Below are 53,947 nucleotides of genomic sequence, written 5' to 3'. Positions count from 1 at the left end.
GGGCCCAGCCTGCGCTGGAATGCCGAAGTGCTGCTGTGCCACGGAACGCCGGACAGCGACCTGCACTACTTCCTGGAGACAGTCGAACCGTCGCTGCTCAGGCCGGCCGAGATGGCCGAGATCGATGCGCGGCTGGGCCGGATCGATGCGCAAGTGCAACTCGTCGCATGCGGGCACACGCATGTGTCGCGGGTGGTTCGCGCCTCGAGCGGGCAATTGATCGTCAATCCGGGCAGCGTGGGGCTGCAGGCCTATGACGACATCCATCCCCATCCACATGTCGTCGAGACCGGGGCGCCTGATGCGCGCTATGCCATCGTGGAGCGGTTGGCTGGAGGCTGGGCCTCCACGTTGATCTCGGTGCCCTACGACCATGCGAGCATGGCGGCGCTCGCGATGGCCAATGGCAGGCCGGACTGGGCCAGTGCCCTCGCCACCGGCCGCCTTCCCCAGGGCTGATCTCACTCAGTCGCCGAAGACGACTTCCGCACTGGCGATTGCGCGGATCGGCACGCCGAAGCTCGTGATGTCCGCGAGCGTGGCGTTGTGATGCTCGCGGATCTTCGCGCCCGTGGCGTGCGGCTTGTCGTGCGAGGTGTGCGCATCGGCCGCGAGCACCACGTGGTAGCCCAGTGCGGCGGCGCGGCGCACGGTCGTGTCGACGCAGAATTCCGACGAATAGCCGCAGACCACCACGCGCTTCACGCCATGCTCCGAGAGCCAGGCTTCCAGCGGCGTGCGCAGGAAGGAATCGGGCGTGGTCTTGCGGATGCGCGCGTCGCGCGAGTCGGTGTCGAGGGCGCCTGCAAGCTGCCAGCGCTCGGAGTCGAATTCGAGGTCGATCGCGTTCTCATGCTGTATGAAGGCCACCGGCGCGCCGGCAGCGCGGGCGCGCCCGGTGAGCGCGTTGATGCGCTGCATCACCTCGTGGGCCTCATGGGGGCGCGGCGGATCGTCGCAAAGGCCACGCTGGACATCGATGACGAGAACGGCAGTTTTCATGGGTCCGGAATCGGCGGGTTCTTGACCGGCGCGATTGTGCCCGACCGTTCCTGACGGGCGCCCTACTGCCTCCCCTGCTGCCTCCCCTGCTGCCTCCTCTGCTGCCTCCTCTGCTGCCCCCTGCTTCCAGGCGCCTCTATTGCCAGGCGCTCACTTCCAGCCTCACCTTGCCGCTGATGCCGGGCGCGGCCGGCGCGGCACCCAGGCTCGACAGCGGCACCACGAACTGCAGCTTGCCGCTCGCGAGCTGCTTGGGGCTCATGGGCAGCGAGGCGCGCCCGGCGGTGTCGGTCTGCCAGCCGTACTTGACGTTCCAGTTCTGCGCCGCGTCATCGGGCTGCGGCGGCGCGATCTCGATGATCAGCGTGTCGCGGAAGAGCGAACTGCCTTCGTAGTGGCCGTCGAGCCAGAACTTGTTGTTGACCTGGTAGTCGGGCACGCGCACGCCCAGCGTCATGGCATAGGCCAGCGTGGGCCGGTCCTGCTTCACCCGCGCCCTGTTGGCGAGGAACACGGTCGACAGATAGATCGAGCGGCGGTCGGCGGTGGCCGGGTCTGTGAGTTCCTTGTGCGTGCGGCAGGCGGGCGAGTCTTCCTCGGCGATGCGGCGGCTCAGGTACCAGCGCTTGCCGCGCGGCGCGGCCAGCAGTTCGACCTGGTAGAGCGCATCGATGTCGGCGTCCTTGGGCAGGTCGGGCGGCAGCGTGACGCCGTCGACGTCGAACCACAGGTCCACGCGCACGTCGCCGAACAGGAAGCGCGTGAGGTTCTGGTAGGCCTCCTCGGAATTCACGATGCCGAAGTAGCCCGAATGCGAGCGATAGGTGTACGCGGTGGCCACCGGCTGTGTCTTGCCGGCGTCGTCCACGGCCCAGAGCGATGCGTTCTCGATGCGCACGAGCCCGTCGCTGCCGTGGCCCGCGAACATGCGAGAGAGGCCCTTGGCGGTTTCATAGTCGCCGCGGTTGGTGCCGACCATGCAGAAGAAGCGCTCGGGCGGGAAGGCGGCGGCCGGCAGGTAGTCCATGCGGCCGTTGACGGCGGGCGTGGCCAGGAACTCGGACATCTTCTCGCGGTTGAAGGTGTTCATTTCGTTCACCGTGAGCCATGCAGGCACGTTGATGCCGCCCATGTCGATGCCGTTGTGCGGCGTGGCGTAGGTGAACACCTTGTCGACGCAGGCGCGCGCGGCAGCATCGCCCAGCGCGGGGTTCTGCAGGAAGGCGCGCACCACAAGGCCTCCCATCGAATGCGCGACGAGGTAGCAGCGGAAGTCGTCGGCCGTGAAGCCCGATGGGCCTTCGCGCTGCACCACGAGGTCGCGCACGCGAAGGATCAGTTGGCTCAGGCCCTGCGCGTACACCTTGACGTCCTTGGCCTTGCCGTCGCCCAGCAGCTCGGAGCCCGAGTCGTAGTAGCGGTAGATGATGACCGAGGCCGAGGGAATGCCGTCGACGTCGTTGCCGTTCGCATCGGGCGAGGGCTTCCAGTCGGGGTCGAGGATGTCCAGGCCGTTCTGGTAGACGCTCTGGTACTGGAAGTCGGCCAGCAGCCGCACCATGGGCGACTCGAAGACGAATTTCTGCGCCGGCGCTTCCTTCTTCACGGTGGCGCGATACACCGTGGAGCCGATGTTGAAGCCGCAGAACGGGTCGGCCGCGGTCTCGTCGCGCTCCGACTCGGTCATGGCGTAGCCGCGCACGTAGATGATGGGATAGCGGTTGGTGCTCATGGATCTTCAGCCTCCTCAGCTTCGGTCGAACCGATGAAGTCCGGCAGTGTGCCGGGCCAGCCCCGCGCCCGCCATACGGCGCATGGCATAGAGCCTGGAATGCCCCTCCTGCCTGAATGTTTCTATCGCTGAAACCATTGAAACATGCGCCTTCGATAGTCTCCGGCCATCCGACAAACACAATCCAGAAGGCTTTCCCATGGCTGAAAACCCGGACTCGCAAGGCTCCTACCTGCCGCAACTCCTGCGCCGCGGCACCGCGCTCGCCGCGGCCGGCTGCGCCTTCGTCGCGGGCTGCAGCGCCGCAGGCGGCGGCGAGACGCGCTACGAGAACTCGCCCCAGTTCAAGGACGGCGGCTTCCACAACATGGCCAACCCCGACCTGCCCCAGCAGGCCAGTGCATGGCGCATCTGGTCGCGCTTCATCGTGGGCAGCAAGATCGACACGGTGCCGGTCGACCCCATTCCCGTGAAGCCGCTGGACAGGCCCACCCTCGACGCGCTCGACACGCGAACCAACCACGTGGTGCGCCTGGGCCATTCGTCGCACCTGCTGAAGCTGCGCGACAAATACTGGCTGATCGACCCCGTGTTCAGCGACCGCGCATCGCCCGTGCAGTGGGCGGGGCCGAAGCGCTTCCACAAGACGCCGATCGCGCTGGAGGATCTGCCGCCCATCGAAGGCGTGATCCTCTCGCACGACCACTACGACCACCTCGACGTGGCGACCATCGAATACCTCGCGAAGGACGTGAAGCGCTACTTCGTGCCGCTGGGCGTGCGCTCGCGGCTGCTGGCGATGGGCGTGCCGGCCGACCGCGTGACCGAACTCGACTGGTGGCAGTCCGCCGAGCACGACGGCGTGAAGCTCACCGCCACGCCCGCACAGCACTTCTCGGGCCGCACGCTCGGCGACCGCGACCGCACGCTGTGGGCCTCATGGGTGGTGCAAAGCGGCGACCAGCGCATCTTCTACAGCGGCGACTCGGGCTACTTCCCGGGCTTCAAGCAGATCGGCGAGCGCTTCGGCGGTTTCGACATCGCGCTGATGGAGAACGGCGCCTACGACAGCATGTGGCCTGCCGTGCACATGACGCCCGAGCAGAGCGTGAAGGCCTTCGAGGACCTGCGCGGCAAGGTGTTCTTCTCGGTGCACAACAGCACCTTCGACCTCGCCTTCCACGCCTGGCGCGATCCCCTGGACCGCATCGCGGCCCTCACGGAGGCCAGGAAGATCGAACTGGCCACGCCGGTGATCGGCGAAGTGGTGACGGTGGGAGCGGCGCGGACCAACACGCGCTGGTGGGTCGACCTGCGCTGACCGCCCCTCTCCCCAAGGCAGGGCGGACTACCCGGCGCGCTCCTTGCGCTCGCGGGCGCGCCGCACCTGGCGCGTCTCGTTCGCCTGCGAGGCGATGCGGTCCTTCTCGCGCTTCTTCAGAGCCCGCTTCTCGCGCATGCGCCGGCCCAGCACATAGCTGCCGATGCCGGTGACCACGGCGATGAAGACGCCGATGACGCTGATGTCGATGCCGCCCATGGCTACTGCACCCGGACGATGCTGGTGGGCTTGAAGCCCAGGTCGGCCGCCTTGCCCTTGCGCGCGCGGCTGCCGCGCGCGTTGTTCAGCGTGCGGATCTCCAGCGTTTCCTCGCGTTCCTTGCCGCCTCGGCCGATGCCCTCGATCTTCACGCTGCGCGTGTAGGCGGCGGCGCCGGCCAGGGTGTCCTTGGCTTCCAGGTCGATCAGCGTGAGGCCGCGGCCGCCCTTGGGCAGGCTCTTGAGCTCGGCGATGTCGAAGGTCAGGATGCGTCCGCCGGTCGAGGCGCAGGCCACGTGCGTGGCCGCCGGCATCGGCTCGGCACCGCTCGCACCGCCCACCAGCGAGGGGCGGCACAGCTGCTCTCCTTCGCCCACGTCGACGAAGGCCTTGCCGCCGCGCTGGCGCGACATCATGTTCTCGACCGTGGCGATGAAGCCGTAGCCGCCGGTGTTGGCCAGCAGCAGGCTGGCACCGACCGGGCCCGCGAAGAAGTGCGTGACGTGCGTGCCGGCGTCCAGGTCGATGAGCGTGGTGACGGGCTGGCCGTCGCCGCGACCGCCCGGCAGCGAGGCCACGGGCACGGTGTAGACACGCACGCTCTTGTCCTTGGCGCTGCCGAACACCAGCAGCGTGTCGACGCTGCGGCATTCGAAGGCGCCGTAGAGCGAGTCGCCCGACTTGAAGCTGTACTCGGGCGCAGAGCCGTTCGCGGCGCCTGCCGCCTTCTCGCTGGCCCAGCCCTTCTGCGTGCGTACCCAGCCCTTCTGCGACACGATGACGGTGACGGGTTCGTCGACCACCTTCACCTCGGCCACGGCGCGCTTCTCGGCCTGGATCAGCGTGCGGCGCGGGTCTTCGAAACTCTTGGCATCGGCTTCGATTTCCTTCACCAGCAGGCGGCGCAGCGCAGCGGGGCTGGCGAGGATGTCTTCGAGCTTCTTCTGCTCGTCGCGCAGGCTGGAGAGTTCCTGCTCGATCTTGATGGCCTCGAGCCGCGCGAGTTGGCGCAGCCGGATTTCAAGGATGTCCTCGGCCTGGCGTTCGCTGAGGTTGAAGCGCGCGATGAGCGCGGCCTTCGGGTCCTCTGCCGCACGGATGATCGCGATCACTTCATCGATGTTCAACAGCACCAGCTGCCGGCCTTCGAGGATGTGGATGCGGTCCTGCACCTTGCCCAGGCGGAAGCGCGAGCGCTTCTCGACGGTGATCTCGCGGAAGGCGATCCACTCGTTGAGCATCTGGCGCAGCGACTTCTGCGTGGGCTTGCCGTCGATGCCGACCATCGTGAGGTTGACCGGCGACGAGGTTTCCAGCGAGGTCTGCGCGAGCAGCGTGGTGATGAACTCTTCCTGGCTGATGCGCGAGGTCTTGGGCTCGAACACCAGGCGCACCGGGGCGTCCTTGCTCGATTCGTCGCGCACCACGTCGAGCACCGACAGCATCGAGGCCTTGAGCTGCGTCTGCTCCGCACTCAGCGCCTTCTTGCCGGCCTTGACCTTGGGGTTGGTGATTTCCTCGATCTCTTCCAGCACGCGCTGCGAGCTCACGCCCGGCGGCAGCTCGTTGACCACCAGCTGCCACTGGCCGCGCGCCAGTTCCTCGATCTTCCAGCGCGCGCGCACCTTGAGCGAGCCGCGGCCGGTGCGGTAGGCGTCGGCGATGTCGGCCGCGCTGCTGATGATCTGCGCGCCGCCCGGATAGTCGGGGCCGGGCACGATGGCGAAGAGTTCTTCCTCGCTGAGCTTGCCGTTCGACTTGATCAGCGCCACGCAGGCATCGGCGATCTCGCGCAGGTTGTGGCTCGGGATCTCGGTGGCCAGGCCGACCGCGATGCCGCTCGCGCCATTGAGCAGCGTGAACGGCAGCCGCGCAGGCAGCAGTCGCGGCTCTTCGGTGCTGCCGTCGTAGTTGGGAATGAAGTCGACCGTGCCTTCGTCGATCTCGTCGAGCAGCAGACTGGTGATGCGCGCCAGGCGCGCCTCGGTGTAGCGCATGGCGGCTGCGCCGTCGCCGTCGCGGCTGCCGAAGTTGCCCTGGCCGTCGACCAGCGGATAGCGCTGCGAGAAGTCCTGCGCCATGCGCACCAGCGCGTCGTACGCGGCCTGGTCGCTGTGCGGGTGGAAGCGGCCGAGCACGTCGCCGACCACGCGCGCGCTCTTCACGGGCTTGGCGCCCACGGTGCCGTTGGTGCCACCGAAGCCCAGGCCCATGCGCGACATCGAATACAGGATGCGGCGCTGCACCGGCTTCTGGCCGTCGGACACATCGGGCAGCGCACGGCCCTTGACCACGCTCAGCGCGTATTCGAGGTAGGCGGTCTGGGCGTAGTCGGCAAGGGTCAGGGTCGTGTCGCCGTCGGTGGGACCCTGGAGATCGAGCGGAGGTTGGGAATCCATGAAAGAGCTGGTGAGAAAAACTTTTGTTGTTGCTGGCTGGGCGTTCAGCCAAGAGTGAAAGCCTCGTGGACCGCGGACTGTACGGCGCCGCCGAGCACCGCGCCGCCGCCGGCCACGTAGATCCAGTCGCCGATGACGGCCGCGCCCACCGCGTGCCGCGGCGTGGTCATCGGGGCATGCCGCTGCCAGGTGTCGTCGACGGGGTTGTAGCTTTCCATCTGGCCGAACACCTTCGCCTGGCGCGGCACGCCGTCGACGAGGATGCCGCCCTCCCCGCCCATGGCGAAGAAGCGGCCTCGATACACCACGAGCCCGTGGCCCGAGCGCGCGGTGGGCAGCGGCGAGCGCAGCTCCCAGGTGTCGCGTGCGGGAAGGTAGACGTGGTGCAGGTCGGTGTTGTATTCGAATGTGTTGAAGCGCCCGCCGATCACGTGGATCCGGCCGCCGTGCGACACGCAGCCCACGTGGTCGCGCGCACCCGGCAGCGGCTTGCGAGCGGACCAGCGGTCGGCCTTCGGGTCGTAGACCTCGTGCCAGCCCACGCTAGCGCGCTCCGCGGCAGGTTCGGAAGCGCCGCCGATCAGGTGCAGCGCGCCGTCGAGCATCACGGCGGCGGCGGCGCCGCGCGGACGCGGCAGCGGCGCGATCGCGCTCCAGCGATTGGCGGCGATGTCGTAGACGTAGGCGTTGGTGTCCGAGCGCCGGTTCTGCTCGACGAAGCCGCCGAGCGCGTAGACGCGGCCGCCATCGGCGGTCACAGCAACGTGGTTGGCACCGCGTGGCAGCGGCGCGCCGTCGAGCCAGCGGTCGGCCTTGGGGTCGTAGATGTGGTGGTAGTCGCGGTTGACCTTGCCTTCGCCATAGCCGCCGACCACATGCATGCGGCCCATCGCCGCGGTGGCCCAGGCCATCTCGCTGCGGGGAATCGGCAATGCGGCGCGCGGCTCCCATCGCCCCTGCGGACCGGGCGGTGCGGAGCTGTCGGTGAAGCGCTGGGCTTCCTGCTCGGGCGTCATGTGGTGCGGCACACCGCCCTGCAGACGCGCATAGGGCTCGGCCGAGGAAGGCACGGGCGGCAGCGTGTCGTGCGTGGCCGGATGCTGCGCGCGTGCGCCGCCCGTCACCATCCCGGCGGCGGTCGCGAGAACGAAGCTTCGACGATCCATGGCCTCCTCCCTCCTCCTGCCGATCAGGACAGCGGCGTGCCCGGTGGCGCATCGGCCGCGCCCGTAGGCACTGCCGATGGCTCGGGGATGTCGGGCATGGCCGGCATGTTGCGCGGGCCATCCGACGGCATGTTGCCGCGGCCGAGCGCGCCGCCCTGCGGCACGGTCAGTTCCATGCGGATGCGTCCCGGCGTCTTGCCGCCTCGCGCGGCGCCGCTGCCACTGCCCGAGGCAACCGAGGGCTTGAGGTACGCATACAGCTGCAGCACGGTCTGCACGTAGTTCTGCGTTTCCTTGTAGTTCGGGATCTTGTTGCCCGCGCGCTGCACCGCGCCCTCGCCGGCGTTGTAGGCGGCCAGCGCGAGCTCGATCTGCCCCGGGAACATCGCGATCAGGTCGCGCAGGTAGCGCGAGCCGGCGGCGATGTTGATGCGCGGGTCGAACAGCTTCTTCTCGATGGTCGCGCGCTTGTCCGCCGACACGCCGTAGCGCTGCGCGGTGGCGGGCATCAGCTGCATCAGGCCCATCGCGCCCTTGGGCGAGACGGCCTGCGCATCAAAGCCCGATTCGGTCGCGATCAGCGCCTGCAGCAGCTCGTAGTCGATGTCGTGCTTGCTCGATGCATCGCGCAGCGCGGCCTTGGCCGTCTTGTAGCCGGGCGAGGCCTCGAACATCGCGAGCAGGCTCTGCGAGGCCGGCGACACCTTCCCGTCGAGCTTGCCCACGCCGCGGCCCAGCGGGGAGATACCGTTGGCGGTGTCGAAGCTCTGACCACCGCGGAAGAAGATCTGGTAGCGCTCGTCAATCTTTTCGGAAGCGAAGTGCGCGATGCCCTTGCTGTCGACGTAGCCGTAAATGTCGGCGGCGCGCGCGCCCTGCAGCGACAGCACGAGGGCTGCACACAGCATGAAGGGGCGGAACCGGCGTTTCATGGCAATGCGGACCCTGTCCTCAGAACCACCAGCCGTAGCGCTTGCGGCGCTCGGCATGGACTGCAGCGTCGTCGCCCATGCTTCGAACGTGGCCGCCACCCTTCAACCCGACCCAGAGCGACATGCCGCCCAATGCAAGAACGATGAGGAAGACGGGCATGTGCTCGAGTACGACGCCATTGAGGATCATCGACACGGCCACCCCCAGGAAGACCAGCGCGGCGCTCCAGCAAAGAACGCGACGCATCCAGAGCCATGTGGTCGCGACTGTCCGCTCGATCGTGCTGGGCTCGGCGTTGTCGTTGACTGCGTCGTCCCACCAGCCCATCCAGACGAACACAAACGCCAGCAGGATGCAGATGCTGGCAAAGAACATGTTCGCGACCTGTCCGACTGGGTCGCGTTGAGTCAGAAGGAGCCCCGACGCTCCAGCAACGCAAGCCCCTGCCAGCGAACCGCAAATGATCTTGTGCCCGTTCATGCCCTGTCGTGAGAAATGTTCCAGCCGGAATCAGACGTCGATATCGACGTCATCGGCGCGCAGTTCCATGAGCTCGCGCCGCGCCGCCGCTTCGCCCTTGCCCATCAGCTTGGTGATTTCGCCCTGGGTGGACGTGAAATCGAAGCGGCCCAATTGGACCTGCATCAGGCGCCGGGTGTCGGGATTGAGCGTGGTTTCCCACAATTGTTCCGCGCTCATTTCGCCCAGGCCCTTGAAGCGGCTGATGCTCCAGGCGCCTTCGCGCACGCCGTCCTTGCGGAGCTTGTCGAGCGTGGCGGTCAGTTCGCCTTCGTCCAGAGCATAGACCTTGGAGGCCGGTTTCTTGCCGCGCGCGGGTGCATCGACCCGGAACAATGGCGGCTTCGCGACATACACATGGCCGGCTTCGATGAGTTTCGGAAAGTGCCGGAAGAAAAGCGTGAGCAGCAGCACCTGGATGTGGGAGCCGTCCACGTCGGCATCGCTGAGGATGCAGATCTTGCCGTAGCGCAGGCCGCTGAGGTCGGGCGAATCGCCGGGGCCGTGCGGATCGACGCCGATGGCGACCGAGATGTCGTGGATCTCGGTGTTGGCGAACAGCCGGTCGCGCTCCACTTCCCAGGTGTTGAGCACCTTGCCGCGCAGCGGCAGGATGGCCTGGCTTTCCTTGTCGCGGCCCATCTTGGCGCTGCCGCCTGCGGAATCGCCCTCGACCAGGAAGACCTCGTTGTGGCTGATGTCCTTGCTCTCGCAATCCGTCAGCTTGCCGGGCAGCACGGCCACGCCGGAGCCCTTGCGCTTCTCGACCTTCTGGCCGGCGCGCTGGCGGGTCTGGGCGGCCTTGATGGCCAGTTCGGCGAGCTTCCTGCCGTAGTCGACGTGCTGGTTGAGCCACAGCTCCAGCGCGGGGCGCACGAAGCTGGACACGAGGCGCACTGCGTCGCGGGAGTTCAGGCGCTCCTTGATCTGGCCCTGGAACTGCGGGTCGAGCACCTTGGCGCTCAGCACGTACGAGGCGCGCGCGAACACGTCCTCGGGCAGCAGCTTCACGCCCTTGGGCAGCAGCGAGTGCAGCTCGATGAAGCTCTTCACCGCATTGAACAGGCCGTCGCGCAGGCCGCTTTCGTGCGTGCCGCCGGCGCTGGTGGGGATCAGGTTGACGTAGCTCTCGCGCACCGGCTGGCCTTCCTCGGTGAAGGCGACGGCCCAGTCGGCACCCTCGCCCTCGGCGAAGTTGTCGGCGTTCTTGTCGGCATGGCCGCTGCCTTCGAACAGCGGAATGACCGGGTCGCTGCTGAGCGTCTGCATCAGGTAGTCGCTCAGGCCGCCCTTGTAGAGCCACTGCTGCGTTTCCTTGGTCTTCTCGTTGACGAGCGTGACGCTCACGCCCGGCATCAGCACGGCCTTGCTGCGCAGCAGGTGGGTGAGCTCGCCCATGGGCAGCGCGGCGGTCTCGAAGTACTTGGCGTCCGGCCAGGCGCGAACCGTGGTGCCCTGCTTGCGCTCGCCGGCCTCCAGCTTGCGGACCTCCAGCGCCTCGATCACGTCGCCGCCGCTGAAGGCCAGCTTCGCGACCGAGCCCTCGCGGTGCGTGGCCACCTCGAGCCGCTTCGACAGCGCGTTGGTCACCGACACGCCCACGCCGTGCAGGCCACCCGAGAAGCTGTAGGCGCCGCCCGAGCCCTTGTCGAACTTGCCGCCGGCATGCAGCCGGGTGTAGACCAGTTCGACCACGGGCGCCTTCTCTTCCGGATGCAGGCCGAAGGGAATGCCCCGGCCGTCGTCTTCCACGCTGACCGAGCCGTCGGTGTGCAGCGTGACCTTGATCTTCTTGCCGTGGCCCGCGAGCGCCTCGTCGGCGGCGTTGTCGAGCACTTCCTGGATGATGTGCAGCGGGTTGTCGGTGCGGGTGTACATGCCCGGGCGCTGCTTGACAGGCTCGAGGCCCTTGAGCACGCGGATGGAGCCTTCCGAATAGCCGGAGGAGGCGGACGATGAGCTGGGGGGAGTCTTGGGGGGAGTCGCCATGGGGGCGGATTGTAGTCAGTAGCCGCCAAATAACTGGATACCCATACAGGAGGGCTCCTACGACACGAACATGCGGGCACCCAGGAAGTCGATGAAGGCGCGCACCTTCGGCGACGGATTGCGCCCCGAAGGCCACAGAACGCCGAGGTCGATGGCATGCGGGCGCACGTGTTCCGCCAGAACGCTGCACAGCCCGCCCGTGGTCAGCGCCTCGCGCACGCAGAAGTCGGGCAGCAAGGCGATGCCGCGTCCGCGCAGCGCGAAGCACAGGCGGGTTTCCATGTTGTTGCAGATCATGGAGACCGGTGGCTTCACCTCCGCACCGTCGGGCCCCGGCACGAGCGGCCAGACTTCCACCTTGCCCGTGGCCGGGTAGCGGTAATGCAGGCAGGCGTGTTGCGCCAGGTCCGCCGGCACCAGAGGCACGCCGCGGCGCGCCAGGTAATCGGGCGAAGCCACCAGCAGTTGCGAGAACTGTCCCAGACGACGCACCGAGAGCCGTGAATCGGTGAGTTCGCCGGTGCGCACCACTGCGTCGAAGCCCTCCTCGATGACATCGACGAGCCGGTCGCTGAAGTCGAGGTCTAGCTCGACATCCGGGTACTCGCACATGAAGTCGGCAAGCAGCGGCAGCACCAACGAGCTGACCAGCGGCAGGCTCACGCGCAGCTTGCCGCGCGGCGAACCGGCCGAACAGGACAGCTCCTGCTCCGCGGCCTCGATCTCGGCCAGCACCCGGCGGCTGCGCGCTAGGAACAGCGCACCCTCGGCGGTGAGCGTGATGCTGCGGGTGCTGCGGTGGAACAGCCGCACGCCCAGCCGCTCCTCGAGCCGGGCCACGCGCTTGCCGACGGCGGACGCGGAAACGCCGAGCACGCGGCCGGCGGTGACGAAGCTGCGGGTCTCGGCCACCTGGATGAAGACGGTGAAACCGCTGAGGCTGTCCATGGAAAACGAAGGATGGAAGAGAAGGGGAAGCCCGGATGGCCGCATTGCGGAACCCGATGTCCGCATTGAGCGGAACTGTATCCCCCTTTTTCCGGAGTTGGCTTCTTCCTATCGTCGACCGCATGTCACTCACTCATCCGAATCCATCCTCGTCCCGGGCACGGCTGCCGCTGTCCGGCCTGCTTGCGCTGGCGGCCGCCAGCTTCATCACGATCCTCACCGAAGCCATGCCGGCCGGCCTGCTGCCGCAGATAGGCGCGAGCCTCGCCGTCACGCCCGCGCTGGTCGGGCAGTTGGTGACGGTCTATGCGCTGGGCTCGCTGGTCGCGGCCATTCCGCTGGTGGCGCTCACGCGGGGCTGGCGGCGGCGTCCGCTGCTGATGCTGGCGATCGGCGGTTTCGCTGTGGTCAACACAATCACAGCCCTCTCGCACAGCTATCCGCTGACGCTGGCCGCGCGCTTCTTCGCCGGCGTGTTCGCGGGGCTGCTCTGGGCGCTGGTGGCCGGACACGCCGGGCGCATGGTGCCGCCGTCGATGCAGGGCCGCGCGATCGCGGTCGCGATGCTGGGCGCTCCGCTGGCGCTGTCGCTGGGCATTCCGGCGGGCACGCTGCTGGGCACCGGCGTGGGCTGGCGTCCGGCCTTCCTGGTCATGTCGGCGCTGTCGGTGCTGCTGCTCGGCTGGGTGCGCTGGAAGGTGCCCGACTTTCCCGGCCAGGAAGCCGCGCGGCGCCGCAGCGTGAGGCTCGTGTTCCTGCTGCCGGGCGTGCGGCCGGTGCTCGGGGTGATGTTGGCCTTCGTGCTGGCCCACAACATCCTCTACACCTACATCGCACCGTTCCTGGTGCACGCCGGGCTGGGAGCGCGGGTCGACCTGGTGTTGCTGGTCTTCGGCACGGCCTCGCTGGCGGGCATCTGGGTGACGGGCGTGCTGATCGACCGCTGGCTGCGCGAACTGGTGCTCGCGAGCACGGCAGCGTTCGGGCTGACGGCGCTGCTGCTCGGTTCGGCCACCGGATCGGCGGCAGCGGTGCACCTGGGCGTGGCCATCTGGGGCCTGGCCTATGGCGGCGCGGGCACGCTGTTCCAGACCGCCTCTGCGCAGGCGGCGGGTGAATCGGCCGACGTGGCGCAGTCGATGGTGGTCACGGTGTGGAACATCGCCATCGCGGGCGGAGGGCTGATCGGCGGCCTGCTGCTGCAGACCGGTGGTGCCGGGGCGCTGCCCTGGTCGCTGCTCGTGCTGCTGGCGCCGGCGCTGTGGCTGACCTGGCGAGCCTGCGCGCACGGCTTTCCCGGAACGCGGTCTGTCGCCGGCGCGACAGCACGCTGAAGCCCTGAGGCTTTTGATGCGTCCGCCGCATCGAAAGCCGGCCGATAAATCATCAATGGCTTTGGCCGGCGCGCCACCTGCTCGAGCAGGCGAATAGTTACATTCGAAGTCATGCAATCCCCAGCCGCCCCCGCCCTCTCGGTCAAGCAAGTCCTTTTCTGCGGGGCGATGATCGTCACGCTGTCGATGGGCATACGCCACGGTTTCGGCCTGTGGCTGCAGCCGATCACGCAGGCGCAGGACTGGAGCCGGCAGACCTTCTCCTTCGCGCTGGCGGTGCAGAACCTCTCGTGGGGCATCTTCGGCGTGTTCGCGGGCATGCTGGCCGACAGGTTCGGCGCGTTCAGGGTGCTGATCGGCGGTTCCTTGCTCTATGCGGCGGGCCTGTTCGGCATGGCGCATTCGCCGACGCCGCTGCTCTTCACGCTGAGTGCGGGCATCCTGATCGGTGCGGCGCAGGCGGGCTCGACCTACGCGGTGATCTACGGGGTGATCGGCCGGCAGATCCCGGCCGAGAGGCGCTCGTGGGCCATGGGGGTGGCGGCGGCGGCAGGCTCGTTCGGACAGTTCCTCCTGGCGCCCGTCGAGGGCCGGCTGATCGGCCACCTGGGCTGGCAGACCGCGCTGGCCGTGGTGGCGGTGCTGGCGCTGGTGATCGTTCCGCTGGCCTTCGGGCTGCGCGAGCCGAAGACGGCGGCGCAGGCCGGCCACCGCGAGCAGTCGGTGATGCAGGCGGTGGGCGAGGCATTCCGCTACCCGAGCTTCGGCCTGCTGATGGCAGGCTACTTCGTCTGCGGCTTCCAGCTTGCCTTCATCGGCATCCACATGCCGACCTACCTGCGCGACCGCAGCCTGCCGGCCGAGGTGGCGGGCTACGCGCTGGCGCTCATCGGCCTCTTCAACGTGTTCGGTACCTACACGGTGGGGCTGCTGGGGCAGAAGCTGGCCAAGCGCAAGATCCTGGCGGCCATCTACTTCGCGCGGGCGGTGTCGATCGCGCTCTTCCTGATCGCCCCGATCTCGCCGATGAGCGTGTACCTCTTCTCCGCGGCGATGGGCTTCCTGTGGCTGTCCACGGTGCCGGCCACCAACGCCATCGTGGCGGGCATCTTCGGCGTGGCGCATCTCTCGATGCTCAGCGGCTTCGTGTTCCTGAGCCACCAGGTCGGCTCCTTCCTGGGCGTGTGGCTGGGCGGCTACCTGTACGACACCACGGGCAGCTACGACATCGTCTGGTACATCGCGATCGCCCTGGGCGTGTTCGCGGCGCTGGTCAACCTGCCGGTGAAGGAAAGCGCCATTCCGCGCGGTCCGCAGCCCGTGGGCGCCGCAGGCTGATCCGCAGCTGGTTTGCGTGTACAACAGGACCATGACTTCCCGGATGCGCCATCACATCGTCCACGCCGGCTGGCTGGCCGCCGCGCTCGCGGTGCTGGGCGGCGTGTTCACCCTGTACATGCACCCGGATTTCCTCGTGACGCTGGTCGACCAGATCTGGTCCTGTTTCTGAGCCTCGGATCGCTATGAAAGAAATAGCATCGGTACACGGCCTGGGGGCACCTTCCGAGTGGGTCGTCCGGTGGTCTCACCTGCTTGCGCCCGGCGCGTCGGTGCTGGACGTGGCATGTGGCGCCGGCCGGCACATGAAGTGGTTCGCGGGACGCGGGCACGCAGTCACCGGCGTCGACCGTTCTCCCGAAGCCGTCGAGGCCGCCGGCGCGTTCGGCAAGGTGGTCGAGGCCGACATCGAATCCGGTCCCTGGCCCTTCTCCGGCCAGGCCTTCGGCGCCGTGGTCGTCACCAACTACCTCTGGCGTCCGCGCATGGCCGATATCGTGGCCGCGGTGGCGCCGGGCGGCGCGCTGCTCTACGAAACCTTCGCCGTCGGCAACGAGACCGTCGGCAAGCCCTCGCGGCCCGATTTCCTGCTGCAGCCGGGCGAGTTGCTGGCGGCGTGCGACGGGCTGCGCGTCGTGGCCTACGAGGACGGCTTCATCGGGCAGCCCGCACGCTTCGTGCAGCGCATCGCCGCCGTCCGCCCGGACGCGGCCGATTCCGGGCTGCCGGCGCGCCGCGTCCTTAAGGGAAACTAGGGGCCCGGGGCTGCTGTCTGGCCTGGCGCCGGAGTAAGTAGAATCGACGCTTTCGTCCACCGACAAAGAGATTCCCCTTGGAGCAACTGACAGGCAGCATCGTCGCGCTCGTCACGCCGATGCACGACGACGGCAGTGTCGACTACCCCGCCCTGCGGCGGCTCATCGACTGGCATATCGAAGAAGGCACCGACTGCCTGGGCGTGGTCGGCACCACCGGCGAATCGCCGACGGTCGATGTCGAAGAGCACTGCGAAATCATCCGCGTCTCGGTCGAGCAGGCCAAGGGCCGCGTGCCCGTGATGGCTGGCTGCGGCGCGAACTCCACCAAGGAAGCCATCGAGCTCGCCAAGTTCGCCAAGGGCGTGGGCGCCGACTCGCAGCTCCAGGTCGTGCCGTACTACAACAAGCCCACGCAGGAAGGCCAGTACCAGCACTTCAAGGCCATCGCCGAGGCCGTGGGCGACCTGCCCATCGTGCTGTACAACGTGCCCGGCCGCACCGTCGCCGATATGGCGCACGACACCGTGCTGCGCCTGGCTCAGGTGCCCGGCATCATCGGCATCAAGGAAGCCACCGGCAACATCGAGCGGGCCCAGTGGCTCATCCGCGAAGTGCCGGAGAACTTCGCCGTCTATTCCGGCGACGACCCCACCGCGGTCGCGCTCATGCTCTGCGGCGGCCAGGGCAACATCAGCGTCACGGCCAACATCGCGCCGCGCAAGATGCACGAGCTGTGCGTCGCTGCGCTGGCTGGCGACGTGAAGCGCGCCATGCAGATCCAGTTCGAGCTCATGCCGCTGCATCGCAACCTGTTCGTGGAGCCCAACCCGATCCCGCTGAAGTGGGCGATGGCGAGGCTCGGCCTGTGCGGCGGTACGCTGCGCCTGCCGCTCACCGAACTCGGCGAAGCGAGCCGCCCGGCGGTCGAGGGTGCCCTGCGCGCCACCGGCCTGCTCAAGGGCTGAACGCCTCTTCCAGCACGTCCCGGACCTGCCTTTCCCCCGGCCGCAGCAAGGTTAAGCAACCTTTTGCCCGAACCGCGCTCAGAGATGGCGGCGGGCACTGCGGCCCCTAGATTGACCGAACCATTCCAACAAGGAAGACGACGTTGAAGAACCTTTCGCGACTTGCTCTGCTGGCCCTCGTTGCCAGCCTCGCCGCCTGCTCCGTGCTCGAGAGCGACAAGATCGACTACAAGAGCGCTGGCAAGGCCCCGACGCTCGAAGTCCCACCCGATCTCTCCCAGCTTTCGCGCGACAACCGCTACGCCATCCCCGGCGGTGCCGTGAGCGCCAACTCGTACCAGGCAGGCATCGCCAACGCCCCGGGCATTCCCACCGCAGTGGCCAACATCGGCGACGTGCGCATGGAACGCTCGGGCACGCAGCGCTGGATCGTCGTCAACCGCACGCCCGACCAGCTCTGGGACCCGGTGAAGGACTTCTGGCAGGAGAACGGCTTCCTGCTGACCACCGACCAGCGCAACCTGGGCATCATGGAAACCGACTGGGCCGAGAACCGCGCCAAGCTGCCGCAGGACATCATCCGCGGCACTCTGGGCAAGCTGGTCGATTCGGTCTACTCCACCGGCGAACTCGACCGCTTCCGCACCCGCCTGGAACGCACGTCGACCGGCACCGAGATCTTCATCAGCCACCGCGGCATGCAGGAGGTCTACAACAACTCCCGCCAGGACCAGACCGTGTGGCAGCCCCGCCCCAGCGATCCTGAGCTCGAGACCGAATTCCTGCGCCGCCTGATGGTCAAGCTCGGCGTCTCGCAGGAGCAGTCGAAGATCCTGGCCGCGACCAACTCCACGCCCAAGACCGCAACCATCGCCAAGGTCGGCAACCAGCCGGTCGTGCAGATCAGCGAAGGCTTCGACCGCGCATGGCGCCGCGTCGGCCTCGCGCTCGACCGCACCGGCTTCACCGTGGAAGACCGCGACCGCAGCGCCGGCGTCTACTTCGTGCGCTACGTGCCGCCGAATCCCGACAAGAAGGAGCCCGGCTTCTTCGGCAAGCTGTTCGGCGGTTCGAGCAAGGCCGAAGCGCCCGCGAAGTTCCGCATCTCGGTCAAGGGCCAGGGCGAATCCACCACCGTGTCCGTGCTCAACGAAGCCGGCGCGCCCGAGACCTCGGTCAACGCCGAGCGCATCGTCAAGGTCATCGCAGACGACCTGAGATAACCCGCATGCTCCGCTTCCGAAGCCTCGGCAGCGGCAGCACGGGCAACGCCGCGCTGGTCGAGACGACCAGCGCCGGCCGCACCTCCCGCCTCCTCGTCGACTGCGGCTTCGGCCTCAAGCAGCTCGACTTGCGCCTGGCCCAGGCGGGCCTTGCAGCCAGCGACATCGACGCGGTCTTCGTGACACACGAGCACGGCGACCACATCGGCTGTGCCCATTCGCTGTCGCGGCGCAACCGCATTCCCGTCTGGATGAGCGAAGGCACCTGGCTCGCCACCGGCGGGCGCGATTTCGAGGGACGGCTCAACCTCGCGCGCGACGATGCCGAGTTCACAGTCGGCGACATCTGCGTGCAGCCCTTCACCGTTCCGCACGATGCGCGCGAGCCGCTGCAACTGCGCTGCACCGACGGCAATCGCACGCTGGGCGTGCTGACCGACCTCGGCCATGCCACGGCCCACGTGCTGGCCCGATTGGACGGCGTGCATTCGTTGCTGCTGGAGTTCAACCACGACAGCGAACTGCTGGCCAACTCGAGCTACCCGCCTTTCCTCAAGCACCGCGTGGGCGGCAACTACGGGCACCTGTCGAACATGGCCGCGGCCGACATCGCACGCGCACTGCTGCATGACGGTCTCAGGCACGTGGTCGCGGCACACCTGAGCGAGCAGAACAACCGGCCCGAGATCGTGCGGCGCCTCATGGCAGAAGCACTGGGCGGCAACGAGGCCGAGATGCTGACCGCCACGGCCGCCACTGGCTCGCCCTGGCTCGACGTCTGAGCACCGCCTCCGCCAGCCTCACGCTCTGCTAAGAAAAAAAGCCGCCTCACGGCGGCTTTCTGCATGGCTGATGCAGGGTCTGTTTACTGCTTCGGCGCTTCGTTCTTCTTCGCGGCCTCGGTGGCTGCATTCGCAGCATCGAGTGCCGATTGAGAGCCCGAAGACGGGGCAGTCGACGACGAGGACGATGCGCCCGGATCGGCCGATGGCGCAGGAGCCGGAGCAGCAGGTGCGGGCGCGGGTTCAGTCACGGGCGCAGGAGGCGGCGTCACGACAGCCGGCGCTGCATCCTCCTTCTTGCCGCAGGCGACGAGCGCGGCAGCGGCAATCAGCGAGGCGATCAGGACGGACGATGACTTCTTCATGGAATCTCCTTTGGCTATGAAGGTCTGGACGAAAAAATTCTAGACCTGCATATCCGTCCGAATATGTCTCGCGGCCGCATTCGCGGCATTGGCTTACAAGCCGAGTGTCGATGCAGGAAACGCAGGTCGACCGTTGCGCCAGCACTCTTCGATGGCCTCGCGCAATTCGCGGCGAGCGCGTGCCTCTGCGCCGCTCACGCCCCTGCTTCGCTCGGGGTCGATGCGATGCACGAACCACGAGGGCGTCCAGATGGCGCTCGGCACTTCCGTGCCCGACGCCTTGCCCGCGGCCCTGCATTCGATGATGTGGTCCCACATGCGGCGCCATGCAACGAAGCGCGCATGGCCGCGCTCGAGAACGTCGTAGCGTTGCGCGAGCAGCATCAGGCGGCGGCCGCTCGCGGCCCAGGCCTGCAGCGCCTCGATGGTCGCGCGTTCGCCCAGCGGCCAGTCGGCGAAGTCGAGGTCGCTGAAGACCATTTCCTTCCAGCCCTCGCGCGCTGCAGCCGCGAACGCATTGCGCAGGAGTACGTCGAAGGCCTCGCGACCATCGAAGCGCCCTTCGGGCAGCGGCGAAGCGGCTGCTTCATCCGGCATGCAGCCACCCCGCCTCGCACCACTCCGCCAGCAATGCCAGGGCGCCCTCGCTGGCGCGTGCGAGTTCGCGCGGACCGAGTTCGCGGCGATCTGCCAGCCTGCGCATCAGCGTCGCATCGGCACCGCCTGCGCGAAAGCTCTCGCCATTGATGTAGATGTGACGTGCGTCGTAGAGCATGCGCGTGCGGCGGTCGAGCTTCACCTGCTGCATGGCCGCGGGCGCCTCGCCGCCTTCGCCGAACCAGACATTGGCCTTGGGTTCGGTGAGCGATTCACCCAGTGCACGGTCGACGGCATCCGCATCACGCAGCGCGGCCTCGATGGCCTTGCGCGCGAAGGCCTGCAGGGCCGCGGGCATGGCTGCCGGCGAATCGACGGCGGGCTGCGCAGGATCGCGATACCGCGCGAGCTCGGCCGGCCCGGCGTCTTCCAGGTCTTCGGCGTAGGCCTGCGCCATGCGCGCCAGCAGGTCGGCGCCGAGTTCGCCCAGGGCCGACGAGCGCAGTCCGATGGAATACGTCATGCAGTCGCCGCCGACGGCCACGCCGTCGTGGGCGTAGCGCGGCGGGAGGTAGAGCATGTCGCCGGGTTCGAGCACGAAGGTCTGCTCGGGCTCGAAGTTCTCGAGGATCTTCAGCGGCAGGCCCGGCTGCAGCCGCAGGTCGCCCTGCTTGCCGATGGACCAGCGCCGGCGCCCGTGCGCCTGCAGCAGAAACACGTCGTAGCTGTCGAAATGCGCGCCCACGCCGCCGGTGTCGCTCGCGTAGCTGATCATCAGGTCGTCGAGGCGCGCATCGGGAAGGAAGCGGAACTGCCTCATCAGCTCGTGCACGCCCTCATGGTGCAGGTCGACACCCTGCACCAGCAGCGTCCACGCCGGCTGCTTCAGCGACGGCAGGGCGCGCCGGGCAAGAGGGCCGTGCCTGAGCGACCAGCCGTTCTTGCCGTGGCGGATGAGGCGCGATTCGACGTCCTCACGCTCGGCCAGGGCGAAGAGCTCGGAACGCTCGATCGGTGGCACCATCGCGGGTATCGCCTGCCGCACGAGCAAGGGTTTTCTCTGCCAATGTCGCCGCATGAACTGCGCGGCGCTCAGGCCGCCCAGCAGGGGCAGCGGTTTGTTGATCTCCATGGGAGAATTCTGCAATGGAAATCTCTGAACAATGCGTGGTCGGCCTGACCTGGACGATGAAGGACACGCTCGGCGACGTGCTGGACGTGCTCGAGGAGCCTGTGGAATTCCTGGTCGGCGGCGACGACCTCTTCGACGTGATCGAAGCGGCCCTGCAGGGCCATGAGCCCGGCGCCCGGGTACAGCTGCAGATCGAGCCGGAGCAAGGCTTCGGCGACTTCAACGACCAGCTGCTCTTCCTGGAGCCCCGCTCGCTCTTCCCCGAAGGCACCGAAGAAGGCATGACCTTCGACGGCTCCGCCCTGCCCAAGGGCGTGAGCGGCGACATTCCCAAGGATGCGATCTACACCGTGGCCGAGATCTATCCCGATCACCTAGTGCTCGACGGCAACCATCCGCTGGCGGGCATCGCGATCCGTCTCGACATCACTGTGCGTTCGGTGCGCGAGGCCACCGAAGAGGAAGTCGGCCGCGGAACGGCGGGCACGGGCTTCTTCAAGATTGCGCCGATGGCGCCGGGCAACCAGACGCTGCACTGACTGCCGCGCCCGCCCCATGAAAAAAGCCGGGCATTGCCCGGCTTTTTTCATGCCCAATGTGGGAACAACTCACATGCGCGAGATCTGGCCGTTGTCGATGCGCACGCGGTCGCCGATGCGCAGGTCGCCGGGGCTCTGCACGTCGAAGGCGCGATAGCCGCCGCGGTCGGTCTGCACCGAGACGCGGTACATCTCGTAGACGCGCGGGCCGTTCTGCTGCGCCTCGATGGTGTTGCCCAGCAGGGCGCCGCCCACGATGCCCAGCGCGGTCGCCGCGGCCCGGCCATTGCCTCGACCGAACTGGTTGCCCACCACGCCGCCGATCACGCCACCCGCGACGGCACCGCCGCCCGTGGTGCCGGTGCCGGCGGTTTCGCTGCGCAGCACCTCGATGTTGGCCACGTGGCCGTATTCGACGTAGGAGGCTTCCTGGTAGGGAATGGCCTGCGGAGGCGCCTGGTAGGGATAGCGCGAGGTCGTGTAGACCGGCGCCGGTGCCACGCACGCCGTGAGCGTGGCCAGGGCCAGCACGGAAGCGGTGACGGAAACAAAGCGCATTGAGATCTTCATGTTGGAGGCTCCTCGGAAAGAACGGTGCAAGGATGATGTATGCATGCACCCTGCGTGTGCCTGACTAACGCCGCAGCATCGGCCACGATGACGCCGTTCACACACTGAAACCTTCGAGGCGGGCGGCCCGAGCCGGTTCCGTTCTTTACCGCCCGGAAACCGGCCGGTCTTCAGGATTCGCTCAATGCTTGCCGGTGGAGCCGTACCCACCCTCGCCGCGTTGCGTGGGTGCAAATTCTGTGACCACACGAAACTGCGCCTGCACCACCGGCACGATCACGAGCTGCGCGAGCCGTTCCATCGGATTCAGCACGAAGGGCGTGTCGCTGCGATTCCAGGCGCTGATCTTCAGCTCGCCCTGGTAGTCGCTGTCGATCAGGCCGACGAGGTTGCCCAGCACGATGCCGTGCTTGTGGCCCAGCCCCGAGCGAGGAAGGATCAGCGCCGCATAGGCCGGATCGGCCAGATGGATCGCGATGCCGGTGCCCACCAACTGCCAGCCGTTGGGCTCCAGCGTGATGGGGGCATCGAGGCAGGCTCGCAGGTCGAGGCCGGCGCTTCCGGGGGTGGCATATGCGGGCAGTTGATCCACCATGCGTGGATCGAGGATGCGGACGTCGACTTTCACTTAGTTGTTGCCTTGCTTCTGTTGCTGTTCTCTTTGCTTGCGGGCCGCCTCTTCCAGCACCTGCTGCCACTTGGCGACGCCGGGGGTGAGCTTCAGGCCCTTCAACTTCCTGCCGAACCAGGCGGCAGCCGCCGCCAGGACGATCAGCACGCCGAACGGCACGCCCGCCGCCCAGAGCACCAGGAATGCCACCGCGCCGAAGACGCCCAGCACCTTGAGCAGCGCCGGGTCGAAGGAGCCGGGCTCCTTCTTCGGCACCTCGCCGTTGGGGAGTTCGGCGCGCTGCATCGCGGCCGAGACCGGCCCCTGTGCGTTGGGGCCGGCAGTCGTCGTCATGCCGACGTCCAGGCCATGCTCACCGGGCGAAGCGGCTCGCCTCGGCAACGCCGCCTGCGCGGACAGCCGCTCGACATAGCGGGCGAAATCGCCGTTCGGCGGCGTGTTCCATTGGGGATTCATCAGACCCTCCAGTCGGGAAGACGGGCTGCGATCTCGGTCATGAGCTCGCGCGCCAGCGTGAGCTTGGGGGCGCGCGGCAGCTCGCGCACGCCATTGGCATCGACCAGCAGCAGCGCGTTGTCGTCCTGCCCGAAGGTCAGCGGACCGATGTTGCCCACCAGCAGCGGGATGCCCTTGCGCTCGCGCTTGGCCTTGGCATGTTCGGCGAGGTTCTCGCTCTCGGCGGCGAAGCCTACGCAGAAAAGCTTCTTCGACTGGGCCCGCTCGCTCTTCGCGACGGAAAGGAGGATGTCCGGGTTCTCGGTGAAGTGAAGCACCGGCGTCCTGCCGCTGCCGTCCTTCTTGATCTTCTGCTCGCTCTGCGTGGCGGGGCGCCAGTCGGCGACGGCAGCCGTAGCTACGAAAATGCTAGCGCTCTGCGCTGCACGGGTCGTCGCGTCGAGCATCTGCTGCGCCGAGAGCACGTCGACGCGCGTCACGCCGCGCGGCGTGGGCAGGTGCACCGGGCCGGCCACCAGCGTGACCTCGGCGCCGGCCTCGCGGGCCGCCCGGGCGATGGCGAAGCCCATCTTGCCCGACGAATGGTTGGTGATGCCGCGGATCGGGTCCAGTGCCTCGAAGGTCGGGCCGGCCGTGACCAGCACCTTCTGCCCCGCCAGCAGCTTGGGGCTGAAGAAGGCGGTGACGTCCTCCAGCAGCTGCGCCGGCTCGAGCATGCGGCCGTCGCCGGTCTCGCCGCAGGCCTGCCAGCCGTTGCCCACGCCCAGCACGGTCGCGCCGTCGGCGGCCACCTGCATCAGGTTGCGCTGCGTGGCCGGATGGGCCCACATCTCGCGGTTCATGGCCGGGGCGATCAGCAGCGGGATGCGGTCCATCGGGCGGGCCAGGCACATCAGGCTCAGCAGGTCGTCGGAGCGGCCCTGCACCAACCGGGCAATGAAGTCGGCGCTGCAGGGCGCCAGCACGATCGCGTCGGCCTCGCGGCTCAGGTTGATGTGCGGCATGTTGTTGGGCTCGCGGGTGTCCCACTGCGAGGTGTAGACGGTGCGCCCCGAGAGCGCCTGCATGGTCACCGGGGTGATGAACTGCTCCGCCGCCTCGGTCATGACGACCTGGACGGTCGCGCCCGCCTTGACGAGCAGCCGGCACAGTTCGGCCGACTTGTAGCAGGCGATGCCGCCCGTGAGACCGAGAACGATGTGTTTGCCGGCGAGATCTTGCATGGGACGTATTGTTGCTCACATGCCATCGGCCCCACGCCAACAAGCCCTTGGCGAAAGGTGTCGCGAAGGGCACACCTATAATCGCAATTTCCCACTGCCCGGATTCACAGCATCCGGAACTGGCATGACCAAATTTGTCTTCGTCACCGGTGGTGTCGTTTCTTCCCTTGGCAAGGGAATCGCCTCCGCCTCGCTCGCCGCGATCCTCGAATCGCGCGGCCTCCAAGTCACCCTCATCAAGCTCGATCCGTACATCAATGTCGACCCCGGCACGATGTCGCCCTTCCAGCATGGGGAAGTGTTCGTCACCGACGACGGCGCGGAGACCGACCTCGACCTCGGCCACTACGAGCGCTTCGTCAACACGCGGATGCGCAAGGCCAACAACTTCACGACCGGCCAGATCTACAAGTCCGTGCTCGAGAAGGAACGCCGCGGCGACTACCTCGGCAAGACGGTGCAGGTGATCCCGCACATCACCAACGAGATCCAGGAATACATCAAGCGGGGCGCCGGCATCGGCACGGCGCACGAGGTGGACGTGGCCATCGTCGAGATCGGCGGCACCGTGGGCGACATCGAGTCGCTGCCCTTCCTGGAGGCCGTGCGCCAGATGAGCCTGCGCATGGGCCCGAACAACTCGGCCTTCGTGCACCTGAGCTACGTGCCCTGGATCGCCGCCGCCGGCGAGCTCAAGACCAAGCCCACGCAGCACACCGCGCAGAAGCTGCGCGAGATCGGCATCCAGGCCGACGCCCTGCTGTGCCGCGCCGACCGCCGCATCCCCGACGACGAGCGCGCCAAGATCTCGCTGTTCTCGAACGTGCCCGAATGGGGCGTGATCTCGATGTGGGACGTGGACACCATCTACAAGGTGCCCCGCATGCTGCACGAGCAGGGCCTGGACGGCCTGATCTGCGACAAGCTGCGCATCAACACGCCGCCGGCCAAGCTGCAGCGCTGGGACGACCTGGTCTACGAGGTCGAGCATCCGCAGAAGGAAGTCTCGATCGCCATGGTCGGCAAGTACGTCGACCTGTCCGACAGCTACAAGTCGCTCAACGAGGCGCTGCGCCATGCCGGCATGAAGAACCATGCCCGCGTGAAGATCGACTACATCGACTCCGAGACCATCTCGGCGCAGGACGTCTCCCGCCTGGCCAAGTACGACGCCATCCTGGTGCCCGGCGGCTTCGGCCAGCGCGGCGTGGAAGGCAAGATCTCGGCCGCGCGCTTCGCCCGCGAGAGCAAGGTGCCCTACCTCGGCATCTGCCTGGGCATGCAGGTCGCCACCATCGAGTACGCCCGCCACGTGGCCGGCCTGAAGAACGCCAACAGCACCGAGTTCGACCCCGAGACGCCCACCCCCGTGATCGCGCTGATCACCGAGTGGAAGGACGCCGACGGCACCGTGAAGATCCGCGACGAGAAGTCCGACCTCGGCGGCACCATGCGCCTGGGCGCGCAGAGCTCCGACGTGGCTCCGGGCACGCTGGCCCACAGCATCTACGGCGACGTGGTCACCGAGCGCCACCGCCATCGCTACGAAGCCAACGTGAACTACCTCGATGAGCTGCGCAAGGCTGGCCTCGTGATCTCGGCGCTCACCCAGCGCGAGCACCTGACCGAGATCGTCGAGCTGCCGCAGGACGTGCACCCGTGGTTCATGGGCGTGCAGTTCCACCCCGAGTTCAAGTCGACCCCGTGGGGCGGCCACCCGCTGTTCAACGCCTTCATCAAGGCCGCGCTCGAGCACAAGGAAAAGGGCTCGGGCAGCACCAACAAGACGCTGAAGGCCGTGGCATGAGCGCCGCGCCGGACCGCGCCAGGCAAGCTCGCGCCGCAGTGCGGAGCACGGAGGTAATCGAATGAGCAGCGGCTACGTCATCGCCCACGTCGAGGTGACCAACCCGACGCAGTACGAGGAATACAAGAAGTGGTCGACGGTCGCCATGCAGGCGCACGGCGCCGAGGTGTGCGTGCGCGGCGGCCAGGTGCAGCCCCTGGAGGGCGACTGGAAGCCCACGCGCGTCGTGATCCTCAAGTTCCCCAGCTTCGAGAAGGCCAAGGCCTTCTATGAGACGCCCGAGTACCTCAAGGCGCGCGAGGCCCGTGCCGGCGCCGCGATCATGAACATGATCGCCGTCGAGGGCCTCTGAGCCTTCCGATCCCTTTTCACATCTATTCATCCGCCCAAAGAGACCAGAAAGAGAAAGACAGAAGATGAGTGCAATCGTTGACATCGTCGGCCGCGAAATTCTCGACAGCCGAGGCAACCCCACCGTCGAATGCGACGTGCTGCTCGAGTCGGGCACCATGGGCCGCGCGGCCGTGCCCTCGGGCGCATCGACCGGCTCGCGCGAAGCCATCGAGCTGCGCGACGGCGACAAGAGCCGCTATCTCGGCAAGGGCGTGCTGAAGGCCGTCGAGAACATCAACACCGAGATCTCGGAAGCCGTGCTGGGCCTCGACGCCAGCGAACAGGCCTTCCTCGATCGCACGATGATCGACCTCGACGGCACCGACAACAAGGGCCGCCTGGGCGCCAACGCCACCCTCGCCGTCTCGATGGCCGTGGCCCGCGCCGCGGCAGAGGAATCGGGCCTGCCGCTGTACCGCTACTTCGGCGGCATGGGCGGCATGCAGCTGCCGGTGCCGATGATGAACGTCATCAACGGTGGCGCCCACGCCAACAACAGCCTCGACCTGCAGGAATTCATGATCATCCCCGTGGGCGCCAAGAGCTTCCGCGAGGCCGTGCGCTACGGCGCCGAGGTGTTCCACGCGCTCAAGAAGATCCTGGGCGACCGCGGCATCAGCACGGCGGTGGGCGACGAAGGCGGCTTCGCTCCCAGCGTCGAGAGCCATGAGGCTGCCATCCAGCTGATCCTGGAAGCCATCGACAAGGCGGGCTACACCGCCGGCGAGCAGATCGCCCTGGGCCTGGACTGCGCGGCCAGCGAGTTCTACAAGGACGGCAAGTACGTGCTGTCGGGCGAGAACCTCTCGCTGACCGCCGAGAGCTGGACCGACATGCTCGCGACCTGGGTCGACAAGTACCCGATCATCAGCATCGAGGACGGCATGCACGAAGGCGACTGGGACGGCTGGAAGCTGCTCACCGAACGCCTGGGCAAGCGCGTGCAGCTGGTGGGCGACGACCTGTTCGTCACCAACACCAAGATCCTGCAGGAAGGCATCGAGAAGGGCATCGCCAACTCGATCCTGATCAAGATCAACCAGATCGGCACGCTGACCGAGACCTTCGCCGCCATCGAGATGGCCAAGCGCGCGGGCTACACCGCCGTCATCTCGCACCGCTCGGGCGAGACGGAAGACAGCACCATCGCCGACATCGCCGTGGGCACCAACGCCGGCCAGATCAAGACCGGCTCGCTCTCGCGTTCCGACCGCATCGCCAAGTACAACCAGCTGCTGCGCATCGAGGAAGACCTGGGCGACATCGCCGTGTACCCCGGCCGCGGCGCGTTCTACAACCTGAAGTAACGCCGGACGCCACGCGGCATGCGCGCCCGCCTCGTTCCACCGATCGTCCTGCTGCTCCTGCTGGCCATCCTGCAGTGGCAGCTGTGGAACGGGCGCGGCAGCGTGCGCGACGTGGCCCAGCTGCGGACCAAGCTGGCCGACCAGAAGGACGCCAACGCCAAGGCCGCGCTGAACAACGAACGCCTCACCTCCGAGGTCAACGACCTCAAGGACGGCCTCGAGATGGTCGAGGAGCGCGCGCGCGCGGAACTCGGCATGGTGAAGCCGAACGAGGTCTTCGTGCAGATAGCGCACTGACCCCGGCCACTTCTTCTCCCGCCTCTTTTCTTTCTTCGCCTCAGAGCCGATGACCGAGCTTCTCTCGGCCCCCGCGTTCATGCTCTGGGGCTCTCCCGTGAGCTGGCTCGAGCTCGTCGCGTCGACACTGGCGCTCGCCATGGTGGGCTGCAACATGCGCGAGATCCACTGGGGATGGCCGCTGGCCATCGTCAGCTCCGTGCTCTACGTGGCGGTGTTCGCCAAGGCGCGCATCTACGGCGACGCCTCGCTGCAGGTCTTCTTCGCGCTCGTCGCGCTCTGGGGATGGGCGCAGTGGCTGCGCGGCCACCGGGCCGACGGCAGCGCACTGCGCGTCAGCCGGCTTTCGTCGCGCGGCATCGCGCTCACATTGCTGGCCTGTGCGGTGGCTTGGCCGGCGGTCGCCCTCTTCCTGCGCCGCTTCACCGACACCGACGTGCCCTGGTGGGACGGCTTCGCCACCGGCCTGAGCCTTGTCGGGCAGTTCCTGCTCGGGCGCAAGTTCATTGAGAACTGGCTGATCTGGCTGGCGGTGAACGTCGTGAGCGTGGGCCTCTTCATCCACAAGGGCCTGTGGCTCACGGTGGGCCTGTATGCGGTGTTCGCGGTGCTCAGCGTGGCCGGCTACCTTGCCTGGCGCCAGCGCATGCCTTCGAGCACCGTTGAGGCAGCGCGAGCATGACACCCGTACTGCCGACCGGCTGCGTCATCGCCCTGGTGGGTGCCGAGAGCACCGGCAAGACCGAGCTGGCCCGCGCCATCGCGCAGCGCCTGCAGGACCGCGGCGTTCCGACGACCTTGGTGAGCGAGTACCTGCGCGAATGGTGCGAGCGCGAGAACCGCACGCCGCGCCCCGACGAGCAGCAGGCCATCGCCGACGAGCAGACCCGCCGCATCGCGAGCGCCGCCGCCGCCGGCGTGGTGGTGGCCGACACCACCGCGCTTATGACGGCCGTCTACAGCGAGCAGCTCTTCGCCGACACGTCGCTCTACGAAGACGCCCTGGCTGCCCAGCGCGGCTACGCCATCACGCTGCTGACCGCGCTCGACCTGCCCTGGGTCGCCGACGGCATGCGCGACGGACCGCATGCGCAGCAGCCGACCGACACGCTGGTGCGTGCCGCGCTCGCGCGCGCGAAGCTCTCGTATGCCGTGGTGCACGGCAGCGGCGCCGAGCGGCTGGCCAATGCCTGGAACGCCATCGTCTCCATCGCGGGCAACGAGGGCCGGCCGCGCACGCGCGTCAAGTCCGACGCGAAACCCGCCTCCTGGTCGTGGCCTTGCGAGAAATGCTCCGACCCGGAATGCGAACATAGGCTCTTCAGCGATCTCATCGCGCGCCGCGAGTAGCACGCTCGCCCCCTGCACCTTACCGGAGACCCGATGCCCTTTTCGACCCTCGCGCGCATCGCCACGCTTCCTCTTCTTCCTGCCGCCCTGCTGCTCTCGGCGGCCGGTGCGGCCCACGCGGCGCCCGTCGCGGCCACCGTCGAGAACGGCACCACCACCACCGCCTGCGCCGAGGAAGACAACGTCTCGCTGACCCTGCGCGGCGAAGGCATCCGCCGCATGCGCATCGAGGCGCTGCAGCCCGACTACCTCGACAAGATCGGCAACGACGTCACCGCGCCCGACTTCTCAGGCTGCAACTTCGACGGCGGCGAGCATCCCACCGACCCGGCCTACCGCTTCCGCAAGCGCACCGTGGTGCTGATGGACAACGCCCAGTGGCGCGTCGTCGGCATGACGCTGCCGAGCTTCTGGCGCCCGCAGCGCGTGCCCGTGCAGGTGGGCAAGCGCAAGGACCGCGGCTTCCACCTGCTGCAGGTCTTCAGGAAGGAGAACGGCAAGCCGCTCGAGGCCATCGTGCTCTATCCGTCCGACGGCTACTGGCGCATCAAGCCGCTGCCCGAGGCGCGCTTCGGCGACGGGGTGTACGGCTCGTCCTTCCTGCTCGGCCCGGTCGAGGCCGCCGCACGGCCGGTGGTGAACATCGCGTCGATCCGCATCGTGCCCCGGCCGCTGGCCATCCATGTGCGCTTCACCGACGGCGGCAGTGCCGCGGTGAAGGTCGACGAGATCAGCCGCGTACGCACCGCGCTCGACGTCACGCTGTCGAAGCCGACCGCGAACGCCCAGCCTTTCGCGGTGCTGCGCTCGATGTACGTCACGCCCGACAACGCCGACGTGAGCGAGGTGCGCTGGCAGGCGTCGCCCCAGGCGGCGCAGCAGATGCTGCCGCTGCCGGAGGTGAAGAGCCTCCAGGCCACGCAGGTGCGCTTCGGGCGCAGCCTGCCTTCGAAGCACAACACGAGCGCGCCGGACATCGCGTTCGGTGGCTTCGACGACCGGGACTGAAGGCCGCGCGCGGCCTTGCCCTACTCGATGCCCAGGTCGGCGATGAAGCGCTCGCGCCGCTCGAGCGCTTCGAGTGCCTTCTTGCCCAGGCAGGTCGCGACCAGATTCAGCAGGCCCTCGCAGAAGATCACGTAGGCGCCCATCGAGTTGCTGAAGAAGGTGCTGCCGTGCGGCACGAAGAAGGAGTGCTGAGCGAAGGCCGCAAGCGGCGAAGCACGGTGGTCGGTGATGGCGATCACGACCATGCCGGCCTTGGCCGCGGCCTCGGCCGTTTCCGCGATGCTGCGCGTGTAAGGCTCCACGCTGGTCACCACCACCAGGTCGCCGGGCTGCAGCTGGGCCAGTCCTTCGGCCACGCCCAGCCCGTGCGGATCGAGCAGGGCCACGTCGCCGCGCACCATCGCCAGCCCGTAGGCCAGGAAGCTCGCGAGTGCGCTGAACTGCCGCAGTCCATGCACGCGCACCCGCGGCGCGGTGGCGAGCAGCCGGGCTGCCTGCTGCAATTCGTCGGCCGACAGTTGCGCGAGGAAGCCTTCGGTGTTGGCGATCGAATCGCGGGCGATATGCACCATGGTGTCGATCTCCGGACGCTGCCCCGGCCCCTCGGACTGCGAACGCTCCGATGCATGCGCCACCAGCCGGCCGGCCTGCTCGCTGTAGAAGTGGCGATGCCTGGACGCAAGCCCGTCTCTGAACACGGTCTGGAATTCCACGAAGCCGGTGTAGCCCAGCCGGGTGGCAAGGCGCGTGAGCGTCGATGCGTTCACGCCCAGCGAATCGGCCAGCTCGGTGATGGTGCGCACCGCAACCTCTTCCGGACGCTCGACCAGGCGCGCCAGCACGCTGTGCGCCTTGCTGCCCATCGAGATCAGCGCGTCGCCGCGCCCGAGGCTCACCGCCAGCGCGCGCAGCTCCTCGACGGTTCGCGGCGGCGAGGCGCCATCCGCGCTGCTGCCCGGGCTGTCGGTGTCGTCGGGATCAGGCTGGGCGGGCACGCCGGTCTTTTTCGGTGCTTGCATGGCCGTCGATCATATGGAATCGCGGCGGTCGGGCCGGGTGCTCGTACACCTCCCACTCGATGTGCGCAGCACCGGCGCCGATGCGGATGTCCGCAGTCGCCATCGTGTTCTCCGCGTCGCTGTCGTCCGGACTCGCACGCAGGATCGGGAACACCGCGTCGCTTCCGTCGGCGAGCAGGTGCAACGGATCGACCGTCTCGCCGCCGGCCAGCAGTGCATCGCCACGCTCCTGCCGATGCCGCGAAGAGCCCGTGACGATCTGCGGCAGTTCGCGCAGCGACGCATGCAGCGCATGGTTGGCATGCAGCCGCCGACCGTCGATCTCCACGATGGAACATGCTTCGGAGCTGAACTCCACGCTGAACAGCCCGGGCGAAGCCCGGTGCGCCACGGTAAGGTGGAAGCCGCCCGCGCGCTCGCTCGACTCGAGCAGCGTGCGCACCTCCATCAGGCTGGCGGTCTCGAGCAGCGCCCGTGCGAGCACCATGCGGGGAACGCCGGGGCGCACGTTCAGGCAGCGCAGGTTGTTCACCGTCATCGCGAGGCCGGCCTCGGTCACCGCGAAGGTGTGCCCTGGCAGCGAGCCCGGGTAGACGAAGGACGCGAAGGGCACGCCGCCCTCCACCGCGCACTGCGCGATCGCGCAATGCCCGGCGAAGGCCGGGTCGCCGTCTTCGTTGTGCGTGATGCGGCGCAGCGCACCCGCCGATTCCTGCACCGTGGTGCAGCCGTCGGGCGCCATGGCCCAAAGATCGCCGCGGCTGTTCCACAGGAACACTTCTTCGAGGGGCAGCTCCAGCCCTGCCGCAAGTCCCTGGAGCTCATCCCAGACGCGCGGGAAGCGCGAACGCACCAGCGCGGACATCGCCGCGGCGGCAGGCGTGCCGCGATGGTGCATCACCGATGCCCAGGCAGGTGAATGCCGCGCGTAGTCCTGCATCGCCGCGGCGCCGAAGCGGCCCAGCGTTCGTCCGGTCTCGAAGGGCGAGCCTGCGGCTTCGAGGTAATTCAATGTCGGCATGTCACTCCACGTGCTGAAGAAAATCGCGCAGGCGCTGGTTGGGCGGGTTGTCCAGCAGCTGCGCCGGCGGTCCGTCGACCGTGATGTGGCCATGCTCCATGAAGATCAGCCGCGTCCCGACCTTGCGGGCGAACTGCATCTCGTGGGTCACGACCACCATCGTCATGCCCTCCTCGGCGAGCGACTGCATCACGCGCAGGACCTCCTGGCGCAGCTCGGGGTCGAGCGCGGAGGTCGGCTCGTCGAACAGCATCAGCTTCGGCCTGACGGCCAGCGCGCGTGCGATGGCCACGCGCTGCTGCTGTCCGCCCGAGAGCTCGCTCGGGTAGTGGTTCATGCGCTCGGCGAGCCCGACCTTGGCGAGCAGTTCGGCCGCCTGGGCCTGAGCCTGCGACCTGGAGGCGCCGCGCACCTGGCGCGGGCCGAAGGCGACGTTCTCCAGCGCGGTCATCTGCGGGAACAGGTTGAACTGCTGGAACACCATGCCGGCCTCCTGGCGGATCTCGCGCGCCACGGCATTGCCGCCGCGCACGCTGAGGCCATCCACCAGCAGGTCGCCGCCGTCGATCTGCTCCAGCGCGTTGATGCAGCGCAGCAGCGTCGACTTGCCCGAGCCCGAGGGGCCGATCAGCACCACGACCTCGCCCTTGCGGATCTGCAGGCTCACGCGGTCGAGCACCTTGTTGGCGCCGAAGCGCTTCTCGACATTCTTGAATTCGACGATGTTCACAGGATGCGCATCCTTCTTTCGACGGTCCGCAGGCCGAGCGTGAGCAGCCCGATCAGCAACAGGTAGATGGCAGCGACCGCGCTCCAGATCTCGATGGCGCGGAAGTTGGCGGCCATGATTTCCTGCCCCTGGCGCGTGAGCTCGCCGACGCCGATGACGATGAAGAGCGAGGTGTCCTTCAGGCTCACGATGAACTGGTTTCCCAGCGCCGGCGTCATGCGCCGGAACGCGACCGGGCCGACGACGAACGCCAGCACCCGCCAGCGCGGCAGGCCCATGGCCAGCCCCGCCTCGCTCAGGCCGCGCGGCACCGAGAGGAAGGCGCCGCGCACGATCTCCGCGATGTAGGCGCCCGAGTTGATGACGATGGAGGCGATGGCCGCCGTCATCGGGTCCACGCGCACGCCCAGCAGGCCGGGCAAGGCGAAGTAGATGAACATGACCTGCACCACGATGGGCGTGCCCCGCACCAGCCCCACGTAGGCGAAGCCGATGCTCGCGACGGGGCCGTTCCCGTAGGCGCGCATCAGGCCGAACAGCACCCCCAGCAGCATGCCTCCGGCAAGACCCGCCACGGTGATGAGCACCGTCAGCTGCGCGCCCTTCAACAGCGCCGGCAGCGCGCCGGCGATCACTGACCAATCGAAATCCATGAATGGCTCCGTGGCTACCGCTCAGGACTTCGGCGGTTCGGCCTTGAACCACTTGCGGTAGATGGCGGCGTAGCGGCCGTCGGCCTTGATCTTCGCGAGCGCCGCGTTCACCTGCGGCACCAGCGGGCTGCCCTTGGGAAAGCCGATGCCGTACTGCTGCGCCATCATCTGCGGGCCGACCGCCTTGGCCTTGCCCGCGCCTGCGGTGGCGATGTAGTACAGGACGTTGGGCGTGTCATGCATGGCTGCATCGACGCGGCCGGTCATCAGCTCCAGGTAGGCGTTGTCGATGTTCGGGAACTGGCGCAGTTCGGTGCCGGCGAAGTTGGCCTTGGCGTAGTCGGCGGCGGAGGTCCCGGTCTTGATGGCCAGCGTCTTGCCCTTGAGGTCGGCCACGCCGGCGATCTTGCTGGCGGCGGGCACCATGAGGATGAAGCCGCTGTCGTAGTAGCCGTCGGAGAAATCGATGACCTTCTTGCGCTCGTCCTTGATGGTGATGCCGGCCAGCGCCACGTCGACGTTCCTGGTCTGCAGCGCGGGCAGGATGCCGGCGAAGTCCATCGGCTGCAGCTTGTATTCGAGCTTCAGCTCCTTGGCGACGGCCTCCCACAGGTCGATATCGAAGCCCACGTACTTGTCGCCCTCCTTGAATTCGAAGGGGACGAATGCGGTATCGACCGCCACCAGCAGCGGGCCGGCCGCCGTGGCGGGAGCGGCGATGAACGACGTGGCGACGGCCGCGGCCGCGAGCAGTCGGAGTACGAGTTTCTTCATGACAATCCTTCCGGAGTAAGAGCTCACCGAATTGGTGCAATTGAATTTGCAAGAAAATCAAATTCGCAAATACATTTGCATAATGTGTGCCATGCAGCGACACGCGGCAAGCTCGGGTTTGCCCTGAGCGCCACGGCGGCGCTCCCGGCGCCTGAACCGGGAGCGATGCTGATGTCTTGGAAACGGGAGCTGGAACCCGGAAGGCCCCCGCGCGGCGGGGGCTGGCGGCTTGGCCGCATCAGGCAGGCGTTGCGCCTGCCCTCATCTGTCGGTCGGTTACTGAACGACCTGGCTGCCCGGCGCCCTGTCGCCCGCCGGCGTGAAGATCTGCGCAGCGTCGACCGCGTCGAAGCGGTACTGCTTGCCGCAGAAGTCGCAGCCCACCTCGATGTTGCCGCGCTCGGCGAGGATGCTCTCGGCCTCCTGCTCGCCGAGGCCGCGGATCATCTGGGCCACGCGCTCTCGGCCGCAGGTGCAGGCGAAGTGCGGGCCGAGCATGCCGGCCTGCGGCTCGAAGCGCAGCAGTTTCTCTTCCCAGAACAGGCGGCGCAGGATGGTCTCGACGTCGAGCGTGAGCAGCTCTTCGCGCGTCAGGCTCGACGCGAGGATCGAGATGCGGTTGTAGTCCTCGTTGCGGCCGATCTGGTCTTCATTCGCCTGGTCGTGGTCCTTGTCGGCGGTGCCTTCGAGGTTGCCCTCGCCCTTCACCGGCAGGCGCTGGATCAGCAGGCCGGCAGCGACCTTGTCGTCGGCGGCCAGCACCAGCGTGGTGTCGAGCTGCTCGCTCTGCAGCATGTAGTGCTGGAGCACGTCGCTGAGCTTGCCGAGCTTCTCGCCGTCGTCGCCGAAGAGCGGCACGACGCCCTGGTAGGGGGTGGTGCCTGGCAGCTTGTCCTTGGGGTCGAGCGTGATGGCGCAGCGGCCCTTGTTGCCCACGTTGACCATATCGGGCAGGCGCGCGTCGGCGGGCAGTTCGCCCATCACCTTGGCGGTGGCGCGCAGGCTCAGGTCAGGCTTGGACTCGGCCACCGCCACCTTGACGGGGCCGTCGCCGAAGATCTGCAGGATCAGCGCGCCGTTGAACTTGATGTTGGCCTGCATCAGCGTGGCGGCAGCCGTCATCTCGCCGAGCAGTTCGACCACCGGCTGCGGATAGGCGCCGGTGGCGGTGTTGGAGGCGCGCCGCGCGAGGATCTCCTGCCACGCGTCCGTCAGGCGCACGATCATGCCGCGCACCGGCAGGCCATCGAACAGGAATTTGTGCAGCTCGCTCAAAACATCGGTCCTCTCTCAATAAACAGTCTTCGCACGGAATACCGCGAAACCGGCTTCGCCGGGCCGGCGGCCACACGAAGTGGGCAAGCCTGAGGGTCAGGCAACTTTCTTCAGCCCCTTGGCAAAGCGCCGGGCGTTGGCCACGTAGTTCTCCGCGCCCTGGCGCAGCTTGGCGGCAGCCTCGTCGTCGAGGGTGCGCACCACCTTGGCGGGCGAGCCCATGATGAGCGAGTTGTCGGGGAACTCCTTGCCTTCGGTCACCACGCTGCCGGCGCCAACGATCGAATTGCGGCCGATCTTCGCGTTATTCAAGACCACGGCCTGGATGCCGATCAGCGTGTTGTCGCCGATGGTGCAGCCATGCAGCATCACCTGGTGGCCGACGGTCACGTTGTCGCCGACGGTCAGGGGGCAGCCGATGTCGGCGTGCAGCACCGACAGGTCCTGGATGTTGCTGTTGCGCCCGATGCTCAGCGTCTCGGTGTCGCCGCGCAGCACTGCGCCGAACCATACGTTGGCGTTGTCCGCCAGCCTGACGTTGCCCATCACCTCCGCGCTGTCGGCCACCCATGCACCTTCGCCCACCTGGGGTGCCACACCGTCGAGTTCGTAGAGCGCCATTGTTTCCGGTCCCTGCAAGGTCAAAACCTAGAATTGTAGGGATGCACCCCCGATTGAGCGCGCTGGCCGCGCTTCGCCTTACGGATCCCGATGAAAAGGTGGCCGCCACCCGTGCCATTGGCGCCATGTCTATGGACGGCGCTACCGAATCCATAGCATCCGGACCCATCCGCACCGCCGGCGACGATCTCGGCGTGCCGGGCCGCCCCGAGCGCCCGCTGCGCGTGGCCGCCACCGCCGTGCAGAAGCGCTCGCCCTTCACCACCGAAGGCCGCGCCGCGCTGATCCACTCGATCTGCCACATCGAGTTCAACGCGATCAACCTCGCGCTCGACGCCGTCTGGCGCTACGACGGCATGCCCGAGGCCTACTACCGCGACTGGCTGCGCGTGGCCGACGAGGAGGCGCTGCACTTCACGCTGCTGCACGCGCACCTGCAGGACATGGGCTGGCGCTACGGTGACTTCCCCGGCCACGACGGGCTGTGGAACATGTGCGAGAAGACGAAGGACGACGTGCTCGCCCGCATGGCGCTGGTGCCGCGCACGCTGGAGGCGCGCGGGCTCGACGCCACGCCGCTGATCCAGGGCAAGCTCAAGCGCGTGAACACACCCGACGCCCTGCGCGCGGTCGAGATCCTCGACATCATCCTGCGAGATGAAGTGGGCCATGTGGCCATCGGCAACCACTGGTACCGCTGGCTTTGCGAGCGCGAAGGCATCGACCCCGAGGCCACCTACCCCGCGCTGGTGGCGCGCTACGAGGCGCCGCGGCTGAAGCCGCCATTCAACCTCGAGGCGCGCGGCCGTGCCGGCTTCAGCAGCGAGGAGCTGCGCCAGCTCTCAAGCGCCCAGGACAAGGCCTGAAGGTCCGCCGCCCTAGGCCGGGCGGGCATGCACCACCAGCTTCGGCGTGAAGTGCTGGAGCACGTCGCCATGCTGGTTGAGCGTCTGGCAACGCATCTGCACCATCGCGCGGCCGGGCTTGGAGCGCGAGGGAACGATGTCGACGATCTCGCTTTCCACGTGCAGCACGTCGCCGGGGCGTGTCGGCTTGGGCCATTGCAGCTCGCCGCCCGAGCCGATGATGCCGTCGGCCAACGGAATGCCGCTCTCGACCAGCAGCTTCATCGTGAGCGCGGCCGTGTGCCAGCCGCTCGCGGCGAGGCCGCCGAAGAAGGTGCTCTTGGCGGCCTCTTCGTCGGTGTGGAAGGGCTGCGGGTCGAACTGCTGCGCGAAGGCCTTGATCTGCGCCGCGTCGAGCGCATGCTCGGCACTGCGGAAACGGTCGCCGACCTTCAGGTCTTCGAGATACAGCTTGGCCATGGGGTCTCCTTTGTCGTCAGTGGCGATCGTCATTCTCGCGGGCTGCGCCGCGTCAGACGCGCTCGAGGATCGTCGCGATACCCTGCCCTCCGCCGATGCACTGCGTGGCCAGCGCATAGCGGCCCTTCTCGCGCGCCAGCAGCGACGCCGCCTTGCCGGTGATGCGCGCGCCCGTGGCGCCCAGCGGATGGCCGATCGACAGGCCGCCGCCGTCGAGGTTGATCTTCGCCGGATCGAGCCCCAGATCGCGGATGCAGGCCAGCGCCTGCGAGGAGAAGGCTTCGTTGATCTCGATCACGTCGAGGTCGGCCGCGCTCAGGCCCGCGCGTGCCAGCGCCTTGCGCGTGGCGGGGATCGGGCCGATGCCCATGATCGCCGGGTCGACGCCCACCGTCGCGAACGAGCGGATGCGCGCCAGCGCCTTCAGGCCGTGCTTCGCCGCGAAGTCGTCGCTGGTGACGAGTACCGCCGCAGCGCCGTCGGTCAGCGGCGAGGAGGTGCCGGCCGTCACCACGCCGTCAGGGCGGAACGCGGGCTTGAGGTTCGCCAGCGCCTCGGCGGAGGTGGTCGGGCGGATGCAGCCATCGGCGTCGATCACGTCGCCCGAGGCGAGGCGCACCGGCACGATCTCGCCGGCCAGGCGCCCCTGCGCGCGCGCCTCGGCCGCCTTGCGGTGCGACTCCACCGCGAAGGCATCCTGGTCGGCGCGGCTCACGTTCCAGCGCTGCGCGACGTTCTCGGCGGTCTCGCCCATCGAGATGTAGGCGTCGGTGTTCTCCTTGAGCTCGGGGCTCGGCGAGAAGTTGAAGCCGCCCTGCGGCACCATCGTCATCGACTCCACGCCCACGCACAGGAACGCATCGCCCATGCCCGCCTCGATCTGCGCTGCGGCGATGTGCACGGCCTGCATCGAGGAGCCGCAGAAGCGGTTGACGGTCATGCCGCCGACTTCATGCGGAAGCCCTGCCAGCAGCCCGACGATGCGCGCGAGGTTGTTGCCCTGCGAGGCCTCGGGGTAGGCGCAGCCGAGGATGACGTCTTCGAGCAGCGTGGGGTCGAGGTCGGTGCGCTGCAGCAGGCCGCGCACCACGCCGGCGGCGAGCGTGTCGGGGCGCACCTCGGCGAGCGCGCCCTTCTTCGCGAAATGGAACGGGGAACGGGCGTAGGCGGAAATGACGGCTTTCATGAATGCTCTCCAGCAGGTTTGACTACCTTCCAATCGGTAGGCTTCGAGGTCGAAAAATAAGCACGCCGAAGCGTGCCTGCACGAGGCCGGGCGCTCAGCCCGGCAAGGAACTCCTGAGTTGGGCGATGGCGTCGTCGAAATCTTCGACGCGGCCCGTCATGCGCGCCGACAGCAGCGCGCCCTGGCACACGGAAAACACGTAGGCGGCCAGCGAGGCCACCGAGGCGCCGGTCTTGCGCTCGGGCATCAGCGCGCCCAGAACGCCGGTGAGCCACGTCACCTGAGTGTTGCGCAACTCCTGTACCGCCATGCGCAGTTCGTCGTTGACGACGCCCCAGCCAGGCGCCATCGCCCCTGCGGGACACATCGCCGAGCCGGCCCTGAGCGTGTTGCGGTACATGCGGAAATACGATTCGAGCGCGTCCTTCGGCTCGCGCGCGCGGGCGGCGTCCCAGTCCTTGAAGCCCTGCGTGGCCCCGCGGATCACCGCGACGCCCAGCGCCTCCTTGGTCGGGAAGTGGTGGTACAGACTGGCCTTGCGCACGCCGACCGCATCGGCCACGTCCTGGAAGCTGAAGCCCAGGTAGGAGCGCGTTTCGATCAGGCCCCGCGCCACCGCGAGGATCTGCTCGCGGGTGCTGCCGGTGGCCAGGGCTGTGGCGTTGGTCATCTACCTACTATAAGGTAGGTAAGATCAACCCACAAGCCGGGGTGTCATGAAGGCGTCAGCCGCCTGGTCAATCGGCCTTCTCAATCGGCCTTGATGCCCGCCGCCTTGACGATGCGCCCATTGCTCTCGAACTCGCTGGCGATTTCCTTCGCGAACGCGGCCGGCGTGCCGCCCGTGGGCACGTTGTCGGTGGCCGTCAGCTTGGCGCGCAGTTCGGGCGTGGCCAGCGCCTTGTTGATCTCTGCGTTGTACTTCGCGACCAGCGCCGGCGGCGTGGCAGCGGGTGCGAACACGCCGAACAGCGAATTGATGTTCGCCGCCTTGTAGCCCAGTTCGCCCAGCGTGGGCACCTGCGGGAGGCTGTCGAGCCGCGCGGGCGCGCCCACCGCCAGCGGACGCAGCTTGCCCGACTGGATGTGCGAAGAGAGCGTCGGGCTCGCGTTGGTGGAAAGGATCTCGAACTGCCCGCCGATCGCGTCGTTGAGCTGCTGGCCGCCGCCCTTGTAGGGCACGTGCGTGATGTCGACGCCGGCCGCGGCGCGCAGTTGCTCGAGCACGATGTGGCCGAGCGAGGCCGACCCCGAGGTCGCCCAGCGCACCGCCCCCGGATGTGCCTTGGCATCGTCGATCAGCGCCTTGAAGTCCTTGGCCTTGCTCGCCGGGGTGGCGATGAGCAGCACCGGCGAATACATCACGCTGGCCACGGGCGCCACGTCCTTGAGCGGATCGAAGGGCAGCTTGCCCAGGTGCGGGCTCAGCACCAGCGGGCTGATGGCCGAGAAGCCCAGCGTCGCACCGTCGGGCGCGGCCTTGGCGACGGCGTCCATGCCGATGGCGCCGCTCGCGCCCGCGCGGTTGTCCACGACCACCGTGACGCCCATCTGCGCCGCGAGCCGATCGCCCAGCGCACGCGCGACCACGTCGCTGACGCCGCCCGCCGGGTAGGCGACGATGAGGCGCACGGTCTTTGGCACGGTCTGCGCGATGGCACCGGATGCGGCGCACAGCGCGGCGGCGGCGAGGAGTCGGGTCGCCGTGCGGCGCGAGGGCTTCGAGGAAGCGAGGAAATTCATGGTGTCGTGTGTGGCAGCCCTTGTCGTCTGCCTGCTTGCTTGCGTGATGGAGGGTGTCAGTCCAGCTGCAGCTTGCGCTCCTTGATCAGCCTGGACCACTTCTCATTGTCCGCCTTCACGAAAGCCGCGAACTCGGCCGGCCCGAGCGAGTGCACTTCGGCGCCTGCCGTCGAGAACTTGGCCTTGATCTCGGGCTGCGCCAGCGCTTTCGCGAGCTCGCCGGAAAGCCGATCGACCACCTCCTTCGGCATGTTGGCCGGCCCCACCAGCCCCTGGAAGCCGACCGACTCCATGCCCGCGAGTCCCAGTTCCTTGACCGTCGGCACATCGGGCAGCTGCGGATCGCGCGCCGGGCCGGTCACGGCCAGCGCCTTGAGCTTGCCGCCCTTCACCTGCGGCAGCAGCACGCTGCCCGCGTCGATGAGGATCTGCGTCTGCCCGCCGATCAGGTCCTGCACCGCCGGGGCGCTGCCCTTGTACGGCACATGGGTCATGTCGAGCCCGGTCACCTGGTTCATGAGCTCGCCGTTGAGGTGCGTGGAGGTGCCGTTGCCGCCGGAGGCGAAGTTCACCTTGCCCGGCTGCCCCTTGGCCCAGGCGACGAACTCCTTGAGGTTCTTCGCCGGATGGTCGGGCCGCGTCACCGCGATGTAGCTGCCCTGGCTGATCTGCCCGATGTAGGTGAACTGTTTGATCGGGTCGTACGGCGGCTTGCTCTGCAGGTACGGCGCGATGGCGAAGGGCCCCGTGTTGGCAAGCAGAAGCGTGTAGCCGTCGGCCGGCTGGCGCGTGAGCTCGGTGGCCGCGATCATGCCGCTCGCGCCGGGCTTGTAGTCGACCACCAGCTGCTGCTTGAGCGCCTCCTGCAGCGGCGCCTGCACGGTGCGCGCCGCGAAGTCGATGCCGCCGCCGGGCGGATAGCCGACGATCAGGCGGATGGGCTTGGCGCTCGGAAATGCCTGCGCGAAAGCTGCGCCGCCGACGGCCAGCATTGCGGCCGCGACCATGGTTGCAGTCGTCTTCTTCATGGATGGTGTCTCCTGGTTTTTCTGAGGAAAGAAAACCGCGCGCCCTCGATCAACCGCGCGGATGGTGCTGCGCATGCAGCTGCTTCAGGCGCTCGCGCGCCACGTGTGTGTAGATGGTCGTCGTCGAGATGTCCGCGTGCCCCAGCAGCAACTGCACCGCGCGCAGATCGACGCCGTGGTTCAGCAGGTGCGTGGCGAAGGCGTGGCGCAGCGTATGGGGCGACAGCGGTACATGGATGCCCGCCGCGGCCGCGTGCTTCTTCACGATGATCCAGAACATCACGCGCGTCATGCCGGCGCCGCGCGCAGTGACGAACAGGTCGGAGGTCTGCTGGCCATCGAGGATGGCCGGGCGCGACTCTTCCAGGTAGCGCTCGATCCATCGCCGCGCCTCGGCGCCGAAGGGCACCAGCCGCTCCTTGTTGCCCTTGCCGAGCACGCGCAGCACGCCGTCGTTGAGGCTCATGTCGGTGACCTTGAGCGCCACCAGCTCGCTCACGCGCAGGCCGCTGGCGTACATCAGCTCCAGCATCGCGCGATCGCGCAGGCCGAGCGGCGACTCGACGTCCGGCGCGCCCAGCAGGTCGTCGACCTGCTTTTCGGAGAGCGTCTTGATGGCCCGCGGCATCTGCCGCGCCGGCACGAGCCGGATGCTCGGGTCGGCCGCGATGCGCCGCTCGCGCAGCGCCCAGCGGTAGTAGCGCTTGAACACCGTGAGCCGCCGGTTGGCCGACGTGGCCTTGCCCTTGCTCGACAGCCGCGCGCCCATGTAGGCCTGCAGGTCCGTCTCCTTCGCGGCGTTGAGTGCGGTGCCGCTGCGCTGCGCGCCGAGCCACTGCGCGAACAGTGCGAGGTCGCGGCGGTAGGCGGCCAGCGTGTTCTTCGACAACCCGTCCTCGAGCCACAGGGCGTCGATGAAATCGTCGATCTCGGGTGTCGTCTGCGTGGCTGCCTCTGTGCTCATGCCTTGCAAGATAACAAAAAGAAAAAGCCGCCCGGCAGGCGGGCGGCTTGCTTCGTCGCGCGAGCGACCTGTCTCAGTCGAGCTTCAGGTTCTGCTTCTTCACGACCTGCTTGTACACGTCGTATTCGGCCTTGATCTGCGCTGCGAACTGGTCGGGCGTGTTCGCCACGATCAGCGAGCCCGTGTCCTCGATGCGCTTGCGCACCGCCGGTTCTTCCACGGCCTTCTTCACGCCCGCGCTGATCTTGTCGACCACTTCCTTGGGCAGGCCCTTCGGACCGAGGATGCCGTAGTAGGCCATGCGGTTCACCGGCTCCAGGCCCACTTCCTTGAAGGTCGGCACGTTGGGCAGCGCAGCCAGGCGCTGCGGCGCCGACACCACGATCGGGATCAGCCGGCCGCTCTGGATGAAGGGCATGGCCGAGGGGATGTTGTCGAACATGATCGGCACCTGGCCGGCCACCACGTCGTTCAGCGCCGGGCCCGCGCCGCGGTACGGGATGTGCGTGACGAAGGTGTTGGTCAGGCTCTTGTAGAGCTCCATCAGCAGGTGGCCGATGCCGCCCGTGCCCGACGAGGCATACGAGTACTTGCCGGGGTTCTTCTTCAGCTCGGCCACGAACTCGGCGTAGTTCTTGGCCGGGAAGCTCGGGTTGACCGCGATGATGTTCGGCGTGGCCGCGATGTTGATGATCGGCGTGAAGTCGTTGATCGGGTCGTACGGCGTCTTCGGGTTGATGGCCGGGTTGGCCGCAGTGCTCGACACCGTGGCGATGCCGAGCTTGTAGCCGTCGGGCGTGGCACGGGCGGTCTCGGCCGCACCCACGATGCCGCCGCCGCCGGCGCGGTTGATCACCACCACCGGCTGGCCCAGCACCTTGCCCAGCGGATCGGAAATCACGCGCGCCACGATGTCCGTCGTGCCGCCCGGTGCGAACGGCACGCTCAGTTCGACGGGCTTGTTGGGATAACCCTGCGCAAAGCTCTGACCCGCGACTGCAAGCAGTGCCGCGGCTCCCACCATCGCGCTCCATTGACGACGTTGCATCAAAAACTCCTTGTTCTGGCTGTATGTCGAAAAAACGAAGCCCGGATGCTAGCGGCTCGGGGGCCGTATCCGTGCTCTGGATTACCCATGGTCAGGGAGGTTTATCCTCGAAGCGGTGAACTACGCGCAGCTGCTCTTCCCCGACTTCTCCCTCATCGCCATCGGCTGGCTCCTTTGCCGCTACACCGCCCTCGACCGCCGCGTGTGGGACCAGGTCGAGAGTCTCGTTTACTACTTTCTATTTCCCGTACTGCTCTTCCACTCGATCGTGCGCAGCCCGCTCGACTTCGGCGCCACGTCGAACCTTCTGACGGCGGGCCTGTGCATCGGGGCCTGCGGCATCGCGCTGGCCTATGCCCTGCCCTTCGTGCCGGGCCTGCGCACACACATCGACCGCCGCGACCACGCCGCCAGCACGCAGATCGCGTTCCGCTTCAACTCATTCATCTGCCTGGCGCTGGCCGAAAGGCTCGCAGGCTCCGAGGGACTGCTGCTGATCGCCGTGCTCATCGGCGTGTGCGTGCCCATCTTCAACATCGCGGCCGTGTGGCCGATGACGCGGCAAGCGCAGACCGGGTTCGTGCGGCAGCTGGTGCGAAACCCTCTCATCGTCGCGACCGTGGCGGGACTGCTCGCCAATGTGCTGGGGCTCACCGTGCCTGCATGGGCGACGCCCACGCTGACGCGGATCGGGGCTGCTTCGCTGGCGCTGGGGCTGCTGGCCGCGGGGGCGGGGATGAAGTTCTCTACGCTTGGGGCGGGGAAGGTGCTGGCGGTTTCAGTGCTGGCGATACGGCATCTGTTCCTGCCGTTGGTGGCCTGGGGACTGGCCCGGATGCTGCGGCTCGATGCTGCGCAGGGGGCTGTGTTGATGGCGTTTTCTGCTGTGCCTACTGCTTCGAGTGCTTATGTGCTGGCTGCTCGCATGGGGTACAACGGGCCTTATGTGGCAGGGCTGGTGACCTTGTCTACCTTGCTGGGGGTTGTCAGTTTGCCGTTTGCGTTGGCGTTGCCTCGGTGAGGAGTTGGGTGGGATGGGTGCCTCGCCAGCCGCGTCTTGTCCCTGTGCTGCCTCATTGCGTTGGCTGTGCCTCTTGTTAAATGCTGCCGGGTGGCTGCTTTCCGGGGCCGGGCCGAGACCCGGCCCCGGAAAGCAAACACCCAAAGAACCTCAACCACGCCCCAACAAAGCCGACACAGCAGAAGCCAACAACACCACCCCGGAAACAGTCAACAACCCCAAAACAATCTTCCGAAACGCGACCTCACTGATCCCGATATAAAGCCGCGCCCCCAACAACACGGGCACAGCCACAGCCACCGCCACCACCCCCAGCAAAGGCAAGAGAGAACGTCCGATATTCCCGCTGAAAAGGTGGATGCCAAACGCCACCAGCAGCATCGAGAGATTGAAGTTCTGGATCACGGCCCGCTGTGTATCCCGCTGAAATCCGCGCAGGGTGCACCAGAGCGTAGGAATGGTCCCCGAGAACCCGCCGATGCCGGCCATCGCACCGCCGATGGCCCCCGCCACCCCATCGGCGACGCGCCCGCCGAACGAAAGCTTCGGCAGGTGCTGCGACATCAGCATCGCCGGGCACCACAGCACCAGCAATAGCCCGAGGCACAGCTTGAAGACGACGAGATCCAGGTGCGGCAGCAGCCAGACGCCGAAGGGCACGCCCATCAGTCCGCCAAGCAGGAAGGGCCAGAGAACGCTCCTGTCGAAGGTGCGCCGCACGGTGACCGCGGCGATCACCTGCCCCGTCATCGCGCCAAAGAGTGCAAGCACGGCAGCCAGTTGAGGCTCCAGGGTCCATGCCCACACGGACATCGCCACCATGCCGAACGCAAAACCGGAGAGGCCCTGCACGAAACCCGCCAGCACGGCGCCGACGATCACATAGACATACAAGGCTTGCATGCGGCCGATGATATCGGCCGGGGTTCTCCGCTCGCCGGCCGGAGCCCTCAGGCCGGAACGAGCGCTGTGCGTCGAACCCGGCGCACGTTGAATGCGCTGGCGATGAGCACGCCCTGCACCAGCGCCAGGCCCACGATGACGCTGGTGTACTGGCCGTGGTCCATGAGCCGGCCGAAGACCAGCGGTGCCACGGCCTGCCCGATGTCGAGGCCGGCGTAGACCACGCCGTAGACGCGGCCGGTGGCGTTGGGCGGCGTCGACTTCTTCACCAGCAGGTCACGCGACGGGCCGGCGACGCCGGAGACAAATCCCATGGCGCCGAAGAGCGCCGGCACGATGATCGGCGGGAAATCGGCAAAGGCCAGCATCAGCGCCAGCGCGGCGGCCAGGCCGAAGCCCACGCCCACGATGCGCTCGCAGCGCGACGGGTCGGAAGCGAGGAAACCGCCCACCACCATGCCCGCGGCGCTCGCCACCATGTAGACCGTGAGGCACACGGCCACCAGCGCCACCGGCACCGCATGCAGGTGCCCCGCGGCCACGGGCGCGAAGGTCTGCACCACGCTGATCACCACGGCATAGAAGAAGAAGAAACCGAAGCACATCCACACGGCCGGGATGCGCAGGAAGTCGAATTCGCCACCGCCGGCGGGCACGGGTTCGCCCTGCCCCGTGGCCTTGTGCACGGCCGCGGCGTCGAGCGAGAGCACGCTGCGGTACACCCACAGCACCAGCAGCACCACCAGGGCCACCACACCCGCCGAGGCCAGCGCCACGCGCCACGAGAAGGCGATGGCGATCGGCACCACGAAGGCCGGCGCCAGCGCCCAGCCCAGGCTGCCGGTGATGCCGTGCACGCTGTAGGCATGACCAAGGCGCGTGGGCGCGACCTTGCGGTTGAACAGCGTGTAGTCCACCGGATGGAACACGCCGTTGCCGATGCCCCCGAGCACCGCGAAGACCAGCAGCATCCAGTAGCTCTGCGCCACCGCGTAGCCGAAGGCCGCCAGCCCCAGCGCGCCGAGCCCCACGAAGAGCACCGGCCGCGGCCCTAGCTTGTCGACGATGAAACCCGAGGCCGCCTGCACGATGCACGAGACCACGAAGAACACCGTGAGCACCGCACCCAGCTCGACATAGCTCACGTTGAACGCATCCTTGAGCCACGGGAACAGCGGCGCCAGGATGAGCTGGCTGAAGTGGCTGACCGCGTGGGCCAGGCCGACGAGGCCGATCAGCTTGGCATCGCTGCCCAGGGTGTTGGAGGAAGGCGAAGCGGCCGACGCGGCGCTCGTGGGCGAGTTGGAAGACATGGATTGCTACAAAAAAATCGGGGCAGGCGCTGATGCTATGCGTCGGGGAAGCGGCAGAATGGCGATACAGCGACAACATTTGTCGAAACCATGCCAAGCGCCGCCTCACCCACCTCCAGGAGCGCCGCGTCCGCCGCCAGGCTGCGCGGGCCCACCCCCGTCAACAGCGTCGCCTCCCTCACGCCGCACCTGTACGCGCCCGACGCGGTGCGGCCGCTGCGCGCCAAGGAGCACTTCCTGAGCGCCGACACGCTGGTCGAGTTGCACGAGCATCCGTGGCCCCAGCTCACCTTCTCCACGCGCGGCGTGATCCGCCTGAGCACGCAGGACGGCAGCTACATCGTGCCGCCCTCGCGCGCGCTCTGGGTGCCGGCCAACATGCCTCACAGCATCACGCTGATCGAAGATGCCGAGCTGCGCACCATCTACCTGCACGCCTGGATCGCGCCCTCCTGGGAGAAATGCGAGGTGCTCGAGATCAGCCCCCTGCTGCGCGCCCTGATGCTGGCGCTGGACACCACCCCAGACGGCCTGCCGCCGGCCGATGCGCATGCGCCGCAGCGCGAGCGGATGATCGCGCCGCTGCTGGTCGACGAACTGGAGCGCGCCACGCAGATCCGCATCGACGTGCCGCTGCCCACCGACAAGCGCCTGCGCCAGCTCTGCGAGACGCTGCTGCGCAACCCGGCCGACCGCGCCACGCTGGCCGAGCGCGCGGCCGCCATCGGCGCGAGCGAGCGCACGGTGGCGCGGCTGTTCCGCGACCAGCTCGGCATGAGCTGGCAGCAGTGGCGACAGCAGGCCGTGATGGCGCATGCGCTGCCGCTGCTGGCGCGCGGCATGGCGGTGAGCCAGGTCGCGGCCGCCAGCGGCTACGCCACCGACAGCGCCTTCTGCGCGATGTTCAAGGCCGCCACCGGGCGCTCGCCCACCTCGTTCCAGCACCGTAAGCGGCCCGCGCCCGCCTGATCCGCGTACCAGGGCCGCCGGGGCGCCGGGGGATGGATGCTTCACGCTGCTCTGGCAAGATCGGCGCCCGACAAGCAACACCATGCATTCACCGATCCCCCTGCATCTGGCGCACGGCGCCCAGCGCCACACCTGGAGCGCCGACATCTGGCTGCGCGTGCGCCGGCATTTCCTGCTGAAGGCCGTCGGCACCACGGTCTTCACCTGGCTCTTCTTCATCGGCTACTTCCACCTGCTGCGCAACCCCTCCTTTCCGGTCGAGGTGATGCCGCTGACGCCGCTGGACCACCTGCTGCCGTTCCAGCCCTACCTGCTGGGTCCGTACCTCTCGCTGTGGGTGTACGTGGGGATCGCGCCCGGGCTGCAGCTGACCTTCCGCGAACTGGTGGTCTACGGGCTGTGGATCGGCGGGCTGTGCATCACCGGCCTGGGCATCTTCTACTTCTGGCCGACCCAGATACCTCCTTTGGCCATCGATGCGTCCGGCTACCCCGGCTTCACGATGCTGCAGGGCGTGGACGCGGCGGGCAACGCCTGCCCCTCGATGCACGTGGCGGTGGCCATCTTCACGGCCATCCGCATAGAGGACGTACTGCGCGAAACGCGCACGCCCGCCGGGTGGCGGGTGCTGAACTGGGCCTGGTTCGCCGCCATCGCCTATTCGACGCTGGCGGTCAAGCAGCACGTGGCGCTGGACGTGGCCGCCGGTGCGCTGCTGGGTATGGCTTTCGCCCTGCCCTCGATGCGCTGGCGTCCCGGCGCCCGCCAGCGGGACGATGCCCCTCACGTGGGAGCGGATATCATCCGTAAACATTGACCACACTCACCACTGGCCGACGAGGAAGGGATCGATTGATTCAAAGGACCGCAACGGGCGGCGATCGATCGGCGGCACACGAGACGACGACAGGCATTGCACGATGAGTTCGCTGAAGGAATTGCAGGACCTGATCCAGGAGAAGTACGGCATCGAACCGTCGAAGCTCGACCCGCACGCCTCCATGCGTGAGACCGGCGGACTCGATTCGCTGGCGCTGGCCGAATTCCTGTTCGCCATCGAGGACCACTTCGGCATCGTCATGCCCGACGAGGACGCGAACATCGACACCCTGGCCGAACTGGCCGTGCTGGTCGACAAGGTCAGGGCCGAGAAGGCCGCATCCGCCTCGTGAACCACGAAGTCGCCGTCACCGGGCTGGGCGTCGTGGCGCCGCACGGCGACGAACCCGGCGCCCTCTTCCAGGCCCTGCTGCAGGGCCGCTCGGCCATACAGCCCGTCTTTCCCGAACTGCCCAAGCCGGCAGCGGCTGCCACCGCGGCCTTCGACGAAACCCGCTGGTTCACCAAGCTGCAGCTCGCCGGCGTCGACCGCGTGAGCCAGCTGGCCGTGGCAGCCGCCGACATGGCGATGCGCGACGCCGGCCTTTCCGTGGCCGACGCAGACCCCGAGCGCGTGGGCGTCTTCTCCGGCTGCGGCATGGGCGGCGCCGCCGCGCTCGAGGCGGCCTATCGCGGCAACGGCCGCGTCTCGCCCCTCACCATTCCCGCCTTCATGCCCAACGCGCCGGCCGCCCACGTGGCGATGCGCCAGGGCGTGAAGGGCCCGGTTCTCACCTACTCGGTCGCCTGCGCTTCCTCTTCGGCCGCGATCGCCGAGGCCGCCAAGGCCGTGCAGCGCGGCGAGGTCGACATCGCCATCGCCGGCGGCAGCGAAGCGCTGATCGTGCCGGGCGTGGTGGTGGCATGGCAGGCGATGCAGACGCTGGCCGGCTTCCAGCCCGGTGAAGCGGCCGGCGCGGTGAAGCCCTTCGCCACCGACCGCAGCGGCTTCGCACTGGGCGAAGGCGCGGCCTTCCTGGTTCTCGAATCCGCCGAGCGCGCCCGCGCCCGCGGCGCCCGCAGCCACGCCACGCTGGCCGGTTGGGGCCTGAGCAGCGACGCGACCCATCTCACCAAGCCCGACGCGCCGGGCCAGGCCCGCGCGCTGCGCGCCGCCCTGCGCCAGGCCGGCCTGCAGCCGCGCGACGTGGGCTACTGCAACGCGCACGGCACGGCCACGCGCATCGGCGACGTGGTGGAGCGCAATGCACTGGCCGAGGTCTGGGGCGACGACCTCGACACGCTGCGAGTGAGCTCGACCAAGGCGCTGCACGGCCACATGCTGGGCGCAGCGGGCGCCATCGAGGCGCTCATCACCGTGATGGCGCTGCAGCAGCGGCAACTGCCGCCCAACGCCAACTGCCGCGAGGTCGATCCGGAATGCCGGCTGAACCTCGTCGCACAGGACGACACCGCGGCGCCAGCGCTGGAAGCCGCCATCAGCAATTCCTTCGCCTTCGGCGGCACGAACTCCGTGCTGCTCTTCCGGCGGGCCTAGGCAGCCTTCAACTTGCGCGGCGCGGCCTGCACAGTCGACGCCTGCGCCGCCGACTCCCGCAGCCACGCCACGAAAGCGCCGACCAGCGCGTCGCCGGTGCGGCTTGGCGCAACGAACACGCTGTAGCCCCGGCTCGACGGCGCCCGGTGCGGGCAGGCCAGCACCAGCTCGCCCGACCGCAGCTCGCGCTCTACGAAGTAGTCGGGCACCAGCCCCACGCCAAGGTCGGCACGCACTGCCGCTATCAGCGAGGAGAACAGGTCGAAGCGGTGCCCCGCGACAAGGCTCTCCGGCGCGCGAAGGTGGGCAGCCTGTCCGAACCATTCCTCCCACGCTCCCATGCGGGTTCGCAGCTGCAGAAGCTGCGCCTGGCGGAAGTCGCCGCGCGACATGGCCGAGCGCCCCTTCGCAGCAGGCGCGCACACGGCGACGCAGGCTTCGCCCATCAGCGGCAGCGCATTCGCTCCCGGCCACACCGCGTCGTCGTACTGCACGCCCACGTCGAAGGGCAGGTCTTCCATGTAGAGATGCGTGGGAAAAACCTGCAGATGCAGGCTGCAGCCGGGGTTGCGGCCGATGAATTCCGGCAGGCGCGGCATGAGCCAGCCGTCGGCCAGCACGGGCACCGCGCCCACCAGCAGGCGCAGGCCGTCGGTGCGCTGCGCCATCGCTTCGAGCGTGTGGTTCTGCAGCCGCAGCAGGTCGCCGGAGATCTGCCCGTGGTAGCGCTGGCCGGCTTCGGTGAGCTCGGTGCCGCGCGCGGTGCGCTGCACCAGCCGCACGCCGATCTGCGCTTCGAGCTGGCGCAGCTGCTGGCTCACTGCGCTGTGCGTGAGGCACAGCTCCTCGGCGGCCTTGCCGACGCCGTGGTGGCGGGCCACCGCGTCGAAGATCAGCAGCGCGCGGGTGCTCGGAATGTGGCGGCGCATGAGGGCTTCGTTAGAAAAACTGACAACGCGGAAGATTAAACCAGAGCGCACGCCTAACACAGCCATAAGAATCGCTGACGACGGCGTTGCACCGGCGGCGCCGATCTCGACCTGGCCCGCCCCAACAACAAGGACACCTCCGCACCATGCCCCGCACCGCGTCACCTCGTTCCGTTTCGCTTCGCCTCGCCCCACTCGTCCTCGCCCTGGCCTCGGCCGCCGCCGGCTTCGCTCACGCCCAGGGCGGCAGCGTCGCGGCCCCGCCCGCGCAGGTGCGGCCGGAAGTGGACAAGGCCTACACCCAGCTGATGGCTGCGCCCGCCATCCAGAAACTGCTGGACGCGGTCAAGGCCGACCACGACCGCTCGGTCGAAGACCTGAAGATGCTCACCGAGATCGAAGCCCCGCCGTTCAAGGAACAGAAGCGCGCCGAAGCCTTCCTCGCGCGCATGAAGGCGCTGGGCCTCTCCGACGCGAAGATCGACGCCGAAGGCAACGTGGTCGGTTTGCGCAAGGGCACGGGCAACGGGCCCAAGCTGCTGATCTCGGCCCACCTCGACACCGTGTTCCCCGCCGGCACCGACGTGAAGGTCAAGGAGCGCGACGGCAAGCTCTACGCACCCGGCATCTCCGACGACACGCGCGGCCTCGCGGTGCTGCTGTCGTGGCTCAAGGTGCTCAACGACAACAAGATCCAGACGGTGGGCGACCTGCTCTTCGTGGGCAACGTGGGCGAGGAAGAGCTCGGCAACCTGCGCGGCATCAAGGCGATCTTCCGCGACCATCTCGACATCGACGGCATGGTCGGCCTGGAGCCCGCACCCGACGGCACGGTGCTGATGCTGGGCACCGGCAGCCATCGCTACGAGGTGAGCTTCAAGGGCCCGGGCGGCCACAGCTACGGCGCCTTCGGCCAGGTGCCCAGCGCGATCCACGGCATGGGCCGCGCCATCGCGAAGATCGCCGACATCCGCACGCCGAGCTTTCCGAAGACGACTTTCACGGTGGGCACGGTCGGCGGCGGCACCTCGGTGAACACCATCGCGCCGGATGCGCGCATGGCGGTCGACATTCGCTCGGACGACATGGCGCCGCTGCTCGAGACCGAGAAGAAGATCCTCGCGGCCATCGACGAAGCCGTGGCCGAGGAGAACAAGCGCTGGAACGTCAACACGCTGAGCGTGAGCACCAAGCTCATCGGCGACCGTCCGGGCGGCCGCACGCAGTCGGACACGGTGATCGTCGAGGCCGCCACGCGCTCGAACGCCGCCTTCGGCCACAAGACGCTGCTGACCGGCGCAAGCACCGACGCCAACGTGCCGATGTCGCTGGGCATCCCGGCCATCATCATCGGCGGCGGCGGCAAGACCGGCGGCTTCCACGCGCTGTCGGAGTGGATCGACGTGACCGACGGCTGGAAGGGCGCGCAGAACTCGCTGGTGACGGTGCTCGGCCTGGTCGGCGTGCAGGGCACCAGCGCGCCGCTGCTCGAAAAGCGCCCGCCCCGCAAGAACTAAGCTCGCCCCCAGGCTTCGCGCACTCTGCGTCGCTGCGCCCCCTAGCGGGGGGCAACACCTGCAGCCCGACAAAGCCGGTTCTGCGGTGTTTCACGAAGGGGGCAGGTGCGAGCGCCTCCAGGGCTGCCCCCATGGACTCTCCGTTATGCTGGTGCCCGCTTTCCACCACGCGTACCGACAGGAGGACGACATGCATGCCCGTTCAACCCTCATCGCCCTGGCGCTGCTCGCCGCAGGCGCCTCGGCGCAGGCCAACAACCTGCTCGACCAATTGAAGGAAAAGGCCGGCGAAGCCGCCAGCGCCAACGCGCAGGGCGGCACCGGCAGCGCGGGCGGATCGGCGCTCGGCAACCTGGGCAGCAGCCTCGGCTTCAAGATGCCCGCCGTCGGCTCCAGCACCATCGGCAACGCGGCCGGCGTGCTGCAGTACTGCGTGAAGAACAACTACCTGGGCGGCGACGCGGCCTCGGTGAAGGACAAGCTGCTCGCCAAGATCACCGGCCAGAAGAAGCAGGAGACCGGCTTCGCCAGCGGCGCCAAGGGCCTGCTGCAGGGAGGCGACGGCAAGTCGCTGAACCTCAAGGGCCTGTCGTCGAAGGTCAAGGAAAAGGCCTGCGACTACGTGCTCAAGAACGCGACATCGTTGATCTAGGCTCTTCATCCCCCATGCTTCGCGCACTGCGTGTCGCTTCGCACGCCCCTTCGCCGGCGGCAATGCCGGCGGCCCGGCGAGGCCGGTTCCACGGCCCTGCCCGAGCGGCGGCGTAAGCTCTCTGCGCCCGCGGAAAATTCCAGCGTCGTTGCGGGCGCCATCCGTCATCCATGAATCCGGCTACCACCTCTCCTTCCTTGCGCCAGCGCCTGTCCCGCTGGGTTCCGTGCCTCGCCTGGCCCCGCCCTTCCGCCGCGCTGCTGCGCAACGAGGCGATGGCCGGCATCACCGTGGCGCTGATGGTGATTCCGCAGGGCGTGGCCTATGCGGCGCTGGCGGGGATGCCGCTGGTCACCGGCGTGTATGCGGCGCTGTTCCCGGCGCTGATCGCGGTGATGTTCAGTTCCTCGCAGCGGCTGTCGGTGGGGCCGACGGCACTCACCAGCCTGCTGGTCGGCGCATCGCTCGCGCCGCTGGCGGTCGCGGGCAGTGCCGAGTGGGTGGCGATGGCGGTGTGGCTCACGCTGATGTCGGGCACGATCCAGATCGTGCTGGGCGCGGGGCGCTTCGGCTGGC

The 53,947-nt window shown here is 68.0% G+C and carries 59 protein-coding genes (2 of these 59 running past the window's edge); 26 read left to right on the top strand and 33 right to left on the bottom strand.

Features of this window, described 5'->3' with window-relative positions:
• Positions 1-459 carry the 3' portion of a metallophosphoesterase family protein gene (locus tag FHY06_RS30275; RefSeq protein ID WP_184607264.1) on the top strand. Its footprint begins 291 nt before the window's first position, so the window shows 459 of its 750 coding nt (coding positions 292-750); its start codon lies beyond the left edge, outside the window; the stop codon is at positions 457-459.
• A 6-nt stretch (positions 460-465) separates the two neighbouring features.
• On the opposite strand, the gene FHY06_RS30270 is transcribed toward FHY06_RS30275, so the two are convergent.
• Positions 466-1,002 (bottom strand): cysteine hydrolase family protein, encoded by a 537-nt coding sequence (locus tag FHY06_RS30270; protein WP_126184904.1) that lies wholly within the window; start codon positions 1,000-1,002, stop codon positions 466-468.
• A gap of 136 nt (positions 1,003-1,138) precedes the next feature.
• On the bottom strand, positions 1,139-2,734 hold the full coding sequence (locus FHY06_RS30265; RefSeq protein WP_184607263.1) for an esterase/lipase family protein: 1,596 nt from the start codon (positions 2,732-2,734) through the stop codon (positions 1,139-1,141).
• A gap of 199 nt (positions 2,735-2,933) precedes the next feature.
• Between FHY06_RS30265 and FHY06_RS30260 the strand changes: the two genes are divergently transcribed.
• Complete coding sequence (locus FHY06_RS30260) at positions 2,934-4,055, top strand: MBL fold metallo-hydrolase (RefSeq protein ID WP_145758858.1); 1,122 nt, start codon at positions 2,934-2,936, stop codon at positions 4,053-4,055.
• 27 nt (positions 4,056-4,082) lie between these two features.
• Here FHY06_RS30260 and FHY06_RS30255 read toward each other — a convergent pair whose 3' ends face one another.
• From FHY06_RS30255 to FHY06_RS30225, 7 genes are all read right to left on the bottom strand, one after another.
• Entirely contained in the window at positions 4,083-4,274 is a 192-nt protein-coding gene (locus FHY06_RS30255; RefSeq protein WP_184607262.1) for a hypothetical protein, read from the bottom strand.
• A gap of 2 nt (positions 4,275-4,276) precedes the next feature.
• Positions 4,277-6,673: a DNA topoisomerase IV subunit A gene (parC, locus tag FHY06_RS30250; RefSeq protein ID WP_019655995.1), complete on the bottom strand. Its 2,397-nt coding sequence runs from the start codon at positions 6,671-6,673 to the stop codon at positions 4,277-4,279.
• Between the two features lie 44 nt (positions 6,674-6,717).
• Positions 6,718-7,839 carry a Kelch repeat-containing protein gene (locus FHY06_RS30245; RefSeq protein ID WP_020723193.1) on the bottom strand — a complete coding sequence of 374 codons (1,122 nt, stop codon included), beginning with the start codon at positions 7,837-7,839 and terminating at the stop codon, positions 6,718-6,720.
• 23 nt (positions 7,840-7,862) lie between these two features.
• Positions 7,863-8,771 (bottom strand): lytic transglycosylase domain-containing protein, encoded by a 909-nt coding sequence (locus FHY06_RS30240; protein WP_221404437.1) that lies wholly within the window; start codon positions 8,769-8,771, stop codon positions 7,863-7,865.
• A gap of 19 nt (positions 8,772-8,790) precedes the next feature.
• Entirely contained in the window at positions 8,791-9,147 is a 357-nt protein-coding gene (locus tag FHY06_RS30235) for a hypothetical protein (RefSeq protein WP_184607261.1), read from the bottom strand.
• 135 nt (positions 9,148-9,282) lie between these two features.
• Positions 9,283-11,280, bottom strand: coding sequence for a DNA topoisomerase IV subunit B (locus FHY06_RS30230; protein WP_184607260.1), 1,998 nt, complete (start codon positions 11,278-11,280; stop codon positions 9,283-9,285).
• Between the two features lie 57 nt (positions 11,281-11,337).
• Positions 11,338-12,228, bottom strand: coding sequence for a LysR family transcriptional regulator (locus tag FHY06_RS30225; protein ID WP_019655991.1), 891 nt, complete (start codon positions 12,226-12,228; stop codon positions 11,338-11,340).
• A 122-nt stretch (positions 12,229-12,350) separates the two neighbouring features.
• On the opposite strand from FHY06_RS30225, the gene FHY06_RS30220 reads away from it, so the two are divergent.
• The 7 genes from FHY06_RS30220 to FHY06_RS30190 all read left to right on the top strand — a co-directional run bounded on the left by FHY06_RS30220 (position 12,351) and on the right by FHY06_RS30190 (position 18,628).
• Complete coding sequence (locus tag FHY06_RS30220; RefSeq protein WP_184607259.1) at positions 12,351-13,562, top strand: MFS transporter; 1,212 nt, start codon at positions 12,351-12,353, stop codon at positions 13,560-13,562.
• 111 nt (positions 13,563-13,673) lie between these two features.
• Positions 13,674-14,900 carry an MFS transporter gene (locus FHY06_RS30215; protein WP_126184912.1) on the top strand — a complete coding sequence of 409 codons (1,227 nt, stop codon included), beginning with the start codon at positions 13,674-13,676 and terminating at the stop codon, positions 14,898-14,900.
• Positions 14,901-14,931: 31 nt separating this feature from the next.
• Positions 14,932-15,072, top strand: coding sequence for a hypothetical protein (locus FHY06_RS30210; RefSeq protein ID WP_184607258.1), 141 nt, complete (start codon positions 14,932-14,934; stop codon positions 15,070-15,072).
• A gap of 13 nt (positions 15,073-15,085) precedes the next feature.
• Positions 15,086-15,655, top strand: a complete 570-nt coding sequence (locus FHY06_RS30205; RefSeq protein ID WP_184607257.1) for a class I SAM-dependent methyltransferase — start codon at positions 15,086-15,088, stop codon at positions 15,653-15,655.
• 77 nt (positions 15,656-15,732) lie between these two features.
• On the top strand, positions 15,733-16,623 hold the full coding sequence (gene dapA / locus FHY06_RS30200; RefSeq protein ID WP_019655986.1) for a 4-hydroxy-tetrahydrodipicolinate synthase: 891 nt from the start codon (positions 15,733-15,735) through the stop codon (positions 16,621-16,623).
• Between the two features lie 143 nt (positions 16,624-16,766).
• Complete coding sequence (gene bamC, locus FHY06_RS30195) at positions 16,767-17,846, top strand: NlpB/DapX family lipoprotein (protein ID WP_019655985.1); 1,080 nt, start codon at positions 16,767-16,769, stop codon at positions 17,844-17,846.
• 5 nt (positions 17,847-17,851) lie between these two features.
• Positions 17,852-18,628 carry an MBL fold metallo-hydrolase gene (locus tag FHY06_RS30190; protein WP_184607256.1) on the top strand — a complete coding sequence of 259 codons (777 nt, stop codon included), beginning with the start codon at positions 17,852-17,854 and terminating at the stop codon, positions 18,626-18,628.
• A gap of 83 nt (positions 18,629-18,711) precedes the next feature.
• Here FHY06_RS30190 and FHY06_RS30185 read toward each other — a convergent pair whose 3' ends face one another.
• The 3 genes from FHY06_RS30185 to FHY06_RS30175 all read right to left on the bottom strand — a co-directional run bounded on the left by FHY06_RS30185 (position 18,712) and on the right by FHY06_RS30175 (position 20,722).
• The gene (locus FHY06_RS30185; RefSeq protein WP_019655983.1) at positions 18,712-18,993 is read right to left on the bottom strand and encodes a hypothetical protein; all 282 of its coding nucleotides are present in this window, start codon (positions 18,991-18,993) and stop codon (positions 18,712-18,714) included.
• A gap of 93 nt (positions 18,994-19,086) precedes the next feature.
• Complete coding sequence (locus FHY06_RS30180) at positions 19,087-19,590, bottom strand: hypothetical protein (protein ID WP_184607255.1); 504 nt, start codon at positions 19,588-19,590, stop codon at positions 19,087-19,089.
• The gene (locus FHY06_RS30175; protein ID WP_184607254.1) at positions 19,580-20,722 is read right to left on the bottom strand and encodes a JmjC domain-containing protein; all 1,143 of its coding nucleotides are present in this window, start codon (positions 20,720-20,722) and stop codon (positions 19,580-19,582) included. The genes FHY06_RS30180 and FHY06_RS30175 overlap by 11 nt, the downstream gene beginning before the upstream one ends.
• 14 nt (positions 20,723-20,736) lie before the next feature.
• On the opposite strand from FHY06_RS30175, the gene FHY06_RS30170 reads away from it, so the two are divergent.
• Positions 20,737-21,261 (top strand): FKBP-type peptidyl-prolyl cis-trans isomerase, encoded by a 525-nt coding sequence (locus FHY06_RS30170; RefSeq protein WP_019655980.1) that lies wholly within the window; start codon positions 20,737-20,739, stop codon positions 21,259-21,261.
• 69 nt (positions 21,262-21,330) lie between these two features.
• Here FHY06_RS30170 and FHY06_RS30165 read toward each other — a convergent pair whose 3' ends face one another.
• From FHY06_RS30165 to coaBC, 4 genes are all read right to left on the bottom strand, one after another.
• A complete protein-coding gene (locus FHY06_RS30165; protein ID WP_019655979.1) occupies positions 21,331-21,831 on the bottom strand; it encodes a glycine zipper 2TM domain-containing protein in 501 nt (166 codons plus the stop codon).
• Between the two features lie 181 nt (positions 21,832-22,012).
• A complete protein-coding gene (gene dut, locus FHY06_RS30160) occupies positions 22,013-22,459 on the bottom strand; it encodes a dUTP diphosphatase (RefSeq protein ID WP_019655978.1) in 447 nt (148 codons plus the stop codon).
• On the bottom strand, positions 22,460-22,918 hold the full coding sequence (locus FHY06_RS30155) for a hypothetical protein (protein WP_145758866.1): 459 nt from the start codon (positions 22,916-22,918) through the stop codon (positions 22,460-22,462).
• Complete coding sequence (gene coaBC, locus FHY06_RS30150; RefSeq protein ID WP_126184918.1) at positions 22,918-24,141, bottom strand: bifunctional phosphopantothenoylcysteine decarboxylase/phosphopantothenate--cysteine ligase CoaBC; 1,224 nt, start codon at positions 24,139-24,141, stop codon at positions 22,918-22,920. Before coaBC ends, FHY06_RS30155 begins: the two co-directional genes overlap by 1 nt.
• Positions 24,142-24,265: 124 nt before the next feature.
• Between coaBC and FHY06_RS30145 the strand changes: the two genes are divergently transcribed.
• From FHY06_RS30145 to FHY06_RS30115, 7 genes are all read left to right on the top strand, one after another.
• Positions 24,266-25,948, top strand: a complete 1,683-nt coding sequence (locus tag FHY06_RS30145) for a CTP synthase (RefSeq protein ID WP_126184919.1) — start codon at positions 24,266-24,268, stop codon at positions 25,946-25,948.
• A 61-nt stretch (positions 25,949-26,009) separates the two neighbouring features.
• Positions 26,010-26,300: a DUF1330 domain-containing protein gene (locus FHY06_RS30140; protein ID WP_019655974.1), complete on the top strand. Its 291-nt coding sequence runs from the start codon at positions 26,010-26,012 to the stop codon at positions 26,298-26,300.
• Positions 26,301-26,364: 64 nt separating this feature from the next.
• A complete protein-coding gene (gene eno, locus FHY06_RS30135; RefSeq protein ID WP_019655973.1) occupies positions 26,365-27,648 on the top strand; it encodes a phosphopyruvate hydratase in 1,284 nt (427 codons plus the stop codon).
• 18 nt (positions 27,649-27,666) lie between these two features.
• Positions 27,667-27,945, top strand: a complete 279-nt coding sequence (gene ftsB / locus FHY06_RS30130) for a cell division protein FtsB (RefSeq protein ID WP_019655972.1) — start codon at positions 27,667-27,669, stop codon at positions 27,943-27,945.
• Between the two features lie 49 nt (positions 27,946-27,994).
• A complete protein-coding gene (pnuC, locus tag FHY06_RS30125; protein ID WP_145758868.1) occupies positions 27,995-28,627 on the top strand; it encodes a nicotinamide riboside transporter PnuC in 633 nt (210 codons plus the stop codon).
• Entirely contained in the window at positions 28,624-29,295 is a 672-nt protein-coding gene (locus FHY06_RS30120) for an ATP/GTP-binding protein (protein WP_019655970.1), read from the top strand. Before pnuC ends, FHY06_RS30120 begins: the two co-directional genes overlap by 4 nt.
• A 33-nt stretch (positions 29,296-29,328) precedes the next feature.
• Complete coding sequence (locus tag FHY06_RS30115; RefSeq protein ID WP_184607253.1) at positions 29,329-30,303, top strand: hypothetical protein; 975 nt, start codon at positions 29,329-29,331, stop codon at positions 30,301-30,303.
• A gap of 20 nt (positions 30,304-30,323) precedes the next feature.
• Here FHY06_RS30115 and FHY06_RS30110 read toward each other — a convergent pair whose 3' ends face one another.
• The 7 genes from FHY06_RS30110 to FHY06_RS30080 form a co-directional block, all read right to left on the bottom strand.
• Positions 30,324-31,322: a MurR/RpiR family transcriptional regulator gene (locus FHY06_RS30110; protein WP_184607252.1), complete on the bottom strand. Its 999-nt coding sequence runs from the start codon at positions 31,320-31,322 to the stop codon at positions 30,324-30,326.
• Positions 31,282-32,343 carry a C45 family autoproteolytic acyltransferase/hydrolase gene (locus tag FHY06_RS30105; RefSeq protein ID WP_184607251.1) on the bottom strand — a complete coding sequence of 354 codons (1,062 nt, stop codon included), beginning with the start codon at positions 32,341-32,343 and terminating at the stop codon, positions 31,282-31,284. Before FHY06_RS30105 ends, FHY06_RS30110 begins: the two co-directional genes overlap by 41 nt.
• A 1-nt stretch (position 32,344) precedes the next feature.
• Positions 32,345-33,073, bottom strand: a complete 729-nt coding sequence (gene glnQ, locus FHY06_RS30100; RefSeq protein ID WP_132751566.1) for a glutamine ABC transporter ATP-binding protein GlnQ — start codon at positions 33,071-33,073, stop codon at positions 32,345-32,347.
• Positions 33,070-33,726, bottom strand: coding sequence for a glutamine ABC transporter permease GlnP (glnP, locus tag FHY06_RS30095; protein WP_184607250.1), 657 nt, complete (start codon positions 33,724-33,726; stop codon positions 33,070-33,072). The genes glnQ and glnP overlap by 4 nt, the downstream gene beginning before the upstream one ends.
• A 21-nt stretch (positions 33,727-33,747) precedes the next feature.
• Positions 33,748-34,500, bottom strand: coding sequence for a glutamine ABC transporter substrate-binding protein GlnH (gene glnH / locus FHY06_RS30090; RefSeq protein ID WP_126184927.1), 753 nt, complete (start codon positions 34,498-34,500; stop codon positions 33,748-33,750).
• Positions 34,501-34,776: 276 nt separating this feature from the next.
• Complete coding sequence (gene hslO, locus FHY06_RS30085; protein WP_019655967.1) at positions 34,777-35,775, bottom strand: Hsp33 family molecular chaperone HslO; 999 nt, start codon at positions 35,773-35,775, stop codon at positions 34,777-34,779.
• Positions 35,776-35,871: 96 nt separating this feature from the next.
• Positions 35,872-36,396, bottom strand: a complete 525-nt coding sequence (locus FHY06_RS30080) for a gamma carbonic anhydrase family protein (protein WP_019655966.1) — start codon at positions 36,394-36,396, stop codon at positions 35,872-35,874.
• 41 nt (positions 36,397-36,437) lie between these two features.
• Between FHY06_RS30080 and FHY06_RS30075 the strand changes: the two genes are divergently transcribed.
• A complete protein-coding gene (locus tag FHY06_RS30075; protein ID WP_184607249.1) occupies positions 36,438-37,262 on the top strand; it encodes a ferritin-like domain-containing protein in 825 nt (274 codons plus the stop codon).
• Between the two features lie 12 nt (positions 37,263-37,274).
• On the opposite strand, the gene FHY06_RS30070 is transcribed toward FHY06_RS30075, so the two are convergent.
• The 7 genes from FHY06_RS30070 to FHY06_RS30040 all read right to left on the bottom strand — a co-directional run bounded on the left by FHY06_RS30070 (position 37,275) and on the right by FHY06_RS30040 (position 43,690).
• Complete coding sequence (locus FHY06_RS30070; protein ID WP_019655964.1) at positions 37,275-37,721, bottom strand: MaoC family dehydratase; 447 nt, start codon at positions 37,719-37,721, stop codon at positions 37,275-37,277.
• 52 nt (positions 37,722-37,773) lie between these two features.
• Positions 37,774-38,907: a thiolase family protein gene (locus FHY06_RS30065; protein ID WP_184607248.1), complete on the bottom strand. Its 1,134-nt coding sequence runs from the start codon at positions 38,905-38,907 to the stop codon at positions 37,774-37,776.
• A 94-nt stretch (positions 38,908-39,001) separates the two neighbouring features.
• Positions 39,002-39,577: a TetR/AcrR family transcriptional regulator gene (locus tag FHY06_RS30060; RefSeq protein ID WP_126184932.1), complete on the bottom strand. Its 576-nt coding sequence runs from the start codon at positions 39,575-39,577 to the stop codon at positions 39,002-39,004.
• Positions 39,578-39,657: 80 nt separating this feature from the next.
• A complete protein-coding gene (locus FHY06_RS30055) occupies positions 39,658-40,650 on the bottom strand; it encodes a Bug family tripartite tricarboxylate transporter substrate binding protein (protein ID WP_019655961.1) in 993 nt (330 codons plus the stop codon).
• Positions 40,651-40,706: 56 nt separating this feature from the next.
• Positions 40,707-41,678: a Bug family tripartite tricarboxylate transporter substrate binding protein gene (locus FHY06_RS30050; protein ID WP_184607247.1), complete on the bottom strand. Its 972-nt coding sequence runs from the start codon at positions 41,676-41,678 to the stop codon at positions 40,707-40,709.
• Positions 41,679-41,727: 49 nt separating this feature from the next.
• A complete protein-coding gene (xerD, locus tag FHY06_RS30045) occupies positions 41,728-42,642 on the bottom strand; it encodes a site-specific tyrosine recombinase XerD (protein ID WP_019655959.1) in 915 nt (304 codons plus the stop codon).
• Positions 42,643-42,715: 73 nt separating this feature from the next.
• Positions 42,716-43,690: a tripartite tricarboxylate transporter substrate binding protein BugE gene (locus tag FHY06_RS30040; RefSeq protein WP_126025847.1), complete on the bottom strand. Its 975-nt coding sequence runs from the start codon at positions 43,688-43,690 to the stop codon at positions 42,716-42,718.
• A 103-nt stretch (positions 43,691-43,793) separates the two neighbouring features.
• Between FHY06_RS30040 and FHY06_RS30035 the strand changes: the two genes are divergently transcribed.
• Positions 43,794-44,711, top strand: coding sequence for an AEC family transporter (locus FHY06_RS30035; RefSeq protein WP_184607277.1), 918 nt, complete (start codon positions 43,794-43,796; stop codon positions 44,709-44,711).
• Positions 44,712-44,861: 150 nt separating this feature from the next.
• On the opposite strand, the gene FHY06_RS30030 is transcribed toward FHY06_RS30035, so the two are convergent.
• The gene (locus FHY06_RS30030) at positions 44,862-45,614 is read right to left on the bottom strand and encodes a sulfite exporter TauE/SafE family protein (RefSeq protein WP_126184934.1); all 753 of its coding nucleotides are present in this window, start codon (positions 45,612-45,614) and stop codon (positions 44,862-44,864) included.
• Between the two features lie 47 nt (positions 45,615-45,661).
• Complete coding sequence (locus tag FHY06_RS30025) at positions 45,662-46,927, bottom strand: MFS transporter (RefSeq protein WP_132751573.1); 1,266 nt, start codon at positions 46,925-46,927, stop codon at positions 45,662-45,664.
• Between the two features lie 90 nt (positions 46,928-47,017).
• On the opposite strand from FHY06_RS30025, the gene FHY06_RS30020 reads away from it, so the two are divergent.
• The 4 genes from FHY06_RS30020 to FHY06_RS35115 all read left to right on the top strand — a co-directional run bounded on the left by FHY06_RS30020 (position 47,018) and on the right by FHY06_RS35115 (position 50,273).
• Positions 47,018-47,896 carry an AraC family transcriptional regulator gene (locus tag FHY06_RS30020; RefSeq protein WP_019655954.1) on the top strand — a complete coding sequence of 293 codons (879 nt, stop codon included), beginning with the start codon at positions 47,018-47,020 and terminating at the stop codon, positions 47,894-47,896.
• An 82-nt stretch (positions 47,897-47,978) separates the two neighbouring features.
• Positions 47,979-48,713, top strand: a complete 735-nt coding sequence (locus FHY06_RS30015) for a phosphatase PAP2 family protein (protein ID WP_184607246.1) — start codon at positions 47,979-47,981, stop codon at positions 48,711-48,713.
• Between the two features lie 103 nt (positions 48,714-48,816).
• On the top strand, positions 48,817-49,068 hold the full coding sequence (locus FHY06_RS30010; RefSeq protein WP_126184936.1) for an acyl carrier protein: 252 nt from the start codon (positions 48,817-48,819) through the stop codon (positions 49,066-49,068).
• A complete protein-coding gene (locus FHY06_RS35115; protein WP_184607245.1) occupies positions 49,065-50,273 on the top strand; it encodes a beta-ketoacyl-[acyl-carrier-protein] synthase family protein in 1,209 nt (402 codons plus the stop codon). Before FHY06_RS30010 ends, FHY06_RS35115 begins: the two co-directional genes overlap by 4 nt.
• Here the strand turns inward: FHY06_RS35115 and FHY06_RS30000 are convergent.
• Positions 50,270-51,202 (bottom strand): LysR family transcriptional regulator, encoded by a 933-nt coding sequence (locus FHY06_RS30000; protein WP_019655950.1) that lies wholly within the window; start codon positions 51,200-51,202, stop codon positions 50,270-50,272. The two genes, FHY06_RS35115 and FHY06_RS30000, sit on opposite strands and share 4 nt — an antisense overlap.
• Before the next feature lie 146 nt (positions 51,203-51,348).
• Here FHY06_RS30000 and FHY06_RS29995 point away from each other — a divergent pair, with 146 nt between their 5' ends.
• The 3 genes from FHY06_RS29995 to FHY06_RS29985 form a co-directional block, all read left to right on the top strand.
• On the top strand, positions 51,349-52,719 hold the full coding sequence (locus FHY06_RS29995; protein ID WP_126184938.1) for a M20/M25/M40 family metallo-hydrolase: 1,371 nt from the start codon (positions 51,349-51,351) through the stop codon (positions 52,717-52,719).
• A gap of 190 nt (positions 52,720-52,909) precedes the next feature.
• Positions 52,910-53,371, top strand: coding sequence for a DUF2501 domain-containing protein (locus tag FHY06_RS29990; RefSeq protein ID WP_184607244.1), 462 nt, complete (start codon positions 52,910-52,912; stop codon positions 53,369-53,371).
• A gap of 170 nt (positions 53,372-53,541) precedes the next feature.
• Positions 53,542-53,947, top strand: the beginning of a protein-coding gene (locus FHY06_RS29985) for a SulP family inorganic anion transporter (RefSeq protein ID WP_019655947.1). Its footprint extends 1,313 nt past the window's final position; 406 of the gene's 1,719 nt are visible here — the first part of the coding sequence; the start codon lies at positions 53,542-53,544; the stop codon falls past the right edge of the window.

It is taken from the genome of Variovorax atrisoli, from assembly GCF_014195185.1.
Lineage (GTDB): Bacteria > Pseudomonadota > Gammaproteobacteria > Burkholderiales > Burkholderiaceae_C > Variovorax > Variovorax atrisoli.
The sequence above is the reverse complement of the archived record's forward strand: the minus strand, read 5'-3'. Positions and strand labels throughout refer to the sequence as shown.

Excerpts from the sequence above, each read along its gene's own strand:
- FHY06_RS30255 (WP_184607262.1), bottom strand. The coding sequence starts at position 4,274 with ATGGGCGGCATCGACATCAGCGTCATCGGCGTCTTCATCGCCGTGGTC.
- FHY06_RS30000 (WP_019655950.1), bottom strand. The coding sequence starts at position 51,202 with ATGCGCCGCCACATTCCGAGCACCCGCGCGCTGCTGATCTTCGACGCG.
- FHY06_RS30235 (WP_184607261.1), bottom strand. The coding sequence starts at position 9,147 with ATGTTCTTTGCCAGCATCTGCATCCTGCTGGCGTTTGTGTTCGTCTGG.
- FHY06_RS30105 (WP_184607251.1), bottom strand. The coding sequence starts at position 32,343 with ATGCCGACATTGAATTACCTCGAAGCCGCAGGCTCGCCCTTCGAGACC.
- FHY06_RS30220 (WP_184607259.1), top strand. The coding sequence starts at position 12,351 with ATGTCACTCACTCATCCGAATCCATCCTCGTCCCGGGCACGGCTGCCG.
- FHY06_RS30190 (WP_184607256.1), top strand. The coding sequence starts at position 17,852 with ATGCTCCGCTTCCGAAGCCTCGGCAGCGGCAGCACGGGCAACGCCGCG.
- FHY06_RS30145 (WP_126184919.1), top strand. The coding sequence starts at position 24,266 with ATGACCAAATTTGTCTTCGTCACCGGTGGTGTCGTTTCTTCCCTTGGC.
- FHY06_RS30025 (WP_132751573.1), bottom strand. The coding sequence starts at position 46,927 with ATGTCTTCCAACTCGCCCACGAGCGCCGCGTCGGCCGCTTCGCCTTCC.
- coaBC (WP_126184918.1), bottom strand. The coding sequence starts at position 24,141 with ATGCAAGATCTCGCCGGCAAACACATCGTTCTCGGTCTCACGGGCGGC.
- FHY06_RS30175 (WP_184607254.1), bottom strand. The coding sequence starts at position 20,722 with ATGGAGATCAACAAACCGCTGCCCCTGCTGGGCGGCCTGAGCGCCGCG.
- FHY06_RS30265 (WP_184607263.1), bottom strand. The coding sequence starts at position 2,734 with ATGAGCACCAACCGCTATCCCATCATCTACGTGCGCGGCTACGCCATG.
- FHY06_RS30080 (WP_019655966.1), bottom strand. The coding sequence starts at position 36,396 with ATGGCGCTCTACGAACTCGACGGTGTGGCACCCCAGGTGGGCGAAGGT.
- FHY06_RS30270 (WP_126184904.1), bottom strand. The coding sequence starts at position 1,002 with ATGAAAACTGCCGTTCTCGTCATCGATGTCCAGCGTGGCCTTTGCGAC.
- FHY06_RS30215 (WP_126184912.1), top strand. The coding sequence starts at position 13,674 with ATGCAATCCCCAGCCGCCCCCGCCCTCTCGGTCAAGCAAGTCCTTTTC.
- FHY06_RS30180 (WP_184607255.1), bottom strand. The coding sequence starts at position 19,590 with ATGCCGGATGAAGCAGCCGCTTCGCCGCTGCCCGAAGGGCGCTTCGAT.
- FHY06_RS30120 (WP_019655970.1), top strand. The coding sequence starts at position 28,624 with ATGACACCCGTACTGCCGACCGGCTGCGTCATCGCCCTGGTGGGTGCC.
- FHY06_RS30050 (WP_184607247.1), bottom strand. The coding sequence starts at position 41,678 with ATGAAGAAGACGACTGCAACCATGGTCGCGGCCGCAATGCTGGCCGTC.
- FHY06_RS29990 (WP_184607244.1), top strand. The coding sequence starts at position 52,910 with ATGCATGCCCGTTCAACCCTCATCGCCCTGGCGCTGCTCGCCGCAGGC.
- FHY06_RS30075 (WP_184607249.1), top strand. The coding sequence starts at position 36,438 with ATGCACCCCCGATTGAGCGCGCTGGCCGCGCTTCGCCTTACGGATCCC.
- FHY06_RS30060 (WP_126184932.1), bottom strand. The coding sequence starts at position 39,577 with ATGACCAACGCCACAGCCCTGGCCACCGGCAGCACCCGCGAGCAGATC.
- FHY06_RS30055 (WP_019655961.1), bottom strand. The coding sequence starts at position 40,650 with ATGAATTTCCTCGCTTCCTCGAAGCCCTCGCGCCGCACGGCGACCCGA.
- glnP (WP_184607250.1), bottom strand. The coding sequence starts at position 33,726 with ATGGATTTCGATTGGTCAGTGATCGCCGGCGCGCTGCCGGCGCTGTTG.
- FHY06_RS30020 (WP_019655954.1), top strand. The coding sequence starts at position 47,018 with ATGCCAAGCGCCGCCTCACCCACCTCCAGGAGCGCCGCGTCCGCCGCC.
- parC (WP_019655995.1), bottom strand. The coding sequence starts at position 6,673 with ATGGATTCCCAACCTCCGCTCGATCTCCAGGGTCCCACCGACGGCGAC.
- FHY06_RS30010 (WP_126184936.1), top strand. The coding sequence starts at position 48,817 with ATGAGTTCGCTGAAGGAATTGCAGGACCTGATCCAGGAGAAGTACGGC.
- FHY06_RS30040 (WP_126025847.1), bottom strand. The coding sequence starts at position 43,690 with ATGCAACGTCGTCAATGGAGCGCGATGGTGGGAGCCGCGGCACTGCTT.
- FHY06_RS30065 (WP_184607248.1), bottom strand. The coding sequence starts at position 38,907 with ATGAAAGCCGTCATTTCCGCCTACGCCCGTTCCCCGTTCCATTTCGCG.
- eno (WP_019655973.1), top strand. The coding sequence starts at position 26,365 with ATGAGTGCAATCGTTGACATCGTCGGCCGCGAAATTCTCGACAGCCGA.
- FHY06_RS30155 (WP_145758866.1), bottom strand. The coding sequence starts at position 22,918 with ATGAATCCCCAATGGAACACGCCGCCGAACGGCGATTTCGCCCGCTAT.
- FHY06_RS30170 (WP_019655980.1), top strand. The coding sequence starts at position 20,737 with ATGGAAATCTCTGAACAATGCGTGGTCGGCCTGACCTGGACGATGAAG.
- FHY06_RS30110 (WP_184607252.1), bottom strand. The coding sequence starts at position 31,322 with ATGCAAGCACCGAAAAAGACCGGCGTGCCCGCCCAGCCTGATCCCGAC.
- FHY06_RS30165 (WP_019655979.1), bottom strand. The coding sequence starts at position 21,831 with ATGAAGATCTCAATGCGCTTTGTTTCCGTCACCGCTTCCGTGCTGGCC.
- FHY06_RS30210 (WP_184607258.1), top strand. The coding sequence starts at position 14,932 with ATGACTTCCCGGATGCGCCATCACATCGTCCACGCCGGCTGGCTGGCC.
- glnH (WP_126184927.1), bottom strand. The coding sequence starts at position 34,500 with ATGAAGAAACTCGTACTCCGACTGCTCGCGGCCGCGGCCGTCGCCACG.
- xerD (WP_019655959.1), bottom strand. The coding sequence starts at position 42,642 with ATGAGCACAGAGGCAGCCACGCAGACGACACCCGAGATCGACGATTTC.
- pnuC (WP_145758868.1), top strand. The coding sequence starts at position 27,995 with ATGACCGAGCTTCTCTCGGCCCCCGCGTTCATGCTCTGGGGCTCTCCC.
- FHY06_RS30070 (WP_019655964.1), bottom strand. The coding sequence starts at position 37,721 with ATGGCCAAGCTGTATCTCGAAGACCTGAAGGTCGGCGACCGTTTCCGC.
- FHY06_RS30225 (WP_019655991.1), bottom strand. The coding sequence starts at position 12,228 with ATGGACAGCCTCAGCGGTTTCACCGTCTTCATCCAGGTGGCCGAGACC.
- FHY06_RS29995 (WP_126184938.1), top strand. The coding sequence starts at position 51,349 with ATGCCCCGCACCGCGTCACCTCGTTCCGTTTCGCTTCGCCTCGCCCCA.
- ftsB (WP_019655972.1), top strand. The coding sequence starts at position 27,667 with ATGCGCGCCCGCCTCGTTCCACCGATCGTCCTGCTGCTCCTGCTGGCC.
- FHY06_RS30205 (WP_184607257.1), top strand. The coding sequence starts at position 15,086 with ATGAAAGAAATAGCATCGGTACACGGCCTGGGGGCACCTTCCGAGTGG.
- FHY06_RS30015 (WP_184607246.1), top strand. The coding sequence starts at position 47,979 with ATGCATTCACCGATCCCCCTGCATCTGGCGCACGGCGCCCAGCGCCAC.
- FHY06_RS30030 (WP_126184934.1), bottom strand. The coding sequence starts at position 45,614 with ATGCAAGCCTTGTATGTCTATGTGATCGTCGGCGCCGTGCTGGCGGGT.
- FHY06_RS30245 (WP_020723193.1), bottom strand. The coding sequence starts at position 7,839 with ATGGATCGTCGAAGCTTCGTTCTCGCGACCGCCGCCGGGATGGTGACG.
- FHY06_RS30260 (WP_145758858.1), top strand. The coding sequence starts at position 2,934 with ATGGCTGAAAACCCGGACTCGCAAGGCTCCTACCTGCCGCAACTCCTG.
- FHY06_RS30185 (WP_019655983.1), bottom strand. The coding sequence starts at position 18,993 with ATGAAGAAGTCATCGTCCGTCCTGATCGCCTCGCTGATTGCCGCTGCC.
- FHY06_RS30115 (WP_184607253.1), top strand. The coding sequence starts at position 29,329 with ATGCCCTTTTCGACCCTCGCGCGCATCGCCACGCTTCCTCTTCTTCCT.
- FHY06_RS30230 (WP_184607260.1), bottom strand. The coding sequence starts at position 11,280 with ATGGCGACTCCCCCCAAGACTCCCCCCAGCTCATCGTCCGCCTCCTCC.
- FHY06_RS30240 (WP_221404437.1), bottom strand. The coding sequence starts at position 8,771 with ATGAAACGCCGGTTCCGCCCCTTCATGCTGTGTGCAGCCCTCGTGCTG.
- FHY06_RS30140 (WP_019655974.1), top strand. The coding sequence starts at position 26,010 with ATGAGCAGCGGCTACGTCATCGCCCACGTCGAGGTGACCAACCCGACG.